The sequence below is a fragment of the Blastococcus sp. VKM Ac-2987 genome (assembly GCF_026967805.1).
Lineage (GTDB): Bacteria > Actinomycetota > Actinomycetes > Mycobacteriales > Geodermatophilaceae > Blastococcus.
This window is the reverse complement of the sequence record NZ_JAPVBG010000003.1, coordinates 679,786-736,536: the sequence shown is the minus strand read 5'-3', so window position 1 is coordinate 736,536 and position 56,751 is coordinate 679,786. Positions and strand designations below refer to the sequence as shown.

Sequence of the window (56,751 nt, the reverse complement as noted above, 5' to 3'; positions counted from 1 at the left end):
GTCACCGCCGGGCAGCCCGCTCGGGGGCACCTGTCCGCCGAGCGGGCGCCCGAGGACCTGGTGCGGGCGCTCGTCCGGGCCGCGGCCGCCGAGGGGGCGACGCTCCTGCCGGTGCTGCGGGAGGACCACCTCCGGCTGCTCGTGCACCTGGTGCGCGAGGCGGACCGTGCGCAGCACGCCGACCCGGCAGCCCGCGCCGGGCAGGTGCTCTGGACCACGCGGCAGCCGGAGTCCGGGGTCGCCCGGCCCACCGGGGACGGATCGGGCACCGGCCGGACCCTGGCGCTGCTGGTCACCGACCGGGACGACGAGCTCGCCTGGCTGCGGTCCGGCGAGGCCCTGCGGCGTGTCCTCCTGGTGGCCGCCACCCACGGCTGGGCGGGCGATCCGCTGCCGCAGGTGGTCGAGGTGCCGGTCGTCCGCCTGCAGGTCCGCTCCGCGCTGACCTGGGACGCGCATCCGCAGCACCTGCTGCACCTGGGGCGGGTCGTACCGCCCCTCGCCGCCCGCTGACCACCGCCGGCACCACCGTCGTCCCCCGGTCCTCCCGGTGGCTGCCGGGGGGCTGCCGCTCAGGCGTGCAGCACGGCCGCCCCGCCGAACCGCCCGTGCGCCAGGTCGGCGAGCGCTCGAGGGGCGTCCGCCATCGGGTACGCCACCGTGGTCGCGGCGATGCCGAGGCGGGCCGCCAGCCGCATGAACTCCTCGCCGTCACGCCGGGTGCTGGCGGTGACGCTGCGCAGCCGCCGCTCCTCGAACAACTCCCGGGCGTAGTCCAGCCCGGGGATGCGGGAGAGCCAGATGCCGGCGACCGCCAGGGTGGCGCCGCGGTCGAGGGCCCGCAGGGCGACCGGCACCAGCTCCCCGGCCGGCGCGAAGAGGATCGCGCCGTCGAGCGGCTCGGGCGGGGCGTCGGTCGCGTCCCCGACCGAGTCCGCACCGAGTGCCCTCGCCAGGCGGCGGTTGTGCTCGCCGCGGGTCAGCACGTGCACCCGCAGTCCCTGGCCGAGCGCCACCTGGGCGGTCAGGTGCGCGCTGCCGCCGAAGCCGTAGATGCCCAGCCGGCCGCCGGGCGGGACCGCGGCGCAGCGGAGGGCGCGGTAGCCGATGATCCCGGCGCACAGCAGCGGGGCGGCCTGCTCGTCCGGTAGCTCGTCCGGGAGCCGGTGGGCGAACCGCTCGTCCACCAGGCACGCCTCGGCGTACCCGCCGTCGAGGTCCCAGCCGGTGAACGACGGCGACGTGCACAGGTTCTCCTGGCCGCGCCGGCAGAACCGGCACGTGCCGTCGGTGCCGCCCAGCCACGGGACGCCGATCCGGTCCCCGATCGCGAAGCGACCGGCCCCGGGACCGAGGGCGTCCACCCGTCCGACCACCTCGTGCCCCGGGACGACGCCCGGCCGGCGCTGGGCGAGGTCGCCCTCGGCCAGGTGCAGGTCCGTGCGGCAGACACCGCAGCAGCTCACCGCCACGCGCACCTGGCCGGGCCCGGGCTCGGGCAGGGCCCGCTCCACCCGGCGCAACGGCCCGGCGTCGATCGGCGCCGGTGCGGCGACCGTCCACGCCTGCATCCCGGATGCCGCCGGCTCAGCCCTGGGGCGCGGCCGCGGCCACGGCGGGCCGGCCCGGCGTCCCCGTGCGTGGCGGGTGCACCACCATGATGGGGCAGGGTGCGTGCACGACGGTGCGCAGCGCGACCGACCCGAGCACCATGCCCGCGAGCCGGCTGCGGCTGCGGCTGCCCACGACGAGCAGCGAGGCGCCCTCCGCCTGCTGCACGAGCACCCGGTCGGCCGGACCGACGTCGGCGACGACCCGCACGTCCACGTCCGGCGCGCCGCCGAGGACCTCGTCGACCAGCCGCTGCCCGGAGCGCACGGCGTCCGCGCACAGCTCCTCGGCCGAAGGGCCGCTCATTGCGGACAGCTCGCTCCAGGTGTCGGCCGGGACCCGGGCGACGACCACGTCGAGCCGGCGGTCGCGCCGCCGCGCCTCGCCGGCGGCGTGGTGCAGGGCGGTCCGCCCGGCGGGCGAGTCGTCCACCCCGACCACGACGGGCCCGTCCACCGCCCGCTGCCCCGGCCGCACGACCACGACCGGGCAGTGGGCGTGCACCGAGCAGTGCAGCGCCACCGAGCCGAGCACGGTGCTGCGCACCGCGCCCCGTCCCCGGCTGCCCACGACCAGGAGATCCGCCGCCGCGGACCGGTGGACCAGCTGCTCGGCCGGCGCACCGTCGAGCACGTGCACCGTGACGGGGACGTCGGTGGCGCCGGGCACCCCCGCCACCTCGGGCGCCGCCCGGACCTCGTCCAGGAAGGCACGGGACCGGGCCTCGGTCTCGGCGCGGACGCTGTCGATGCGCTCCGCGTCCAGCGGATAGGCCTCGCTCCAGTAGAAGTCGACCTGGAAGGTGGTGACGACGTCGACCGTAGCCGAGCGGCGGGTGGCCTCGGCCAGGGCCCACGCCAGGGCCGACCGGGAATGCTCCGACCCGTCGATCCCCACCACCAGCCGCGGCCGGCCGCTGGCGTCGGAAGGTGGTCCCTGCGCGCTCACGTCGGTCACCGGGTCTCCTCGTTCTCGCCCGTCCTGGCATCGACAGCCTCACCGGCCGCGGCCGGCGGGGCCGCGGGCCGACGTCCCGCCGTCGCGGGGACCTTCGGCCCCCGGCGGAACCGTCCCGGGCGGGGCCGGCCACGCCCGGCCGGTCGAGCGCTGCCACCGCGCCGTGCCCGGGCCTCGAGACCGGACAGCATCCGCTGCTCCATGACGTAGTTCAGCGGCTCGACGACGCGCCAAAGCAGCGACTGCGACCGCGGGTGGACGAGCCGCTGCCGGACGACGACCCGGGTGGCCCGGCCCTCCCGCGCCGGGCGCAGCGACCACTGCCAGGTGGCCACCGTGCGATCGGTCCGGACGGAGCCGGCGGCGTGCGGCGGCCGGGGGTCGGCGCTGACCAGGACCAGGGTGGCCGGCGCCTCGGCCCGCTCGACCCGGAAGCAGGGATGCCCGTCGGGCCCCAGCCGCACCAGGTCCCCGGTGCGCAACCGCAAGTCTTCGGGCAGCAGGGTGGTGGCGCTGCGCACCCGGCAGCCGACCAGGTTCTCCAGCCCGTCGTAGCTGTAGAAGCCGCCGCGGCCCTGCCCTATCTGGGCCAGCCAGGGCCACACGTCCTCGACGGGCGCCTCGAGCGTGACCGCGCGCGTGTAGCCGAGTACGGGCGCAGGCACCAGCTCGTCGCCGGGCATCGGGGCGGCCACCTCGGCGGTCGTGGCGCCACGCACCGCCCGGCGGGCGCGCAGGCCGGGTGAGGTGAGCAGGGCCAGCAGGACCCGGATCGCGCCGGCCGCCGTCCCGGTGCGGGCGCCGACGGCCGGGCCGCCGTCCCGGACAGCCGGGTGATGCTGCCGGAGGACGCGGGCCGAGCGCCGGAGGGAGGTGAGCGGCCTCATGCCGGCACGGAGGGCGCCGGGCGGCCCTCCTCGGGCGCGCGCGTGGCCGGAGGGTGCGGCCCGCCCCGTTCCTCCCGCGGGTGGACCACCATGACGGCACCGGGCGCGTGGATGGCGCAGTGCAGCGCCACCGAGCCCAGGAGCAGCCCGCGCAGCATCCCCCCGCCCCGGCTGCCGACCACCAGCAGACCGTCGGCGCCGGCACGGTCGACCAGCACGTCGGCCGCATGCCCGGGCACGACGGAGGTGCGCACCGCCGGCACCGGGCGGCCCGCCGCGGCCCGGTCGGCGAGGATCCCGGCGACCGTCCGCTCGGTGCGGTCGCGGAGCTCGTCGCGGATCTGCTGCGTCGGGGGCACGACGACCGTGGTCAGGTCGAGCCAGAAGTCCTCGATCGCGTAGGCCACCACCACCTCCACGTCCGTCCCGGCGCGGGCCCCCTCGTCGACCGCCGCGACCAGGGCTGCGCGCGCTCCCGGGGACCCGTCGTCACCGACGACGACGCGCATCCGGTCGGAGCCGGCACCTGCGTGCACGACCACCACCGGGCAGGCGGCGTGGGTGGCGCAGTGCAGCGCCACCGAACCCAGCAGAGCGCTGCGCGCGCCGCCGCGTCCGCGGCTGCCGACCACCAGCAGGTCGGCGTCCCGCGAGCGGTCGACGAGCGCCTGCGCAGCCGGGCCCGGCACCGCGCTAACCACCACCTCGACCTCCGGCAGGCCGGGCACGTGCGCGAGCGAGCCGTCTCCTCGCAGCTCGTCCACCAGCGCCCGCGCCCGGGCGGCGGCGTCCTCCCGGGTGCCCGCCAGGTCGGGGAGGACGACCGGCACCCCGCCCAGCTGGTGGAGCTCGACGACGTAGCAGGTGACGATCTCCACGCGGCCACCGCGGCGCGCCGCCGCCACGAGCGCGTGCGCCAGAGCGGCCCGGGAGGGCCCGGAGCCGTCCACGCCCACGACCACGCGGTCCGGCGGCACCGGACCGCCGACGCCCCGGTCCCCTGCTACGCCCACGGCAACTCCCCGGTGCTGACCGGCCCGGCCGGTGCCGGGCTCAAGCCCACGATCGGCCCGGTCCGCCACCGCGTCGCCGGGTCTCCAGTCCCGCGATCCGGGACCAACGTCCCGGCGGAACCCACCCGGGCGACCCTGCGACGACGCGCCCGCCCCTCCTAGCGTCGGCGTCCGACCGGACAGGCAGAGCCCGACCAGGGAGCGCATCGTGCAGGTACGCGACGTCATGACCCGCGAGGTGGTCACCGTGGGCCCCGACACGTCGACGAAGTACGCCGCCGAGGTGATGGCCGAGCACGGGTACGCCGCGCTGCCGGTGGTCGACGGGAACGACCGGCTGGTGGGCATCGTCGCCGAGGCCGACGTGCTCCGGGACCGGCTGCCCGCCGATCCCCGGCTCCACCTTCGCCGCGACGGACCGGCCGACCCGACGCCGCCACTCCTGGTGCGCGGCGTCATGACCCGGGGCGTGCGGACCGTGGACGCCGGCGGGGACGTCTCCGACGTCGCCCGGCTGTTCGTCGACGACCGGCTCCGCAGCGTGCCGGTGCTGGAGGACGGCCGCCTGGCCGGCATCGTGAGCCGGCGCGACCTGCTGCGCGCCCTCGTGCGACCCGATGACGAGATCCGGCGCGACCTGCTGCGCCTGATCGAGGGCTACACCGGCGACCTCGGCGACTGGGAGGTGACCGTGGTCGAGGGGATCGCCACGGTGCGGCGCACCGCCGGGACCCCGGAGCCTTCCGCCGCGGTGGAGCAGCGGGCCCTGCACGCGCTCGCCCGGACGGTCCCCGGCGTGGTCGGTGCCCAGGTGCTGCCCGGTGACGCCGACGGTCACCGCGGCGCGCCGGTCGACGTGAACGCCTCCTCGTGAACGCCCCGGCCACCGCCCCGACGGGAGGACCCACCATGATCGCCCCCGCGCACGACCGACCCGTCGTCGTCGGTGTCGACGCCTCCGAGGCGGCCCTGCGGGCCGTCGCGTTCGCCGCGGACGAGGCGCGGCGCCGCGGTGCGCCGCTGCGCCTCGTGCACGCGATGGACTGGCCCCTCGACGGGGTCACCATGCCGCCCCCGGAGATGGACGTGGCCGGCATGGTGCGGTCGGCGGCCCACGAGGTGCTCCGCACGGCCATCACCTCAGCGACGGCGACGACCGGCACGGAGGTCACCGCGACGGTCGCCGACGGGGACCCGGTGGACGTCCTGCGCCGGGCCTCGGCCACGGCCCAGCTGGTCGTCGTGGGCAGCCGCGGCGCCGGTGGGGTCGCCGGTCTCCTGACCGGCTCGACCGCCACCGCCCTGGTCGGGCACGCGGACTGCCCCGTCGTGGTGCTCCCCGATCCCACGTCCGCCCGCGTCAGCCCGCGCCGGTCGGTCGTCGTCGGTGTCGAGGGGCGGCGCGGCGACCAGGAAGTGCTCGACTTCGCCTTCGAGGAGGCGTCCGCGCGCGGCACCGACGTCGTCGCGGTGCACGCCTGGCAGGACGTCGTCCTCGGCACGGCCCACCGGTCGATGAGCCCGCTCGTGGACTCGACCGGCGTGGCCGCGGAGGAGGAACGCGCCCTCGCCGAGGCGCTCGCCGGGTGGCGCGACAAGGAGCCGGACGTGCCGGTGCAGGAGGTGGTCGTCCGGGACCGGGCGGCACGGGCGCTGGTGACCGCGAGCATGACCGCAGAGCTGGTGGTCGTCGGACACCGGCGTCGTCACGCGCTCGGCTCCACCACCCACGGAGTGCTCCACCGGGCCACCTGCCCGGTGGCGGTCGTCCCTGTCCTGGACGGCGGAAGCCGGTGAGCGGCCACCGCCTGCGGGTGCTGGTCACGGTCGCCAGCCGGCACGGCGCCACGGCCGAGATCGGCGCCGAGATCGCGCGCACGCTGAGCACGTGCGACCGGGGACGCGCGGCCGGGCTGGTCGCCGTCGCGGTCCCCGTGCAGCAGCACCCCGATCCGGCCGGTTTCGACGCGGTCGTCCTGGGCAGCGCCGTGTACGCCGGCCGCTGGCTGGAGCCGGCCCGCGAGTACGCCGCCACGCACGCCTCGCTGCTGCGGACCAGGCGGGTGTGGCTGTTCTCGAGCGGCCCGATCGGCGATCCCCCGTTCCCGCCCGACGTGCCGCACGACGTGGAGCCCCTGACCGGGCTGACCGGTGCACGGGGTCACGGCCTCTTCCCCGGCCGGCTGGACAAGGCCCGCCTGACGTTCGGGGAGCGCGCCATGGTGACCGCCATGCGGGCGCCGGTCGGCGACTTCCGGGACTGGCCGGCCGTCGCCGCCTGGGCCGAGGGCGTCGCCGACGCGCTGTCCTCCCCGGCCGCCGTGCAGGCCTGACGGGCGCCGCTCGCGGAGGTGCCCGGCCCGTCGAGCGGGGCGAACCGCCGACCGCGGCAGATGCGGCACCCGTGCGACTCGGGGACGTCTTCCGCCGCCCAGCGGGCGGTGGCAGTCTGGCCTCCGTGGCAGAGACCAGACCGTCGACGTCCGGCGGCGCCCCCTCCCCACGTACCGGCTTGCCGTCGTCCGCGGAGTTCTCGTCGGTCCTCTCGGGCATGCGGCTGACCGAGCTGCTGGACGAGGTCCAGGACCGGCTCTCGGTGGTCGCGCGCACGCAGGCGCGCGTGCAGCACCTGCTCGACGCGTTCCTCAGCGTGTCCACCGGCCTGGACCTCGACTCGACGCTGCGCCGCATCGTGGAGGCCGCCGCGGGCCTCGTCGAGGCCCGGTACGGAGCCCTCGGGGTGCTCGGTGCCGGTGGCGGGCTCGCGGCCTTCATCACCGTCGGCATCGACGCGGAGCAGGCGGAGCGGATGGGCGCGCTGCCCGAGGGCAAGGGCGTCCTCGGGCAGCTGATCACCGATCCCTACCCGCTGCGCATCGCCGACCTGCGACAGCACCCCGCCTCGGTCGGCTTCCCGCAGCACCACCCGGAGATGCACACCTTCCTCGGGGTGCCGGTGCTGGTCCGCGGTGAGGTCTTCGGCAACCTGTACATGACGGAGAAGACCTCGGGCGAGTTCACCGCCGAGGACGAGGCCGTCCTCACCGCACTGGCCGGTGCCGCCGGGATCGCGATCGACAACGCCCGGCTGTTCGAGGAGGCCGAGAGCCGGCGCCGCTGGACGACCGCGGTCTCCGACATCCGGCAGGCGCTCCTGGGCACCACGTCACCGGACGAGGCCCTCGGCGTGGTGGCCGACCGGCTCACCGACCTGACCGGCGCCGAGGCCACCTGGCTGCTGGCGGGCCCGGACCAGGCCGACGGCCGGTACGTGGTGCTCGCCCAGCGCAGCGTCCTCGAGCTGGAGGACACCGTGGGACTGCGGTTGGACGCCGCGGACAGCCCCGTCCTCCTGGCGGTCGAGGACTCCGGTTCGGTCAGCACGGTGGACCTCGCCGCGCTGGACCACGCGGGGCCCAACGCGCACGTCCGCTGGGGGCCGTGCCTGGGGATCCCGCTGCACGGCTCGGACGCCGGGCAGGCCGTCGTCGTCGTGGCCCGCCGGGCCGGTGCGCCACCGTTCCCGGAGGCGCTGGTCCCGCTGGTCAGCGTGTTCGCCGACCAGGTCGTCGTCGCGCTGGACATGGCCGCCCGCCAGCGGCTGGCCCGCCGGCTCGACGTCTACGAGGACCGTGATCGCATCGCCCGCGACCTGCACGACCTGGTCATCCAGCGGGTCTTCGCCGCCGGCCTCGCGCTGCAGTCGGTCCTCCCCCGGGTCGGCGACCCCGAGGGGCGGCGGCGCGTCCAGAACGTCATCGGCCAGCTGGACGGCACCGTCCGCGACATCCGCACGACCATCTTCGACCTGCACTCGACCGACACCGCCGACGGCGGTGACAGCCTCCGCCGGCAGGTCCTCGACGTCGTGACGGAGGCGGCGGGCGATGCGCTGCGGCCGACGGTCCGCATGTCCGGTGCGGTGGACAGCGTGGTCTCCGGCGCGCTCGGCGCGGACGTGGTCGCCGTGGTGCGGGAGGCCGTGAGCAACGTCGCCCGCCATGCGAGCGCCCAGCACGTGACCGTGACCCTGGACGTCGCGGACGACGTCGTCGTCGAGGTCGTCGACGACGGGAGCGGGATCGACGAGGCCGCAGCGCGCAGCGGCCTGCGGAACCTGGAGGACCGCGCCCGGAAGCGGGGCGGGGTCGCCCGCATCGGTGCGCTGCCGGACGGCGGGACCCGGTTCCGCTGGAGCGCCCCGTTGCGCTGAGCGGGGCGGTCGCGGTCAGCGGGGACGGCTGCCCGACGGCGCGCTGCGCAGCTCCGCGGCCAGCACGGCGGCCTGGGTGCGACGCTCGAAGCCGAGCTTGGCGAGCAGGTGCGACACGTAGTTCTTCACCGTCTTCTCGGCGAGGAACATGCGCTCCCCGATCTGCCGGTTCGTCAGCCCCTCACCGATCAGCTCGAGCACGGTCCGCTCCTGGTCGCTGAGCTTGGCGAGCGGGCCGGCGGGCTCGGCGGCGCGGCGCATGCGTTCCAGGACGGCCGTGGTCGCGGTCGGGTCGAGCAGCGACCCACCCTGGGCCACGGTGCGGACGGCACTGACGAGGTCCTGGCCGAGGATCTGCTTGAGCAGGTAGCCCGAGGCCCCCGCCATGATCGCCTCGAACAGCGCCTCGTCGTCGCTGTAGCTGGTCAGCATGATCACCTTGAGGTCGGGCATGCGGGAACGCAGCTCCCGGCAGACCGTCACGCCGTCGCCGTCGGGCAGCCGCACGTCGAGGACGGCGACGTCCGGCTGCAGCGCCGGCACGCGGGCCAGCGCCTCCGAGGCGTTCTTGCCCTCGCCGATCACGGTGATCTCGCCGGAGCTCTCCAGGACGTCGGCGACGCCCCGGCGGACCACCTCGTGGTCGTCGAGCAGGAAGACCTTGATCGGGCTCGGCTGTTCGGTGCTCACGGGTCCATCCTGGAGGTCTCCGCCCGTCCCCGGGCACGGCCGTCCGGCGGCACCGGCGGCGCCTCCGTCCGGGTGAACGCTAGGAACGAGGCGGCGGGAGGCGCAGGGCCGAAGGTCCCGACCTGCCGCCTCCGATCGGCGACGGTGGCAGGGACCCGGCAGCGCCCGCCCGGTGACCTCCGCCCCTCCCCCGGAGGGCGGCTGCCCCGGCAGCGTGACGCCATGGATGCATCGACACGGGTCGCCGTCGCCTACGCGACGGCGGCGGGGTCCACGGTCGAGGTGGCCGAGGCGATCGCGGCCGAGCTGACCGGGCACGGCTGCCGGACGACGTGCCGCCCGGCGGGGCCGGACCTGGACCCGCGCGCCTTCGACGCCCTGGTCGTCGGCAGCGCCGTGCACGACATGGCCTGGCTGGCCCCCGCTCTGGAGTTCCTCGGCCGCGCGGCGGGCACCGGCCTGCCGGTCTGGTGCTTCAGCGTGGGCGGTTTGGCCGACCCGTACGGCAGCCGGCGGATGCGGTTCATGACGGGGAGCGAGCTACGGCGCATCCAGCAGGGCTTCCCGCCGGCCTTCGCACCGCGCGACCACCGCATGTTCGCCGGCGTCGTGGACCTGTCCCGGGCCCCGCTGTGGGGACGGGTGTTCTACCGCCTGACCGGCACCGCCCCGGGCGACCACCGCGACTGGCCGGCGGTCCGTCAGTGGGCCCGCTCGGTCGCCGCCGCGCTCCCGCACGCCCGCCCCACGCCGAGCCCGCCGGCGACTCCGCCGGCCGACGCCCACCCCTGACCCAGCTGATCCGAGGAGATGCCGTGCTGACCACCCGTCTGGACCGATCGACGGCCCGAGCCGCCGTGTCGTTCGCCAACCTGGCACCGTCGGTCCACAACTCCCAACCGTGGACCTGGCGGATCGGCGACGGCTCCATCCACCTGTTCGCGGATCCGGCCCGCGCGCTGCCGGCCACGGACCCCGATGGCCGGGACCTGCGGCTGAGCTGCGGTGCGGCCCTCCACCACCTGCGGGTGGCGCTGCTGGCCGCCGGCATCGGCACCACCGTCCACCGCATGCCCGATCCGCGCCAGCCGGCGCACCTCGCCGCCGTCGAGCCGATGCCGGGCCGCCCGACCCCTCAGGACCTCGCGCTGGCCCAGGCCGTCGAGCGGCGGCGCAGCGACCGGCGGGTGTTCTCCACCTGGCCCGTGCCGCCGGAGTTCCTCGACGAGCTGCGCGACGCCGCGGCAGCACAGGGTGGCCTCCTGCAGGTGCTCGAGGGCTCCGCCCCGCGGGACCTCGTGGCCCGCCTCGTCGAGCACGCGGCGGTCGAGCAGGCACTCACCCCCGGCCTCGCGCAGGAGACGGCGACGTGGACCGGTCGCGCCCGGGGGGCCCGGGAGGGGGTCCCGGCCGCGAACGTCCCGGACGGGCCGGACGGCACCGTCCCGGTCCGCCACTTCGGTGCCGCCGAGCAGCGCCAGAACACGCTCGGCGAGGAGGAGACCGACGGCACGGTGCTGGCGGTCCTGGGCACGCCGACCGACGGCGCCGTCGACCAGCTGCGGGCGGGCGAGGCGCTCAGCGCGGTGCTGCTCACCGCGACGCGCCAGGGCCTGGCGACCGATCCGATCAGCCAGCCCCTGGAGGTGCCCGGGACGCGCGCCCAGCTGCGTGGCCTCCTCGGCGACGGCGGGGAGCCGCAGGTCATCGTGCGCCTCGGCTGGGCGCCCATGAGCGCTCTCCCCGTCCCGCGCACCGGCCGGCGCCCGCTCGCCGACACGATCGAGCCGCTGGACCGGCCCTGGCCGTCCGGTCCGGCGTCCTGAGCACCGGAGGGGTGGCCGCCGGACCGACCGTCCGGCGGCCACCCCTCCCTGCTACCTCCGCGCGACGACGACCTTGAGCGCCTTCGAGCTGACCGGGTCGTCGAACACGTCGTAGGCCCGGGGCACCTCGTCGAAGCCGAACCGGTGGGTGAGCATGCGCCCCGCGTCCAGCCGGCCGGCCCGCAGCATCCGCAGGAGCATCGGGGTCGACGAGGTGTCCACCAGCCCGGTGGTGATCGTGACGTCCCTGATCCACAGGTCCTCGAGGTGCAGCGTCGTCGGCCGGCCGTGCACGCCGACGTTCGCCACCCGGCCACCGGGCCGCACCAGCTCCACCGCCATGTCGAAGGTGGCGGGGAGCCCGACGGCCTCGATGGTGACGTCGGCGCCCAGGCCGTCGGTGAGGCCCCGCACGGCGTCGCCCACCGCGTCCTCCGGCGACAGGGCCACGTCCGCCCCGAAGGCGAGCGCCGCGTCCCGCCGGCTCTCCACCGGGTCCACGACGACGATCCGCTCGGGGCTGTAGAGACCGGCGGTCATGACCGCCGCCAGGCCGATCGGCCCGGCGCCGACGACGACCACCGTGTCACCGGGCCGGACGCCGCCGTTGAGCGCACCCACCTCGTAGGAGGTCGGGAAGATGTCGGCGAGCATCAACGCGGCCTCGTCGGAGACGTCGTCCGGGAGCCGGTGCACGGAGCCGTCGGCGAACGGGACCCGCACCGCCTCGGCCTGCACGCCGTCGATGGTGTGCCCCAGCACCCAGCCGCCTCCGCCGCGGCACTGGCCGTAGCGAGCCTCGCGGCAGAAGCGGCAGCGACCGCAGGCGGTGATGCAGGAGATGAGCACCCGGTCGCCCGCGCGGACGGTGCGCACACCCGCACCGACCTCCTGGACGGTGCCGACCGCCTCGTGGCCCAGGATGCGGCCGCTGGTCACCTCGGGGACGTCCCCCCGCAGGATGTGCAGGTCGGTGCCGCAGATGGTGAAGGCGTCCACCCTGACCAGGGCGTCCTCGGGGTCCTCGATGCGGGGGTCCGGCACCTCCTCCCAGGACCGCGTGCCGGGACCGTGGTAAGCGAGCGCCAACATGTTCGTCTCCTCGTCGTCAGGGGGTGCGGCCAGTCCAGCCGCCGCACCTGCTCCGGGACACGTCCGCTCGTCCGTCGCCGGAGGGACGAAGGTCCGTCGGGGACCCCGTCAGCCGACCCGCACACGCAGGTGACGGCCCAGCAGGACGAGGAGCGCCGGTACCGCACCGGCCGCGGCGAACTCGCCGAGCGCCAGCGGGGTGGTCCGCAGGAGACCGGTCAGCCCCGGGAGGTAGACCCCGGCGACGAGCAGCAGCAGGTTGGCGGCCGCGGCGAGAGGCACCCATCCGGTTCCACGCGCGCCAGCACGTTGCCCTCGAGCGGGTGCTGGTCGTCGACGAGGCCCGCTGCGCGGGCGACGGCCTCGGCCGTGCCCGCGTGATCGCCGGTGACGAGCACCGGGCGGATGCCCGCCCGGTGGCAGGCTGCGATGGCGGCGGCCGCCTCCGGCCGCACCGCGTCGTCCAGCTCGACGAGCCCCAGCAGCGCCCCGTCCCGTGCGACGGCCAGCAGCCGGCTGCCCTCCCCCGCCCACCGGTGCGCCACCGCGTCCGCCACCGGGGCAGCGTCGTCCCGGGGGTGGCGGGCACCGCAGGGCCGGAGGTCCCGCGTGCCCGTGGGGCCCGAGGCGCGCGTCGGGCACGAGCAGGCCGAAGGTCCGTGCCGGCCGGGGACCGGGGACCCCGGCCGCGCGGGCGCGACCGCACCAGGCTGGCCCCCGAGCACCCTCGAGAGGAGCAGCCATGTCAGGACAGCTGCGCGCCCCGGCGGCCGGGTACCCCCGCGGGCCCCGGCGATGACCGCGCACGCGCCGGAACGGACCGCGCTGGTCACCCGGCTGGGCGACGTCCGCCTGTCGGACGTCGACCGGGTCGGCGGCAAGGGCGCCAACCTCGGTGAGCTGCTCCACGCCGGGCTACCGGTGCCGGACGGCCTGGTCGTGACGGCCGCCGCGCTCCGGGCGGCCGTCGCCGCGGCCGGGCTGCCCGAGGAGCTCGACCGGCGGCACCGCGAGGCGCTGGCGGCGGCCCGCCCGGGTGCTCCGGCCGCCGTCCGCGACCGGCTGGCGGCGGCCTGCCGTGACGTCCAGCAGCTGGTGCGCCGGGCCGGGCCGCCGCCGGCACTGGTGGCGGAGCTGCGCACCGCCTACGCCGCCCTGGGGCAGGCCCCCCCGGTCGCCGTGCGGTCGTCGGCCGTGGGCGAGGACAGCGGCGAGGCCTCCTTCGCCGGGATGAACGCCAGCTTCACCAACGTCTCCGGGGTCGACGCCGTGCTCGCCGCGGTCGTCGACTGCTGGGCGTCGGTGTTCGCGCCCCGGTCGGTCGCCTACCGGGCGGAGCGGGGCGATCCGGACGTCCCCGACCTGGCCGTGGTGGTCCAGCTGATGGTGACCGCGCGGCGCGCGGGCGTGGCTTTCACCGCCGACCCCGTCACCGGCCGCCGCGACCGGGTGGTCGTCGAAGCCGCCTGGGGCCAGGGCGAGGTGGTGGTGAGCGGCGAGGTGGAGCCCGACACCTACGTGCTGGACGCGGACGGCCCGCGGCTGCTCACCGTGCACCGCGGCACCCAGCGGGTGCAGGTGGTCCGCGGTCCGGACGGCGGCGACCGCACCGCGCCGGTCGTGGCCGGTGGGCCTCCGGTCCTCTCGGAGGCGGAGGCCGTGGCCGTCGCCGGTCTCGCCCTGCGGGTCCAGGACCTGCACGGGCGACCTCAGGACGTGGAGTGGGCGGCGGACGACGAGAGGTTCTGGCTGGTCCAGGCACGGCCGGTCACGACCCTCGGGCAGGTCGCTCCGGCCCCGGCCGCCGCGGAGCCCGCCGGAGAGCGCCTCCTGCACGGCCTCGCTGCCTCACCGGGCCGGGCGTCCGGTCGGGTCCGCGTCCTGCAGTCCCCCGCCGACGGCAGCCGGCTGCGGGACGGCGAGGTCCTGGTGGCCCCGCTCACGAACCCGGACTGGATGCCCGCGATGCGCCGCGCGGCCGCGGTGGTCACCGACAGCGGCGGGGTCACCTGCCACGCCGCGATCGTCGCGCGGGAGCTCGGTGTGCCCGCGGTCGTCGGCACCCGGACCGGGACGACGACGCTGTCCGACGGGATGGAGGTGACCGTCGACGGCGACACCGGCGACGTGCTCCCCGGCCGGCGGACGCCCGCCGCCCCGGCGGCACCCGCTCCCGGCACGGCCGCTGCGCCGGGTGCGACCTCCGCGACCGCGGCGGAGATCACCGGCACGGGACTGCACGTGAACCTCGCCGACCCCGGGCAGGCGCAGGCCGCGGCCGCGCTGCCGGTGGACGGCGTGGGCCTCCTGCGGGCGGAGCTCCTCCTGACGCGGGCGCTCGGCGGCCGGCACCCGTCGGAGATGATCGCGCGCGGGGAGTCGGACCAGGTGGTGGACGCCCTGGCGGGCTCGCTGCGGACCATCGCCCGCGCCTTCGCCCCCCGGCCCGTGGTCTACCGCACCGCCGATCTCCGCACGAACGAGTTCCGCGGGCTCACCGGCGGGGAGATCCACGAGCCGGTCGAGGACAACCCGATGATCGGCCTCCGCGGCTGCATCCGCTACGTCCACGACCCCTCCCTGCTCCGGCTGGAGCTGGCGGCGCTGGCGCGGGTCCGCGAGGAGTTCCCCGGGGTGGCGGTCATGGTGCCGTTCGTGCGCACCCGGTGGGAGCTGGAGGCGTGCCTGCAGCTGATCGACGACAGCCCCCTCGGGCGCCAGCGGGGCCTGCGCCGGTGGGTCATGGCGGAGGTGCCCTCGGTGGCGCACTGGCTGCCGGAGTACATCGGCCTGGGCGTCGGCGGTGTCTCGATCGGCAGCAACGACCTGACCCAGCTGGTCCTGGGGGTCGACCGCGACTCCGCCGACCTGGCCGACCTGTTCGACGAGGCCGACCCCGCGGTGCTGGCCGTCATCGACTCGGTCGTCTCGACCGCCCGGCGGATGGGCGTGCCGTCGTCGCTGTGCGGTCAGGCCCCGTCCCGGAGGCCGGAGTACGTCGAGCACCTGGTGCGGGCCGGCATCACCTCGGTCTCGGTGGAACCGGCCGCGGTCCCGGCCACGCGCCGGGCCCTGGCCACCGCGGAGCGGCGGGTCCTGCTCGAGGCCGCCCGGCGGACCGCGGCGGTGTCCCCGTGACCCGGCCGGCCGTGACGCCGCCGGTCGTGGTGGGCGTGGACGGGTCGGCCGACGCCTCGGCCGCCGTCCAGCTCGCCGCGGCGGAGGCGGTCCGCCGCAGCGCGCCCCTGGAGCTGGTGCTGGCCTTCCCGTGGCCGGTGGGGAGCAGGGTGCCGGCGCCCGAGGGTTTCGACGGGCGTGCCGCGCTGCACGTCATGGCCGAGCTGGTGCTCGAGACGGCGGTGGACGAGCTGCGGCGCAGCGTGCCCGGGCTCACCGTGCGGTCGCGTCTGGTGGAGGGACGCGCCCCCGATGTCCTGCTGGCCGCCGGGCGATCGGCGCAGCTGGTGTGCCTGGGCTCGCGCAGCAGCGGCTCCCTGGAGGACGTGATCCTCGGGTCCACGGCCGCCGCCGTGGCGCGGGGCTGCGCCTGCCCGGTGCTCGTCGTCCCCCGACGGCCGGCAGTGTCGGTCCGCGGCCGTGCCGGTGTCGTCGTGGGCGTGGCGGACGGCGCGGACGGAGCCGTGCTGGAGGCGGCGTTCCGCGCGGCGGCCGACCGGGCGTGCGCGCTCGTGGCCGTGCACACCTGGCGGCATCCGGTCCCGGGACCGGCCCACGTCGCGCTGGACCCGCTGGTCGGCGTGGACGCGGCCCAGCGCCGCGAGGAGGAGCTGCTGGCCGACCTCCTGCAGCCGTGGACGGCGCGGTACCCCCGGGTGCCGGTGCGGCAGGTGGTCGAGCGCGCGGGCGCCGCCGAGGTGTTGCTCTCGGCCGGCCTCACCGCCGAGCTGCTCGTGGTCGGCCGCCGCGACCGGCGGGGCGGCGTGCTCGGCAGCCTGCGGTCGACCACCAACGCCGTCCTCCACCGGGCGCTCTGCCCCGTGCAGGTGGTCCCGGTCGGGGAACCGGCCCGGACGCCGACCGCGACCGTGGTCTGAGCGCGGGCTTCAGCCCGGCAACGGGCAGATCCGCGCGCGCACGTCCAGCGCCCGGGCACCGGTGGGGGTGACCACCAGCGGGTTGACGTCCAGCTCGGCGATCTCCGGCAGCGCGTCGGCCAGCCAGGCCACCCGGCGGAGGCAGTCGGCCACGGCGCCGGCCGCCAGCGTCCGGCCGTGCGCCGTGGCGAACAGCCCGGTACCGGCGAGCATCTCGGCGACGTCGGCGTCGGCGACCGGCGCCAGGCGGTGCACCCGGTGGCCCAGCGCATCCGTCGCCCGGCCACCGGGACCGAGCACCACCACCGCACCGGCCGCGGCGTCGCGGACCGCTCCCACGAGGATCTCGTCGCCGGCCGGCGCGAGCGGCTGCACCACGGCGCCGAGCCAGTCCCCCCGAGCCCGGTGCCGCCACTCCGCCACCACGCCCGCCACCTCCTCCGGGTCCGTCACGGGCAGGCGCAGCAGCCCGGCGTCGCCCTTGTGCACCACGCCCCGTACCACCCCCTTGACCGCGACCGGCCCGGCCAGCTCCACGGCAGCGGCCGCCGCGACGGCCGGGGTGCCCGCCCAACGGGTGGGCACCGCCGGGATCCCGGCCGCGGTGCAGAGCGCCACCGCCTCGTGGGGCAGCAGCCAGCCACCGTCCGCCGACCGGGCCAGCACGCCGGCGAGGACGGCCCGGGCGGCCACGACGTCGACGTCCGGCGGCGGGACCGGCCCGTCCTCGGGGCGGGTCAGCCAGCTCGCCCGGCGCCACGCCACGGCCAGGGCCCGGGCCGCCAGCGCCGGCTCGGTCACCGACAGCAGGAAGCGGTCCTCCGGTCCACCCCGGACGGGGAGGCGGTGCAGGATGCCGTCCCCGGCGAGACGGACGTCGACCACGGGAACGGGGCTGCCGGCCGCCGCGACCGCCGCAGCCACGCCCTCCGCCGGATGGCTGACCCCGGTCGGCGCCGTGACCGTGACCACCGCACCCACGCGCGGATCCGCCAGCAGGCAGCGCAACGCCGCGGCGAAGGCGTCGGCGGAGACCGCGGCCCCGGCGTCGACGGGATTGCCGGTCGCGGCCAGCGACGGGAGCACCGCGCTCAGCCGGTCCCGGAGATCGCCGGGCAGCGGCTCGACGGGCAGCCCCTCGGCCACGCAGGCGTCGGCGGTCAGCACGCCGCCACCACCGATGTTGGTCAGCACGGCGACGGTGCCGGCCCGGGGCAGCGGCTGACCGCGCAGCAACGCCACCGCCGCGGTGAGGGTGGTGAGGTCGGGGACGCTCTGGATGCCCGCGCCGGCGTAGGCGGCCTCGCGGACGGCGTACGGCGTGGCCGCCCGGGCGGTGTGGGAGGCAGCGGCACGGGCGCCTGCGGCCGAGGTGCCCGACGCCAGCGCCAGGACGGGCATCCGACGGGCGAGGTGGGCGGCGGTGCGAGCGAGCCCGCGGAGATCGGGTTCGTTCTCGGCGTAGAGGACGGCGATGCGGGTCCCTGGATCCTCGTCGAACCGGGCCAGCAGGTCGCGGGCGCCCACGTCGTGGGCGTCACCGATGGCGGCCATGGTCGACAGGCCCAGGCCCATCCGCTGCCACCCGGCCGCCGCGGCGATGACGACCCCGCCGGACTGCGCGACCAGGCCGACGTCGCCCGCCGGAGGCGTGCGGCCGGCGAACGTGGCGTCCAGGTGCGCGGGCTCCCCCGGCGCGGCGACGCCGACGCTGTTCGGGCCCACCATCCGCATGCCGTACCGGTCGACCAGATCCCGCACGCGGCCGGCCAGTCCGGGGACCGCCGGGAAACCCCCGGAGAGGACCACCAGCCCGCGCACACCGGCCTCGCCGCACTCCTCCACCGCGGCGGCGATGCCGGCGGCCGGCACGGCGAGCACGGCCAGGTCGACCGGTCCGGGGACGTCCCGGACGGACCTGCGGCAGGGGAACCCCTCCAGCTCGTCGGCGGCCGGGTTCACGGCGTGCACCGCGCCGGAGAACCCCGCGGCGCGCAGCCCGCGCAGCACCGCGCGGCCCACGGACGCCTCGCCGCGGCCGGCGCCGACGACGGCGATGCCGGCCGGGCGGAACACCGGCTCGAGGCTGGCCGCGGTGGCTCTGCGGTACCGGTCCTCGCTGGCGGCGCGGTACCGGTCGCCGGGCTCGAGCACGACCTCCAGCGACAGATCGGCGCCGTTCCGGCGGAGCTCGAGCGGCATCCCCAGATCGGTGAGCACCCGCACCATCGGCCCGTTCTCCGCGAGCACGTAGGCCTGGAACCGGTGCACGCCCATCCGCTGCGCGACCGCGGCCAGCTCTTCCAGCAGCACCGTCGCCACCCCCTCGTGCCGGTCGTGGGCGTCGACGACCGCGGCCACCTCGGCGAGATCACCCCCGACCGGCAGCAGCTGCACCGCTCCGACGAGGCGGCCGCGGACGCGTGCACCGAGCGTCGACCCGCCGTGCGCGGGAGCGAGGGACTGGGCGATGTAGGCCGGGAGATCGCCGGGGTGCACCGTGGCGAAGCGCAGGTACCGGTCGCGGTCGGACAGGCTCTCGTGCAGGTCCAGCAGCTCCCCGGCGTCCGCCGGGCCGAGCGGGGCGATCAGGGCGGGCACGCCCGAGCGCAGGAGCACGCGGACCGGACGCGTCGGCACGTGCCGGGCCGTGGCGGGCGGCACCGCGGCCCGCACCGGGGCGGCCGGCGGCTCCGGAGCCGGCGAGGTCGGGCCGTTCTCGGCGGTTCTCACCGCTCGGCGACCGGGCGGCGGCACGCGGCTCCGGCGGCTACCACCGGCCTGGACGCCGGACCGGCGCCGCGCAGGGCGCCGACCGTCTGCAGTGCTGTGGCCATGCGGCCACGGTGACGTCGTCCCCCGCGCGCCGGGGAGGGTCGAAGGGCCCGACTCCCCCGCCGGAGGCGGCTACCCGGCGCCCGGCGTACGACGTGCGCGGACCACGGTGGTGTTCGGAGCGGCGGCAGCCGGCCAGGAGCTGCCCCGCGGTGGCCGGGTGCCGTCGGGCAGCCGCCGTCCGGGCCCGCGCACGCGGGCGGCCAGGTGCCTTGGTCCCTCCCCCGGGGAGTCGTTCGGCGGTGCTGCTGACACCGGCCGGCTCCCTAGCGTCGGGTCCGCGCCGGCCCGACCGCGGGCCGCCCCCGACGGAGAGGAGGCCGCGTGGAGCGAGCACTGCGCCGGCTGCCCGGACTGGTGGCCGCCATCGGTGCGGCGGTGGCGGCCACCGGCCTGCTCCGCCGCCCGTCCGGTCAGCCGGTTCCCGTCGTGACACCGCGCGGTCAGACCGCGGAGCTGGCCGGGAGCGGGCTGTACCGCTACGACACGGTCTTCACCGCAGCCGGCAACACCGCTGTGGACGCGGTGGTCCTCGGCCTGGGCATCCCGCTGGTGGTCACCGCCTGGCTGGAACACCGCAGGCACTCACCTCGCGGGACGCTGCTGCTCGCCGGATCGCTGGGCTACCTGCTGTACGTCTACGCCAACTACGCGCTGGGGGTCGCGTACAACCCCCTGTACCTCGCCTACGTCACCCTCCTGTCCACCAGCCTGTTCGGACTCGGTGCCGCCGTCGCCGGGATGGACCGGGCGGCCCTTGCCGCGGTCGCCGCGGCACCGGACTTCCCGCACCGCTCCCTCTCGCGCCTCCTGCTGGCGTCGGCCGCCGTGACCGCCGTCGTCTGGCTCCAGCCGCTGGTCACCGCCCTGCTGCGCGGGGGCGCCCCCGACCTCCTCGACGTCTACACGACGCCCGTCACCTTCTCCCTCGACCTGGCCGTCGTCGCCCCGGCCGCCGCGCTGGCCGGGATGCTGGTGCGACGCCGGGAGCCGATGGGCTACCTCCTGGCCGCGCCGCTGCTGGTCACCATCGCCCTGCTGCTGCCGACCATCGCCCTGAGCACCGTGCTGCAGGCCGCGGCCGGGATCTCGTTCACCGCCGCGGAGGTGATCGGGCCGATCGCCGGCTTCGGCGTCCTGGGCGCGCTGGGCACCCGGCTGCTGGTCCGCCTGGTCCGGGCCGTGCCCTCCCGGGTCCCGAGCGCGGAGGCCGGGGATGCCGATGTCCACGCCTGACGTCCCGGCCGGCGCCGCGCGGCCGCCCCGGGGGTCCACCCGCGGGGTCGCCGAGGCCGGGCTGCCCACCGGGCCGTCCGCGGCCGGACCGGTGACCGAGGCCGACCTCGCCGGCCTGCCTGCCGCGGCAGCCCGGTACCTGCGGGCCATGGGGGTGGTCGGTCGGCCGCGCACCTGGTCGTTCCGCGCCCACCTCCGGGGCCGGTTCCGGCTCCGTCCCGGCGGCCCGTGACTGCCGCTTGACGCGTGGCAGTACGACTCCGCCGTCGAGGTCGGACGGCTGTTCCGCATGCGGCTGGTGGCCGCCCGCGTGCTGCCCATGTGGGGCTGGGACACCTGAGGGCGGAGGTCCTCCTCGACGACGCCGGCCGGCCGCGCGACGTCCGCAGCTCCGACCGGTGGGCCGACCTGCCCGGTGGCCGGGTCCGGGCGCTCTGGAGCACCCCGGTGGACGGCTGGACCGTCGTCGACGGCCGGCCGCGGATGACCGTGGGCGCCGCCTTCTGGCACCTGCCCGACGGGCCGTACCGCTATGCCGAGCTGCGGCTGGTCGGGCTGGACCCGGTCCTGCCGCCCGCTCGCGCCGACCGGGTCGGTCCGAGCGGCACCGGCGGTGTTGCGGGAGGGCGGAACCGCAGGTGTGATGAGCCATGACCTCGGGCGACGGGGGTGCGCGTGCGGCGGCCACGGCTGGGCGCGATGCCCCGTCGTACGACGCGCGCTCCCCCGGCGGCCTGTCGGCCCGGTCCTGGCGCTCGGTCCTCCGGCGGGTGGCGCGGCACGTGCTGAGCGACCGGCTCATGGTGCAGAGCGCCGGGGTCGCCTTCTTCGCGCTCCTGTCGATCGCCCCGGTGCTGGTGACGGCGATCTCGGTCTACGGCGCCGTCAACACCCCGGAGCAGGCACTGGCCCAGCTCTCGGACGTGACCGAGATGCTGCCCAGCGAGCTGGAGCCGATGGTGGCCGACCAGCTCACGACGATCACGACCGCGTCGGGGCAGGTGCTCACCTGGCGCGGGCTGACCGGCCTGGTCGTGGCGCTGTGGACCGCGACGACGGCCATGACCTACCTGATCGACGGGCTGACGCTGGCCTACCACGAGACCGAGACCCGCAGTTTCCTGCGCCGCGCCGGGCTCGCCCTCCTGCTCGTGCTGGCCGGGGCCGCCGTCCTCGGGGGCGTCATCGCCGGGTCGGGGGCGGTCTCGCGGTGGCTCGCGGGGGCGCCCGGCCCCGTCCGGGCCGGCGCGCCGGTGCTGACCTGGGGGATGCTCGCGCTGCTCATGGCCACGGTGCTCGCCGGTCTGTACCGGTTCGCCCCCGACCGGAAGGGGGCCCGGCTGCGCTGGATCTCCGCCGGCTCGGCGATCGCGACGGTGCTGTGGCTGGCGACCACGCTCGGGCTCTTCACCTACGTCGAGCAGCTGGGCAGCTACCGCACGACGTACGGCTCCCTCGCCGGGGTGGCGATCAGCATGCTGTGGCTGTGGGTGACGGTCTTCCTGATCATCGTCGGCGCGGCGATCAACGCCGAGACCGAGCGCCAGACCACCCGCGACTCCACGGTCGGCCCGGACCAGCCGCTCGGCGAGCGGGGCGCCGTCGTGGCCGACAGCGCACCGCCGTACCCGGAGGACCGCTGAACCGGGGGCTCAGCGGGTGGTCCCGGCCCGGGCGGCCTGGGCCCAGCGGCCGGGGGTGAGGCCCTTCCAGCGCCGGAAGGCGTGCACGAAGCTCGACGCCTCCGCGTAGCCGATCCGCTCGGCGACCTGCTCGACGCTCAGGCCGGCCGTGAGCAGCAGCTCCTCCGCGAGGTGCTCGCGCGTCTGGTCCACGACCGCGCGGTAGCTGGTCCCCTCGTCGTCGAGGTGGCGGCGCAGCGTCCGCACGCTCAGGTGCAGCGCCGCGGCCACCTCCGCCTGGGCCGGCATCCGCCACGGCTCGCGGAGCAGGACGTCGCGCACCCGGCCGCTGATCCCCGACCGCGCGTGGCGCCGCTCCAGCAGCTCGCGGCACTGGGCGGCGCACGAGGCCGCGGTCAGCGGAGCCGCGTGCGGCAGCGGTTCGTCGAGCAGCCCGGCGTCGAAGGCCAGGACCGAACGGCTCGCCCCGAAGGTGGGCCGCACCCCGAAGGCGGCCTCGTACGGCGCGGGGTCCGGCGGCGCCGGCATCCGCAGGGCGACCCGCCGGGGCACGACCGCCCGGCCGAGCGTCTCCCGCCAGATCTCCACCGTCGCCGACGTGTCGCGCAGCAGGACGAACCGGCGCACCGGCTCGGGCAGGTCCAGGTCGTCGAAGAGCATCAGCAGCTCGCCGTCGCGCTCCTCCGCGCTGATCCGGGTCAGCGCGTACGTGAGGTCGAGGAAGCGCATCCCCACCTCGTGGCTCTCGCGGAACGTCCGGCTCGACAGCAGGGCGAAGCCCCAGATGCCGTAGGTGGTCAGCCGGTAGCGCGGACCGGCCACCAGGCCGAGGTGCTCGGGCAGCTCGCCGGTGAGGGTGGCGACCAGGCGCACCTCCTGCGCCGCGGTGATCTCCGCGGCGGGATCGCTCAGCGCGGCTTCGCTGATGCCGGTGGCGTGCAGCGCCCGCTCCACGGGCAGGCCGTGCTCGGCGGCGAAGGCGCAGAGGAGCGCGACGCTGCCCGTGCCCCGGATCGAGGCGTGCATGGGTTTGGCCGGATTTCTCAATGGATGTCCAATTGTGTCATGGCTCACAACCGCGTCGGCCACCTACCGTCCGCCAGGACGCACACGGCGCGGAGGGCGAGGTCGCACACCATGACACTGCTGGAGCAGACCGGTACGACGGAGACGGCGACCGAGCACGTCGACGTCCTGATCGTGGGCGCCGGGATCTCGGGGATCGGTGCGGCGCACCACCTGCAGGAGCGGTTCCCCGGGAAGTCCTTCGCCGTCCTCGACGCGCTCGAGGACCGCGGCGGCACGTGGTGGACCCACCGCTATCCCGGCGTCCGGTCCGACAGCGACCTGTTCACCTTCGGCTACCGGTTCAAGCCGTGGCGCGGGGCGTCGATCGCCACGTCGCAGGAGATCCTCTCCTACCTCGACGAGGTCATCGACGAGGACGGGCTGCGCGAGCGGATCCGCTTCCGGCACCGGGTGAGCGCCGCGAGCTGGTCGTCGGAGGACCGGCTCTGGACGGTCGAGGTCACCCGGGAGGACACCGGCGAGGAGCTGCGTTTCACGACCGGCTTCCTGTGGATGTGCCAGGGCTACTACGACCACGGCCGGCCCTACCGGCCGCAGTGGGAAGGCATGGACCGGTTCGGCGGGCTCGTCGTCCACCCGCAGCAGTGGCCCGACGACCTGGACCTGACCGGCAAGCGCGTGGTGGTGATCGGCTCCGGCGCGACGGCGGCGACCCTCATCCCGGCCATCGCGCAGACCGCGGAGCACGTGACGATGCTGCAGCGGTCGCCGACGTTCTTCTTCGCCCGCCCGAAGACCCATGAGCTGGCGGAGACGCTGCGGCTGCTCGACGTCCCGGACGAGTGGACGCACGAGATCCTGCGCCGGGCCTACATCGCGGAGGGTGACGAGATCACCCGGATGTCGTTCGAGTCGCCGGACGAGCTCCGCACCATGCTGCTCGACGCGATGCGCGAGCAGCTGCCCGAGGGCTTCGACATCGACCGGCACTTCAACCCGACCTACCGGCCGTGGCAGCAGCGCCTCGCCCTCATCCCCGACGGCGACCTGTTCGCCGCGCTGCGCGAGGGCACGGCCTCGGTGGTCACCGACACGATCGAGCGGTTCACCGCGACCGGGATCGCACTGGCCTCCGGTGAGGAGCTGCCGGCCGACGTCGTCGTCACCGCGACCGGCTTCGACCTCAGCGTCTTCGGCGGCGTCGCGTTCACCGTCGACGGCGAACCGGTCGACTTCTCCAGCCGGGTCACCTGGCGCGGCGTGATGATCAGCGGGGTGCCGAACATGGCCTACGTGTTCGGCTACTTCCGGCACAGCTGGACGCTGCGGGCCGACCTGGTCAGCGAGTTCGTCTGCCGGCTGCTGGCCCACGCGGACGAGCGGGGTGCCGGGACGGTGGTGCCCGAGCTCCGCCCGGAGGACGCCGACATGCCGCTGCTGCCGTGGGCCGACGCGGAGAACTTCAACCCGGGCTACGTCACGCGCTCGATGCACCTGATGTTCAAGCAGGGCGACCGCGAGCCGTGGACGCACCTGCTCGAGTACGCCCAGGAACGGACGACGCTGCCCGCCGCCGACCTCGACGACGGGACGCTGCGCTACCGCTGAGCCACGATCCACCGACGGGCGTGCACCACCCGTCGTCCCCCACCCCTCCCAGACCCAGGAGATCCCCGTGCCGGTAGACCCGCACATCGCCGCACTGCTGACCATGCTGGACGACGCCGGGATGCCCCCCATGTACGAGGGCAGCCCCGAGGCCGGCCGGGCGCTGTACCTCCAGCTCACCCACGGCGCCCGCACCCCCGAGCAGCTGGCCCCCGTGGCGAGCACGGAGGACCGCACCGTTCCCGGCGCCGGCGGCGACCTCCGGGCCCGGGTCTACCGGCCGGAGGGCGACGGCCCCTTCCCGACCGTGGTCTTCTTCCACGGCGGCGGATGGGTGATCGGCGACCTCGACACCCACGACAACATGGCCCGGCACATCTGCCGGGGCAGCAGCGCGGTGGTCGTCGCCGTCGACTACCGGCTGGCCCCCGAGCACCCCTTCCCGGCGGCCGCCGACGACGCGGTGGCCGCGGCCCGCTGGGTCGCCGGCCACCTCGGTGAGCTGGGCGGGGACGACCGGCTGGGGCTCGCCGGCGACAGCGCCGGCGGGAACCTGGCCGCGGTGGTGGCCCAGACGCTGCGCGCCGACGGCACCCCGCTGGCCGGCCAGTTCCTCATCTACCCGGCCGTCGACGCCGAGGGCGAGTACCCCTCCCGCGTCGAGAACGCCAAGGGCTACTTCCTCGAGAAGGACACGATGGACTGGTTCTACGGCCACTACGCCGGGGCCTGGGACGACGCCAAGGACCCGCGGCTGTCCCCGCTGCACGGCTCGGACCTCTCCGGGCTGCCCCCGGCGGTGGTCGTCACCGCCGAGTACGACCCGCTGCGCGACGAGGGCGAGGCCTACGGCGAGGCGCTGCGCGCCGCGGGCGTCGAGGCCTCCGTGCAGCGCTACGACGGCATGATCCACGGCTTCTTCGACATGGGCGCCGTCTCCCCCGCCGCCCAGCAGGCGATCGACGAGAGCTGCCGGCGGTTCGGCGAGCTGATCCGGCGCTGACCGGGGCCGGAGGCGGGCCGGGCACCCGGCCCGCCTCCGGCGCGCCCGCCGCTCCGTCCGTCGCGGCGGTGAGCGCGGTGCGCGAGCGGTACTCCAGGTCGCCGTGGCCCTCCGGGTGCCGCGCCATCCAGCCGGCGACGAAGGGGCACAGCGGCAGCACCTCAAGCTCCTGGCGTCGCACGTCGTCCAGCGCCCGGCGGACCGGTTCCGACGCGATCCCCCGCCCCTCGTGCCCGGCCAGCACCTCGGTGTGGGTGAGGACGACCTGCTCCGGCGTGCGGATGTACTCCGCGATCGCGGCCAGTTCCCCGTCGACGCGTCCCTCGTAGCGGTGCTGCTCGGCAGGGTCGGTGACCCTGACCTGCACCGGATCTCCTCTCCTCGGCCGGGGCCGCCTCCGCCGCGGTCGTCCGGGAGGACACGACGGCGCCCGTCTCCCGCGAGTACACCCGTTGCCGGGCGCGGGAACCAGGCACCCCGTCCGGCCACCCCTCCGACGCCCCCAGAACTAGGGGTCCGCCGACCCCACGGACACGTCTGCCGCGCCGTCCTCCCGATCGCGAGGCTGCTCCCGTCACGGGCCGCAGGGCCGGAGAGCACGCGTGGAGGCGATGAGGGTGGAGCCGGACTCCCGGGCCGCGGGCGGCTGCCCGTTCAGCGGGGCGGGCGCATCGCGGGAGGTGGCCCGGCGGGGCTTTCTCGCCGGGGCGCTCGCCATGGCGGCCGTGCCCGTCGTCGGCGGCCTCGCCGGCACGGCGCGCGCCGAGGCGCTGGCCGGGACGGAACCGACCGCGGCCCCCGACGCACCCGCCGAGACCGCCGCGCACGCCGTCGGCGACCCGCGGGGCGCGGAGATCGCGGCCCGGGTGGACCGGACGCTGGAGGCCCGCTTCGGGCTGATGTTCAAGGACCTGCCGCCCTTCGCCCCGACCGACGGGCTGCTGCTGTGGCTCGCGGCGAGCATGAACGACGGCAAGGCGCCGCTGACCGACGTCAAGGACAGCGACGTCGCCTTCGACAACCCGGGCATGCCGGCCGGCTACATCTACTTCGGCCAGTTCGTCGACCACGACATGACCCTGGACAAGACGCCGCTCACCCACCGGCTGCAGGACCCGATGGCCATGCGGAACTACGACACCCCGTGGTTCGACCTGGGGAGCGTCTACGGCAAGGGCATCAAGGGCAGCCCCGAGCTGTACGACCCGGAGCGCTACGGCTACCTGCGGGTCTGGGCGCACGACGACCTGGTCGACCTGCCGCGCGACGACGTCGGTGCCGCCTACCTCGGCGACCCGCGGAACGACGAGAACCTCATCGTCGCCCAGTTGCACACCGTCTTCATCCGGCTGCACAACCGGTTCATGGACCAGGGCATGACCTACGCCCAGGCCCGCCGGCAGACCCGCTGGCACTACCAGTGGCTGATCGTCAACGACTACCTGCCGCGCATCGTCGGCCGGGACGTCGTCAGCAGCCTGATCAAGCGCGACGGCACCATCACGTTCACCGGCACCTTCTACCGGCCCGAGCACCCCGACAACCCGTACATGCCGATCGAGTACTCGGGCGCCGCGTACCGCTTCGGCCACAGCATGATCCGCGCCGAGTACGAGATGCAGGACGGCCACACGGTGCCGATCTTCGGCGCGGACGGCTTCGAGGACCTCCGCGGCAACCGGCCGATCCCGCACGACCTGTGGTGCGACTGGAACTACTTCTTCGACATCCCCGGCCTCGAGCCGCCGGACGACCGCAACATGGCCCGGCTGATCGACACCCAGCTGTCCCTGCCGCTGTTCACGCTGCCCTCCACCGTGGTCGCCCCCACCGCCAAGGCGATCGTCGCCCTCGCCGAGCGCAACCTGCTGCGCGGCAAGCGGCTCGGGCTGCCGTGCGGGCAGGACGTCGCCACCGCCATGGGGATCACCCCGCTGACCAATGCGGAGCTCGGGCTCAAGCAGCCGGGCTGGGAGGGCAAGGCGCCGCTCTGGTACTACGTGCTCAAGGAGGCCGAGCTGCTCGCCAGGGGCCGCAAGCTCGGCCCGGTCGGCGGCCGGATCGTCGCCGAGACCATCCTCGGCATCATGGCGCTGGACCCCGAGTCCTACTTCAACCTCAAGCCCGCGTTCCAGTGGCAGGAGAAGAAGACGATCGGCGACCTGATCCTGCTCGCCGACGCGCTCGACCCCCGCTCCCGGATCGTCCAGCCCGAGGACGAGGTCGAGGAGACCGGCCCCCTCCCGCTGGAGCCCGAGGAGGAGATCAACCCGGAGGCGACCTCCCCGGTCGGCTCGGACAACCTCCTCACCCCCTGAGGTCCACCGTCGCTCGAGGTGGGCCTTCCCGCCGTGATCACCGTCCGCCGCACCAGGTCGCCCACGAGGCGGCCGGACGGGCTACGGTGCCCGCCCACGGATCATCTGCTGCAGTCGGAGAGGACCTTCGATGTCTCGTGCTGTCGTGACCGGCGGGGCCGGCTTCCTCGGGTCGCACCTGTGCGAGGCGCTGCTCGACCGGGACGTCGAGGTGGTCTGCCTGGACAACTTCCTCACCGGGACGCCGGCCAACGTGGCGCACCTGCTGGAGCACCCGGGCTTCCGGCTGATCCGGGCCGACGTCACCGACTACGTCCACGTGCCGGGGCCGGTCGACCACGTCCTGCACTTCGCCTCCCCCGCCTCCCCGATCGACTACGCCGAGCTGCCGATCCACACGATGAAGGTCGGCTCGATCGGCACGCTGCACTCGCTCGGCCTGGCCAAGGAGAAGAACGCCCGCTTCCTGCTGGCCTCCACGTCCGAGACCTACGGCGACCCGCTGGTCCACCCGCAGCCGGAGACCTACTGGGGCAACGTGAACCCGGTGGGCCCGCGCGGGGTGTACGACGAGGCCAAGCGGTTCGCGGAGGCGCTGACGTCGGCCTACCGGCGCACCCACGGCGTGGACACCGCGATCGTGCGGATCTTCAACACCTACGGCCCGCGCATGCGCCCGCGCGACGGCCGGGCCATCCCCACGTTCATCCGGCAGGCCCTGGCCGGCGAGCCGATGACCGTGGCCGGGGACGGCAGCCAGACCCGGTCCGTCTGCTACGTCAGCGACCTCGTCGAGGGGCTCGTCCGCTTCCTGCTGTCGTCGGAGCCGGGCCCGATGAACATCGGCAACCCGCACGAGTTCCCGGTCATCGACCTGGCCCGGCGGATTCAGGAGCTGACCGGCTCCACCTCGACGATCGAGTTCATCCCCCGCCCCGAGGACGACCCGACGGTCCGCCAGCCCGACATCACCCTCGCCCGCCGGACGCTGGGCTGGGAGCCGCAGGTCGCCCTCGACGAGGGCCTCAAGCGCACCATCGACTGGTTCTCCACCCACCCGGACGTGGTGCGCACCGCCCGCTGAGGCAGGAGGCCGCCCACCCGTCGCTCAGCGGCGGCGCCACGCCTGCGCCGCGGCGACCGCGCCGCCGGCGAGGACCAGGCCGGCGACGACGCCGACCAGCAGGCTCTGCCGGAACGACCCGTTCGCCCGCTCCTCGGGCAGCTCGGCCGCGCTGCTGACGTACGCGAGCGCCTGGGCGTTCTCCAGCACGCGCAGGTCGACGTCCAGGCCGGCGATCTGGGTGTTCAGCCGGCGCAGCTCCGTCTCCACGGGGTCGAGCTCGGAGCTGAGCGTCCGCTGGATGGCCAGCCGCTGGTTGAGCAGCCGGGAGAGCTCGACCGGGTCGGTCTCCACGGCCACCGCCTCGTCCAGCGCGGCGACCGGCTGGAGGATCTCCTGCTGCCGCGCCCGCAGGGCGTCCCGGTCGGCGATCAGCAGGTCCCGCAGCGCCGCGGTCTCCGCGACGTCGCTCGCGTGGCGGACCGCCACGTAGGTCTCGGCCCAGGTCTGCGCCGCCTCCCGCGCACCCTCGGGGCTCCCGGCCTCGGCGACGAAGACCAGCGCGCTGGAGTCGGCGGTGCCGCGCACCTCGACCTCGGCCTCGTCCCCCGCGGCCTCGGCGGCGAGCTCCTGGAAGACGTCGCTGCCCACGTACACGAGCTCGGCAGCCGGGGACCGGATCAGGGCGCCGGCCGAGGTGCCGCCGGTCCGCGGGAAGAGCTGGCGGCTGTCCTCCGTGCGGACCAGCACCTCCGCCTGCGCCCGGTACACCGGGCCGACGACGAACAGCGACGCGACGGCCACCACCAGCACGACGAGGAAGGTGGCCAGCGCGAGCCACCAGTAGCGGCGGAGGGCGGCAAGGTACTCCACCGCTCCGGGCTGGGCGGGATCCTGCCGGTGCACGCCACCGGCGCGGTCCGCGGGTGCGTGCGCCGTCACGTCAGGTGCAGTCTCGAGCACGGCGGAGAACGTACCGGCACGGACCGCGTTCCCGGGAGCTTCCTCGCATCACGATTCCCACGCGCCCAGGGACCGCCCGAGCTCGCCCTCGAGGGCGGCGTTGGGTCCGGCGAACACCGCGCGCAGCCGGGCGGCGGTCGCCGGGGCCATGGGCGGGATCGACGCCGGGCCCTCGTTGAGCCGGTTGACCACGTGGCGGACGCGGTAGAGCGTGCGGCTCGGGACCCGCGCGACCAGCCGGCGGACCGGGCTGCCGGGCCGCTGCGCCGCGAGGAAGGCCCGGGCGAAGCGCGCCGACCGGGCCGACCGCCCCTCGTTGTGGCTCCTCGTCACGTCCGGCTCGTAGGGCGCCAGCCCGGCCAGCTCGAACAGCTCGGCGCAGATCCGGGCGGCGCCCTCGCGCAGGTCGTCGGCGAGGTGGATGCGCAGCCGCTCGGGCGGCACGAGCTCGCGCAGCGCCCGAACGTGCGGGGCGTACATCCCGTTGCCGACGTACTGCAGGTCCCGGGCCCGGGGCGGTGCGCTGACCGTCCGGTGTGCCTCCCGCGCCAGCCCCTCCTCGAAGGTGGGCGCGTCCTCCCAGCCCCGCAGCCGGGCGTAGTGGAAGTGCGAGTACGCGCGCGGCACGGGGTTGCGGAGGACGGCGACCACCACCGCCGGGGTGGTGTCGACGATGCGGCGCACCGCGCTCGGGTCGTACATCGCCATCGTGTGCTTGGCGACCAGCGGCGCGTGCTCCGCCTCCGGCGGGAAGTACTTCTCGACGGCGTGCTCCCAGCCGCGGGCGAACTCGTCGTCGCGGCCGAAGAAGGGCATCTCCCGGTGCACGTGACCGTGCACGTCCGGGTGCTCGGCGAGATAGCGGAACAGCGCGGTGGACCCGCTCTTGGGCGCACCGACGATCATCAGCTTCGGGCCCGGGCGCATCCGAGGGATGCTAGGGGCGCGGACCGGGTCGCGGAACCGCTGATGGCCGCAATGCGGCTCCGCTGGGTTAGCCTCGCGCCTCGTGCCGCCGTCGAGGGACGGCGACGGTCGGAGGATGCGGTGGGCCCCTCGCAGGACGCGGGAGCGCGGTCGTGATCGTGCCCCTCCTCGCGGTGACCGCGTCCGTCGCCGTGTGGGCGCTGGTCTACCGCGATCTCGTCCGTCATCCGCTGGACGCGATGGCGCTGGTCCTCTACTACCTGGCGCTGCAACTGCTGTGGCGGCCGCTGGTGCTGGCCCTGGGTCTGGACAGCCCGTTCCCCACGCTGCTGTTCGCCGAGCGGGACACCGAGCTCCTCCTGCTCCGCGGCCAGGCGGTCGTCGTGCTGTTCCTGCTGGCGCTGTGGGCCGGTGCCCGCTTCCTGACCCCGCTCGTCCGCCCCGCGTCGCTGCTGTTCCCGCAGCCCCGCGGCCCGCTGCCCGCGCGGACGCTGGTGGTCCTCGCCGTCGTGCTGACCGCCGCCGCCACGGTCGCGACCGCGGCGCTGTGGGTCCGGTACGGCGGTCCCGCCGGTCTGCTGCAGGCGTCGAAGGTCGACCGTGACATCGCCGACAGCCGGGCGCTGCGGAGCATCCCCCTGCTCGCCGCGCTCCTCGGTGTCGCCGCCTTCTTCTCGGTGCGCCGGGCCGGGCCGCAGCGGCTGCTCGTCCTCGGGCTCGTCGTCCTCAACGGCTACCTCAGCTGGACGTGGGGGGCCCGCGACGTCCCGGTGCTCTCCGCCGTCGCCCTCCTCGCCGGCGGGCTGATCTTCGGCCGGACCGGGCGCCGGGCCGCCCGCCGCCCCGACGGGCAGTGGTTGCGCGACCCGCGCTGGCGCCTCCGGTTCCTGCTGGTGCCGGTGCTCGCGCTGGCGCTGGCCTTCACGCTGCGCGCCGCCCGCGACACCGTGCTGTGGGGGGACCTGGCGCCGACGATCGAGGGGCAGGGCACCGTCCGCCAGGTCGCGGTCGCCACGAACAACACCTTCTACGACGCGCTGCTGCTCTACCTCGACGACTGGCCCGACCGGTTCGACTTCACCGGTGGCGCCGACTTCGTCGACGGGTCGGTCGCCGCGGCGCCCTCGCTGCTGGTCGGCCCGCAGGACCCGTTCGTCTCCCCCGCGGTGCAGCTGGCCCAGACCTACATCGACCGCAACAACGGCTTCCCGGCCACCCCGGTGGGCGACTGGTACGTGAACCTCGGCCACCCCGGCGTGGTCCTCGGCGGGCTGCTCAGCGGTCTGGTCGCCCGGGCCGGTCAGTTCGCGTTCCGCCGGTTCCTGCGCGATCCGCTGGTCTGGGGCTTCAGCCTGGTCTTCCTGATCCGGGTGTTCCCCGGGGGCGTGTGGGCGACGTCGGCACCGAAGTGGGTGGCCATCGGGTTGCCGATCATCGCCTTCACCGTGCTGGTCAACCTCTTCCTCCGGCGGGAGCGCGGGGACGGGGAGACCTCCCCGGCGCACCCGCAGCCGGAGGGGGCCGGCGACGCCCGGGCCGAACCGACGGCGCCCGCCCGGTGACCTCCCCGCTCACCGACGACCGCGGGCCCGCCGCCGAGCACCGCGCACTCCGCCGGGACACGGTGCTGGTCGCGGTCGGCCAGCTGGCCGCCGTCGTCAGCGCCCTGCTCGTCGCGGTGGTCGGCGCGCGCGTGCTGCCGACGGCCGAGTTCGGCGCGCTGTCCTGGGCGCTGAGCTGGCTGGCCTTCCTGGCGGTCCTCGCCCAGTTCGGGTTGACCCAGGTGGCCACGGTCGCCGTCGCCCAGCGCGCGCGGCGCACGCACGCGGCCCTGCTGCGCCGGCTGGTGCTCGCGCAGACCGTCGGCGTGCTGGTCACCGCCGCGCTCTGGCAGTGGGCGATCGGGCCGGCGACCGCCGCGGCCGGCACCCCGCCCGCGGCCTACCGGCCGCTGGTGCTGCTGGTGGCGCTCTGGCTGCCGGCGGCGGCCCTGGGCCCGGTGCTGGTCAACGTGCTGCGGGCCCGGGCCCGGTTCGGGCTGGCCCTGGTGTTCGGCGAGCACGTCCGCCGGGTGGTCCTCGTCGGGGTGCTCCTGCTCGGGGCGGCCGGCGCCGCCGCCACCCTGTCGGCGCGGGCCGCCGTGGCGTGGACGGTCGCCGTCGAGACGGCGGTCGTCCTCGCCGCCCTGCTGCTCCTGGCCCGCGACACCGGTCCGGACGCCGCCGGCCGGCACGCGGCCCGCCGGGTGCCCGACGACGGGCCGGCCCGGGAGGCGCCCTCGGGGGCGATCGGGAGCGCGGCCGGCAGCGGGTCGCCGTGGCGGCTGCTGCGCTCGGGCCGCGCGTTCGCCCTCGCCACCCTGGCGTCGGTCACCCTGCCGCAGTCCGGCGTCTGGCTGCTCGCCGTGGTCGCGCCGGTCGAGGAGGTGGCCGTCTTCGCGGTGGCAGTGCGGATCGCGGTGCTGGTCGCCGTACCGACCGCCATCGGCGTGCGCACCCTCGCCCCGCGGATCGCCGCCGCCTCGGGCGCCGGCCGGCTGACCGCGCTGCAGGAGCCGGTCCGGCGGTTCGCGGTCTGGTCGACCGCCGCGACCGCGGCGGCGGTCGTCCTGCTCGCCGCGACCGGCTCCCTGCTGCTGCCGGCGCTGTTCGGGCCGCCGTACGCGGCCGCCCTCGTCCCGGCGCTGGTGATGAGCGCCGGCGTCGTCGTCAACGCCTGGACCGGGCCGTGCTCGGTCGTGCTCTCCCACGCCGGCCGGCAGCGCACCGTCGCCGTCAGCGCCCTGGCCGCGGCGGCGGCCTTCGCGGGGCTGGCGGTCTGGTGGGGCTCGGCCTGGGGCGGCACCGGCGTGGCCGCGGCCGCCGCGGTGGCCATGAGCGCGCGCAACCTGCACCTCGCCCGGGCGGCCTCCCGGTCGCTCGGCATCCGCACGACCGCGCACCCGACCAGGAGGTGAGGCATGCCCGGACCGCAGTTCCTCGTCATCGGCGCAGCACGATCGGGCACGACGGCGCTGTACCAGTACCTCGCCGAGCACCCCGGGCTGTTCCTCACCGAGCCCAAGGAGCCGCACTACTTCGCGCTGGCCGGGACGACGCCGGCGTTCACCGGGCCCGGTGACCGGCAGACGATCAACCGGCTCGCGGTGCCCGACCGGGACGCCTACCTGCGGTTGTACCGGGACGCCCGGCCCGGCCAGCTCCGCGGGGAGGCGTCGGTCTCGACGATGTACTCGCCGGAGGCGGCGGCCCGCATCCGCGAGATGGCCCCCGACGCGCGGCTGGTGTGCGTCCTGCGCGACCCGGTGGACCGGGCGCTGTCGGCCTACGGCTTCATGCGCACCCGCGGGTGGGAGCCGTGCCCGACCTTCGAGGAGGCGCTGCGGGACGAGGAGCGCCGGATCGCCGCGGGGTGGCACCACATCTGGCACTACACGGCGATGAGCCGGTACGGCGAGCAGCTGCAGCGGGTGCTGGAGGTCTTCCCGCGGGAGCAGCTGCTGGTGCTGCGGCACGAGGACCTGACCGCCGACCCCGACGCCGTGCTCGCCCGGGTGTACGCCCACCTCGGGGTGCCGCCGGTCCCCCGCACGGTCGCGCCGGATCCGCACCGCTCCGGGGAGCCGCGCAGCCGGTTCCTCGGCCGGGTGGTCAGCACGCACCACCCACTCAAGAAGCTGCTCGCCCCCGTCGTCCCGACGTCGGTGCGCCGGGCGCTGCGGCGGCGGATCGTCGCCGGGAACATCGTGCGGATCGGCTACCGCCCGGAGACCCGGCGCGCGCTGGTCGCACGCTTCGCCCCGGACCTGGACCTGCTCGAGCAGCTCACCGGTCTGGACGTGGCCGCGTGGCGGTCGCCGGACCGGCCGGCGGGCGGCGCCCCGTGACCGGCTCCGCCGGCCGGCTGGTCATGACCCTGCGGCTGCCCGACCGCACGGGCGCGGCCAAGATGGCGCTGGAGTTCGCGCGGGCGCTGCGTGCCGACGGCTTCGAGCTGACCCTGGTGCACGGCCCGGTCCCCCGCGCGGGCCCGAGCGTCCTGCCCGACATGGCCGCCCTCGGCGTCGCGACCGTGCTGGAGGAGCGGCTCGAGCGGCCCTGGGACCCCCGCCTGGTCCCGGCCCTGGCCGACCGGGTGCGCCGCGAGGGCGGGCGCTGCGTCATCGGGGTCAACCAGCGGGACCGCGCCCCGGCGCTGCTCGCCGCGGCCCGCGCCGGTGTCCCCGGGGTGCTCATGGTGCAGAACCAGCACCACTTCTGGGGGCCGCGGCCGCTGGCCGCCCTCAAGCGGCGCAGCTACCGGGCCGTGGTCGCCCGGGCGACGACGCTGGCCGTCTGCACCTCCGCCGTCGTGCGCGACGAGATGACCGGCTTCGGCGTGCCGGCCGAGCGGACCGTCGTCCTCCCCAACGGCATCGTGGTCGCTCCCCCGGCCCGGCCGGCCGCCGCGGAGCGGGCCCGGCTCCGGGCGGAGATGGGGGCCGGTGAGGACGACCTGCTGCTGCTCAACGTGGGCCGGCTGGACCCGCAGAAGGGCCAGGACGTGCTGCTGGCGGCGCTCGCCGGCCTGCCCGCACCGGTGCGGGTGGCCCTGGTGGGCTCGGCCGGGGACTCCGTCGCTGCCCGGCGGACACAGGACTACGCGACGTCCCTGCGCCGGCAGGTCCGCGAGCTCGGCCTGGCGGGCACCGTCACCTTCCTCGGCTGGCGGGACGACGTCGCCCGGCTGCTCGCCGCGGCCGACGGGTACGTGCACACCGCCCGGTGGGAGGGCCCCGCGCTGCCGCTCGCGGTCATGGAGGCGATGGCCGCCGGCTGCCCGACGGTCTTCACCGACTGCTCGGGGCGGCCACCGGTCTTCGAGCCCGGCCGGGACGGCCTGCTGGCCCGGACCGGGGACCCGGCGTCGGTCCGGGAACGGATCACCGAGCTGGCGGCGCTGTCCCCGGACGGGCGCGCGGCGATGGGCGCCGCGGGCGCCGCCCTCATCCGCGCCCACTACCGGGCCGAGGACCTCGGCCGCACCTTCAGCCGGCTGGTCCGCGGCGTGCTCCCCCCGGACGGCGCAGCCGGTCCAGGACGGGCCGCCGCCGGCTGACCCGGTCGCGCCGCCGGGCCAGCAGCCGGTCGTAGAGCTCGACGTGCGCCTGCACCATCCGCTCCGGCGCGAAGTGCTCGACGAAGCGCCGCCGTCCCGCGGCGCCGAGCCGGGCGGCCAGCTCGGGGTCGGTCAGCACGCGCACCAGGTCGCGCGCCAGCACGTCCACGTCGCCGGCCGGCGACAGCAGCCCGGTCTCCCCGGCGACGACGACCTCCGGGATCCCCTCGACGGCGAAGCCGACCACGGGCCGGGCCGCCGCCATCGCCTCCAGGTTGACGATGCCGAACGCCTCCCAGCGCGACGGCAGGGCGAGGACGTCGATCCCCCGCATCACGTCGGCGAGGTCGTGCCGCCACCCGGTGACGTGCACGCGGTCGCTGACCCCCAGCTCGCCGGCCAGCGCCTCGACCGCCGCCCGCCGGGTGCCGTCACCGACGACGACGACGTGGGCGCCCGGCACCCGGGCGAGCACCGCGGGGACCGCCCGGACCAGCAGGTCCACGCCCTTCTGGTCCTCGATCCGACCGACCAGTGCGACCAGCGGTGCGTCCGGGGGCAGGCCCAGCTCCGCCCGCAGGCGGGACCGGTCGGCCGCGGTCGCGTCGCCCACGGCCATCCGGGTGGAGTACGGGATCACCGTGCAGTCCCGGGGCCGGAACAGGCGGGAGCGGACGCCGACGTCGCGGATGAACCGCGAGCCGGCGACGTAGTGCGTGGTGAACAGGCCGAGGACGCGCTCGGCCGTCCGGTACAGCGAGCGCCTGGGCTGCGGCACCCCGGCGTGCCCGGCGTAGGCGTGCAGCATGTGCACCCGGACCGGCGTGCCGGCGGACCAGGCCGCCACCCGGCCCATGGCGCCGGCCACCGAGGTGTGGGTGTGCACCACGTCGTAGCCGGAGCGGCGGATGTGTGCCCGGATCCGCAGGAACTGGCGGAGGAGCTCCGCCGGCCCGTCCGGCGTCGCCTGCTTGAAGTGACCGGCGCCGTGGGAGGGGGCGTAGTCGAGCACGGGGAGCCCGCTCGCCCGGACGGCGTCGTCCAGCGGGCCACCGCCGGAGAGCGCGATCGTGGTCTCGAACCGGTCCGGGGGCAGCAGGGTCGCCAGCTGGAGCAGGTGCTCGGCCGACCCGCCGACGGTGATCCCGGTCAGCTGCAGGACCTTGACCCGTCCGCTCATGCCCGTCCCTCCAGGTGCGCCGCCGTCGGCCACCTCGACAGCCGGGGCCCGAGCAGCGCCTGCAGGTCGGTGACGTCGTCGGCGAGGGAGGCGGCCAGCCGGGCCCGCGTCGCGGGGTCGACCGCCATCGGGTCCAGGTTCGCCGAGCGGATCCGCTCCCGCTGCCGCGCCGGCACGGCCGCGGTGACCAGCCGCCGCAAGGACGGGGAGCGGCGCAGGCCGTTCAGCGCGGAGGCGACCGCCCGGCTGCGCGGCAGGCCCGCCGCATTCACCCGGCGCGTCGGGTCGATGTCGACGTCCGGGTCCACCTCCAGGAACTGCAGCACCCGCCGCAGCTGACCGGCCGGGTCCGCGGCGAAGTCCTCCTGGACGACGACGAGCAGGCGGTCGCCGAAGGCGGCGGCGAACGGCGCGAGCTGCTCGGCGTATCGGCTGAGGCGGGCCAGCTGCCACATGTGGCTCCACCCGTCCCGGGTGCGCTGCTCCTCGGCGGCCAGGCACTCCTCGAACGTCCCGGCGTCGTGGCCGCGGGACCGCAGGTACAGCCAGCTGGAGAACGCCCTGTCGACCGGGTCCCGGAGGCAGACCACGAGCCGGCACCCGGGCGCGCAGTACCGCTCGATGGCGGGGATGGAGGCGTCGGGGTAGGCCAGCGTGGTCACCGACCCCTCGCCGAGACGCGCCTCGGAGCGGCCCTCGAACAGCCGCCGCCACGCCTCCTCGCCGCGCACCGCGGACCGGTTGACCAGGTCGTCGTCGCCCACCCCGGCGAAGTGCGGGCCGCCACCGGGGAAGGCGAGGAAGTGCGGCTCCTTCGGAGTGGCGACGAAGACGTCCGGGTGCTCGCGGAGGAAGGAGGTGAGTGCGGTCGTCCCGCTCCGCGCCGCCCCGATGACCAGGAAGTTCGCCGCCGCCGCCACCGGCGGGATGCTACCGGCGCCGGCCCCGGCGGCGGCCGGCGTGCGACCCCCTGATTTGGGGGGCCGGCGCACCCACGGGTGGCGGTGTCCCCGGCCCCGGCAAGTCCGGACCCTGTCAGCAGACCACGGAGACAGGAGCCGGATGACCGAGGTGTCGTACGAGCAGGGCCGGACCAGCCGGCGTCCGGAGCCGCTCAGGCGGATCCTCGCCGATGTCCGCCCCGCGTCGGATCCCGACGCCCTCGGTTCGGCCGCCGATCTGCACCTGCCCGAGCGCGAGGTCCGCGACTCCGCACCCGTGGTCCGCGCCGGGCTGCTCGTCCTGGACGCCGTCGCGCTGGCGCTGCCGATGGCCTGGCCGGGCGGGGCGGTCCGCGCCGGTGCCGCGTTCGTCGTCGTCGCCCTCCTCGTGCTGGCGTGCTCGGGCGCCCACCGCCCGCGGATCACCCTCTCCGCCCTCGACGAGGCCCCCCGGCTCCTCCCCCGCGTGGGCGTGGCGCTGCTCCTGGTCGCACCCTTCGCCTCTTCGGCGGCAGGTGACCTGGCGCTGCACGCGGCATGGGCCGTGCCGTGCGTCGTGATCGGCCGCGGCCTCGGCTACGCGGCCGTCCGCAGCGCGCGGCGGCACCGGGTCGTCGAGGAGCTCACCCTGGTCGTCGGGGGTGGCCGGCTGGGGATGCAGCTGCTGGCCACGATGCAGGAGCACCCCGAGTTCGGCCTCCGCGGCGTCGGGTTCCTCACCGACGGCAGCCCGCTCGACGAGCGCGAGCCGCTGGGCCACCTGGAGGACCTGGACCTGGTCCTCGACACCTACGGCGTGCGCAAGGTCGTCGTCGCCTACGGCCCCACCCGCGAGGCCGAGCTCGTGGACCTGGTGCGCAGCGCGGCGCTGCGCGACGTCGAGGTCTACGTCGTCCCGCGGTTCTTCGACGTCGGCATGTCCCCGGGCGGCCCGGACATCGAGGACCTGTGGGGCATCCCGCTGCACCGGGTGCGCCGGGCCGCGCTGCGCCGGGGCGCCCGGCGGGTGAAGCGGGTGATCGACGTCGCCGTCTCGGGGGTGGCGCTCACCCTGCTCTCGCCGGTCATGGCGCTGCTCGCCGCGGCGGTGCGGATCAGCAGCCCCGGCCCGGTCCTGTTCCGGCAGCCGCGCACCGGGCACGGCGACGCGCGGATCGAGATCCTCAAGTTCCGCACCCTGCGGGTGCCCGCGGCGCAGCAGCCGGCCGACGGGCCCCGGACGAGCGGCTCGACGCGGACGACCATGCACGCCCGGCAGGTCGACGTCGAGCAGCGGCAGACGCGCCTCGGGAACGTGCTGCGGCGGACCAGCCTCGACGAGCTGCCCCAGCTGTGGAACATCCTGCGCGGCGACATGTCCCTCGTCGGCCCGCGGCCGGAGGAGTGCACCTACGCCGCCCAGTTCGCCGATTCGGTGCACGGCTACCGCGACCGCCACCGGCTGGCCGTCGGCCTCACCGGCTGGGCCCAGATCCACGGCCTGCGCGGGGACACCTCCATCGAGGAGCGGGCCCGGTTCGACAACGCGTACATCGAGCAGTGGTCGCTCTGGCGCGACGTCGTCATCCTGATCCGTACCACCGCCGCCGTGCAGCGGCAGGCTCTCCACACGGCCGTCCGCACGGTGACCAGCAGTTGACCCACCCCTGTGCCTTCACCGGCCGCGGCCGGTGGAGGCGTCCCGAGACGAGAAAACCCATGCGCGAGCACGACACCGACACCGGCTCCACCGCCGGCCGCGAGCGGCCGGCCGGCCCGTCGCTGAGCCGGCGCGGGCTCCTGCTGCTCGGCGGCGCCGGACTCACCGCCCCGGTGCTCGCCGGGCTCTCCTCGTCCACCTCCCCGCCGGCCGGTGCCACGCCGCTGGCCCTGCGCGGCGACGACGACGACGTACTGGACCTGCGCGACTTCGGCGCGGAGGGCAACGGCCGGGACGACGACACGAGGGCGGTGCAGCGGCTGATCGACGCCAGCGCCCGCCGTGGGGTCGTCGGCGTGGTGCCCCGCGGGGTGTACCGCTGCACGGCCGGCCTCTCCGTGCCCCCGGGCGCGCAGCTGCACCTCGCACGGGGGTCGCTGCTGCTGAAGGACTGGGCGGCGCCCGTCGGCCTGCAGGACGCCTTCCTCCGCAACGCCGACCTGGCCGTGCCGTCGAGCGGGGTGCGGATCACCGGGACCGGGACGATCGGCGCCCGGGACCACACCCGGACCGGGGTGGTGATCGGGCTCTACGGCCACGACGTGCTGCTGAGCGACTTCACCATCGACACCTACGCCGGCGGTCAGGCGATCATGTACAGCGGCGACCGCGGCCGCATCCACCAGGTCACCGTCCGGAACAGCGCGCAGGAGACCGGCACGGGCGGGATCCGGGTGTTCGGTGGTGCCGACTTCCTCGGCACCGGGTGCCACGTCGAGTCCGGGGACGACTGCTACCAGTTCGTGCCGATCGGCAACCCGGAGGCCGAGCCCTCGCTCTACAACCGCAGCATCGTCCGCGGCAGCTTCGACGGGTGCACCGGGGCGAGCTCGGTGAGCCGGTTCATGGTCGCGCTGCTCGAGTTCACCGGTGGCGAGCCCGGGACGACCGACATGGACGCGTCGGTGTCGGACTGCTCGTTCCGCGACTGCCACGGCTCGGCCGCCAACCGGGGCATCGTCGTCAAGAACACCCACAGCCGCGGCGCCATCGAGCGGGTCACCTTCACCGACTGCACCGTCGACATGTCCGGTGCCGAGGACGCGTCCACCCAGGAGATCCGGGTGCAGACCGATGCGGCGTCCCAGGGCGCGATCCGCGACGTGACGTTCACCCGCACCGACGTCCTCGCCGCCGTGAACAGCCCGCTGCGGGTCGGCGGCCCGAACATCAGCGGCCTGACCTTCGACGGGTGCACGTTCACCGCCCCGTCGGGGGCGGCACCGACGACCGTCGTGGTGGACGGCACCGACCGGCCGCGCTTCTCCGACTGCACGTTCGTCGGCGCCCCCGGCAAGCGGCTGCTCGTGGTCGGCCCGGTCACCGAGGTGACGGCGCTGTCGGTGGAGAACTGCCGCTTCACCGGTCTGGAGAGCCTGTGGGCGGTCGACCTCCTCGGCGTCTCCGGGGCCCGGGTGGCCGGCTCGACCTTCGAGCAGGCCGCGGGGGCCTCCACCGCGCGGGCGATCCGGGTGTCGCCCACGTCGAGCGGGGTCGCCATCGAGGGCAACGACTTCACCGGGCTCGACCACACCGAGCCGGTCACCGACCGCGCCGGCGACACCGTCCTGATCGGCAACCTCGGCGCCTGACCCCGCCGGTCCGCCGCCCCGGTCCCGCGGCCCCGGCGGGACCCCGCACGCCGCTGCCCGGTGCCCGGTGCCGGGTAGCGGCGCCCCCAGCAGCGTGCCTCCGGCCACCCCTGCGCACGCCCTGCCACGTCCCGGGACGCACGGCGACGGCGACGTCGCAGCCGCTGCGCCGAGCCATTCCTCTCGCCATTCCACCACCACCGATCAATACCGTTGCGTCACCCGTTGTCCGACCGTCCTGACCGAAAGTCAGGAACGCCGCAGCGGTTCCCGCAGCTGCGCGGGCCCGGCGCGGCGACGCCGCCGGACCGGGCGATGGCGCAGGTCAGCCCCGGATGCGCGCGGATCGGGAACGCAGGGAAATGGCTCGCTCGCACCCAGTCATTCCGAATGCGTGTCGCGTAATGCACCCCCCAAATGGTGGGAGTTCCCCACCCCCTCGGTGCGGCTGTGGCGCGTGTGGCGGAACCAGAAGCATTTCCCCTGCCACAAGGGGACTTGCCGAGGAGCTGTACCGATGGAAACGCCCAGCCTGAACCGACGTGACGTGCTGAAGCTGTCTGCGGCGGGCACCGCCGCACTCGCCCTGCCCCTCCAGGGCGTGGTGTCCGCGGCGTCGGCATCCGACCTCGACGAGAGCCGGTTGCCCACGCCGTACGCGGCCGCCTTCAAGGCGCCTCCCGTGCTGACGCCGACCGTCCGGGACGACGTGCGCAGCAACGTCTTCGGGCACGTGCCGGACGACTACGTGCCCGTGCCGGGGAACGCCCACTACCCCGGCGAGCCGATCCTGGGCTCGGAGTACCTGGGCACCGACTACTACCGCGTCACGCAGACCAACGTGCAGGTGCAGATCGTCCCCGGCCTCTGGACGAAGATGTGGGGCTACAACAAGTCCGTCCCCGGACCGACGATCCGCACCTACCTGCAGCCCGACCCCGACAACCCGGGCCGGAAGATCCCCCGGCGCACCGTCATGCAGGTGCTCAACGAGCTGCCCAAGCGCCACCCCACGCTGGGCTACATCCCGTGGACGTCGACCCACCTGCACGGTTCGCCGTCCAAGCCGCAGTTCGACGGCTACGCCGGCGACCTGACCCACCCGGGCGAGTGGAAGAACTACCAGTACCCGAACAGCTGCTCACCGCGGACCCTCTGGTACCACGACCACGGCGTGCACCACACCGCGCAGAACGTGTACATGGGCCTGGCCGCGCAGTACCACGTCGTCGACGAGGAGCTGGAGATCGGCCTGGGCATCCCGCGCTGGGACCGGCAGAAGGCCGCCGACGGCAAGCCGCAGTACGAGTTCCCGCTGATCCTCAGCGACGTCATGTTCACCTCGACCGGCCAGCTGATGTTCGACGACGACAACGAGTCGGGTCTCTACGGCGACGTGATCCTGGTGAACGGCGTGCCGTGGCCGAACATGAAGGTCGAGCCGCGCAAGTACCGGTTCCGGATGCTCAACGGCTCACTGGCGCGCGGCTACAAGCTGCGGATGAGCAACGGCATGCCGTTCAAGGTGATCGCGACCGACGGCGGCTTCATGCAGGCCGCCCAGACCGTCACCGAGTTCACCATCGGCATGGCCGAGCGCCTCGAGTTCATCCTCGACTTCAAGGACCTCAAGGGCACCAAGGTCCAGCTGCTCAACGACGGCGTCAAGAACGCCCGGGACTTCGACCACACCGGCAAGGTAATGCAGTTCGAGGTCGGCCGCGGGGTCACCAGCTTCGACGGCAACCTGTCCCCGAACTCGGTGGGGGCTGCGCACCCGGTGATGACGCTCAAGGCCGCCGACCGGTCGGCGGTCCGCAGGATGGAGCTGCACCGGAGCAACGGGCTGTGGAAGATCAACGACACGACGTGGGACGACGTCGTCAGGTCGAACTACGAGCGGGTCTTCGCCACCGTCCCGCGCGACGCCATCGAGATCTGGGACGTCGAGAACACCTCGAGCGGCTGGTTCCACCCGCTGCACATCCACCTGATCGACTTCAAGGTGCTCAGCCGCACGGTGGCCGGCGTCAGCCAGCCGCCGCGGCCCGAGGAGCGCGGCCCCAAGGACGTCGTCTACGTGGGCGAGGAGGAGACCGTCCGGCTGCTCATGCGGTTCGAGCACGAGGACGGCCGCTACATGATCCACTGCCACAACCTGTCGCACGAGGACCACGACATGATGTTCCAGTACCAGGTGGGTCATCACGACATCGACTGCGACTCGATCAACAGCGATCCCCCCAAGCCGCTGCCCGCGCCCCCGCTGGTCCCGCAGGAGCCGGCGGCCCCGGAGCCCGCCGTCACCGAGCCGACGAGCACGACGGAGCCGGAGAGCACGGCGACCGCCGAGGCCACGACCACGGCGCCGGCGTCGGAGACCACGACCACCAGCACCCCGACCTCGGAGGCCGCGACCACCAGCGCCGCCCCCACCTCGGAGGCGGCGGCCACCAGCACGGCCACGACCACCACCGCCACGACCACCAGCGCCACGCCGACCCCGACGAGCGCACCGTGAGCGCGCCGACGACGACCGCGGAGCCGGCGCCGGTCCGCACCACGACCGCGCCGGGCCGCGACCGCTCCGTCGCCCGGTGGCTCGGAGCGGGCGCGCTCGGGGCCGGCGCGGCCGGCGGGCTGCACCTCGTCGTCGGGGTGGACCACCTCGAGGCCGGCGAGCTGGCGGTCGGGTTCTTCCTGCTGGTGGGGCTGGCGCAGCTGGGCCTTGCGGCCTGGCTGCTCCTGAGCAGCTGGTCGGGTCTGCGACCGGGACCGCGCGTCGTCACCCTCGCCCTGGCCGGCACCGTGGCGCTGGTCGGGCTCTACCTCGTCGCCCACACGACCAGCGCCTTCGACGCCTTCGCGGTGTCCGACGGCGGGCACGGGGGCGGGCACGGCGAGGCGGCGCACCTGCCGGGAATCGACCCCGTGACCGGGGTGGACCTCTCCGACGGCGTGGCGATCAGCACCCCTGGTCCGGTCGCCATGGCCGGCGAGATCGCCCCGGCCCGGCACGCGCCGGGAGTGCTCGGCCCGGTCACCGTCGCCGCCGAGCTCCTGCTGGTCGCCGCGCTCGCCGCCCTCCAGCCGGCCGCCTGGCGGCGGCGCACGGTGAACGCCGTCCTCACCCTCGGCCTCCTCGCCTGGGCGCTGTGGTTCACCGGCGTCCTCGCCTGACTCCCCCAGTCCTCCCCGCCTACGTCCGCGTCTCCTCCTCCCGGCACCACCGTGGCGCCGGGGAACCGCACGGGCCCCCCGGAATCCCGCCATGTCGCCTCTCGTCCGACGCCGGACGAAGGTGGGGCCGGCGAACCCCACGCACGGTTGTCCGGCGTGGTAGGAGGACGGCGCCGCCGGGGGACCCGAGGGCCGGGCACCCGCAGGTGCCCGGCCCTCGGGCGGACGGGTCAGCCCGCGGCCGTCCGGACGACGGCGGTGAGCCGCCGCTCCGCAGCGGCGTCCAGCGCGTTGACGAACCAGGCGGACTCCACGAGGGGGTCGGTCGCCGACCGGTTCGCCTTCTCTGTGAGCCCGAACGAGATCAGCCCGTCGTCGTTCCGGAAGAAGACCAGGACCGGGCCGCCGCGGGCGTACCCCGGCTGGCCGTAGTAGAGCCTGGGCCGCAGTTCGAGGACGGCGGCCACGACCAGCGCGTGCAGCCGCTCGCCGACCGCCCGCTGCTCCTCGGGCCAGGCAGCGATCTTCTCGAGCAGCTTCGCCGCATCATCGGTCCTCGTCGTCCTCGCCACGGTCGTTCCCTCCTCGTGCCCGGTCACCTGCTGCTCGGCCGTCGCTGCTCCGAATCGCCCCACCATGCCTCGTCCGCTGAAGCGTCCGGCCGCCGGGGACACCGCTCGCCGGTGCACCATCGGGCCACGACACCGTCCCAGGAGGGCAGACGTCCATGACCGCGGACCGCCACACCCTGCTCCGCGCGCTCTACGCCGCCTTCAACGCGCGCGACATCGACGCCGTGCTGGCGGCCATGGCGCCGGACGTCGACTGGCCCAACGGCTGGCAGGGCGGCCGGGTCGCCGGGCACGACGCCGTCCGCGGCTACTGGGAGCGCCAGTGGGCCGAGATCCGCCCGCACGTGCAGCCGACCCGCATCTCCGAGCGGGCGGACGGCACGGTCGAGGTCGCGGTCCGGCAGGTGGTCCGCGACCCCGGGGGCTACGTCCTCGACCGCTCCGACGTCCGCCACGTCTACACCTTCGACGGGGACCTGGTCCATCGCATGGACGTCGAGAGCTAGCAGTCGGCCCGGCGTCGCCCGCCCGCCCGCACGGCGGGGCCGGTGCCTGCGGACAGGCACCGGCCCCGCCGGATCACGTCAGGCCGTCAGTGCGTGCGCCGACGGCCGCTCAGCCGGCTGAACAGCCGCTTCAGCAGGTTCGCCTTGATCAGTCCGGATACGAGTCCCATGCCGGTTCCTCCCGAGGTCGTCCGATCGGATGTCCCCGGCCATACCCCCGCACACCCGGATGCACGTGCCGACCGGGTCGCCGACGGCCGGACGGGGCTCCTCCCCCGTCGGGGCCGGCGGCCCGGTGGTGCAGAGTCAGGCCTCGTCGAGGACCCCGACGGACGGCACGCACGTGGCGTCCCCCGAGCAGATCGCGAGCGGACCATGAACGAGACGGTGCCCACTGTCCCCGCGGGCGCGGCGCGGCCGGCGACGAACTGGGCGGGGAACGTCGTCTACCGGGCGGCGCGGCTGCACCGGCCGACCGGCGTCGCGGAGCTCCAGGAGATCGTGGCCGGGAGCCGGCGGGTCAAGGCGCTGGGCTCCCGGCACTGCTTCAACGACATCGCCGACTGCACCGCCGACCTGGTGACCCTCGACGGGCTGCCCGGGGACGTCGAGCTCGAGCGGTCCCCCGACGGCGCGGGCGGGATCGCCTGGGTGACCGGCGGCGCCCGGTACAGCGAGCTGGTGCCGCGCCTGGCCGAGCACGGATGGGCCCTGCACAACCTCGCCTCGCTGCCGCACATCACCGTCGCCGGTGCCACGGCCACCGGCACGCACGGCTCGGGCAACCGCAACGGGTCGCTGAGCACCGCCGTGGCGGGCCTGGAGCTGGTCCGATCCGACGGCGAGCTCGTGACCCTCGCGCCCGGGGACCCGGAGTTCGCCGGCGCCGTCGTCCACCTCGGCGCGCTCGGGGTCGTGACCCGGATCGGGCTGCGGTTCCAGCCGACGTTCCAGGTCCGCACCAACGTCTACGTCGGCCTCACGTGGGACCGGCTGTTCGCCGACTTCGACGCGGTGGCGGACGCGGCCTACAGCGTGAGCGTGTTCACCGACTGGCACGAGGTGACCCAGGTGTGGGTCAAGGCGCGCACCGACGAGCACGACGTCGCACCCGAGGAGTTCTTCGGGGCCCGCTCGGCCACGGTGCCGACGCACATGCTGCCGGGCACTCCGGTCGAGAACCTCACCGACCAGCTGGGCCTGCCCGGCGAGTGGCACGAGCGGCTGCCGCACTTCCGCACCGGGTTCACGCCCAGCAACGGCGACGAGCTGCAGACCGAGTACTTCGTGCCCCGCCGGCACGGGCAGCACGCCTGCGACGCGCTGCGCGCGCTCGCCCCGAGGATCGCGCCGCTGCTGCAGGTCAGCGAGCTGCGCACCGTGGCGGCGGACGAGCTGTGGCTGAGCCCGGCGCAGGGCGGCGACGTCCTGGCGCTGCACTTCACCTGGCTCCCGGACGAGGACCGGGTGCGGGCGCTGCTGCCCGAGATCGAGGCGGCGCTGCGCCCGTACGGCGCCCGCCCGCACTGGGGGAAGCTCTTCACCACCGGCGCCGACGAGCTGGCCGGGTGCTACCCCCGGATGCCGGACTTCCGGGAGCTCGTCCGCCGCTGGGACCCGCGCGGGGCCTTCCGCAACGACTACCTCGACCGGACCGTGGCCGCCTTCGGCTGACGGCGGGCCGGCGCGGTCAGCCCACGAGCAGGGGCGAGGTCTCCTCCGAGGTGGCGGCGGACCGGCGCGGGGCCGCCGGCACGAGCGCGTCGATCAAACGGTCGTCGAGCAGGCAGCGGTCGCCGGAGACCACGACGGTCGCCGCCCACTCCGACAGACCCGTGCCGCGGTGCTCCCCGCCGCGGGCGGGTCCCTCCACCCGCAGCGTCGACCAGTCCGGGTCGGCCCCGGCGGCGGCGGCCATCACGCGGAGCTGCCCACGGAGACCGGCGGTCACCCGGTCCCGGTCGTCGTAGGGCAGGGCGGCTGCGGCGCGGTACATCACGACAGGAGTACGTGCCCGCTCCGCGGCGGGCCACACGGATCCGCGCCGGATGTGACCCGATCGAGTCCCGCCCCGCGACCGCGCGGCGTCAGCCGTTGACCCCGCTCCGCGCGGTCCGCAGGTGGTGCGCCGTGGCCTCCGCGAGGGAGGCGTCGTCCACGGCGACCGTCACGATCGTGGCGCCCTCGGCGGCGAAGCCGGCCGCCTCCTCGCCGCTGCGCGCGTGGACCCCCACGGGGACCCCCGCCGCGACGGCCCGGGCGATGATCGAGGACAGGACGCCCCGCAGCTCGGCCCGGTCGTCGGCGCCGGTCAGCTGCAGGGACAGCGCGAGATCGCCCGGGCCGATGTAGACCCCGTCCAGCCCCTCCACGGACAGCACGGCGTCGAGATCTGCGAGCGTGGACGCCGCCTCCACCATCACGACGACCAGCGGCTCGTCCGCCCCGCCGAAGAGCCGGCCGATCGACCGCCGGCCACGCGGCTCGTACCGGCTGGCGGCGACGACCTCGCGGGCGTGGTCGGCGTCCCGGACGTTGGGCACGATGACGCCGCAGGCGCCGAGGTCGAGGGGCCGGCCGACGTCGGCGAACAGCGAGCTGCGGGTGCGGACCAGGGGCACCGAGCCCGCCGCCGTGACGGCCGCCGCCGCACCCGGCAGGTCGGCCTCCGCCGTGGCCCCGTGCTGCAGGTCGACCACGACGAAGTCGGCGCCGGTCCGCGCCAGCACCGCACCGGTCACCGCCCCGGGCAGCCTGTTCCACAGGCCGTGGCACGGCTCCCCCCGCGCCCACCGCTGCCGCAGCTCGACCTCGCTGATCGCCATCCCGACTCCCTCTCCGCCGACTCCGCGACGCCCCGTCGCGGCCAGGACGATCCTGCGCGGACGGTGCGCCCAGCGCGACCGAGGCGTCGCGGGTCCGGTGCGCCTAACGCGATGCCAGCGCGTCGGTGAGCAGGGCGACGAGCGCCTCCAGCTGCACGTCCGCGGAGGACTGGACCTCCTCGTCCGACCCGTCGAGCGCCCGGGCGGCGAGCCCGGCCTTGCTGTCGATGAGCTCGGCGATCCGGGCGTCGATCGTCTGCGCGGCGATGATCCGCCAGGCCGTCACCGGCTCGGTCTGGCCGATGCGGTGGCTGCGGTCGATCGCCTGGGTCTGCTCGGCGTCGGTCCAGGACAGCTCGGCGAGCACCAGGTTGGAGGCGACCTGGAGGTTGATGCCCACCCCGGCCGCGACCAGCGAGCACACCGCGACGGCGACGTCCGGGTCGCCGACGAAGGCGTCGATGTTCTTCTGCCGCACCGTCGGCGTCTGGTCGCCCCGGATGGAGGAGAACCGCACGCCCTGCCGGGTGAAGGTCTCCTCCGCGGCGTCCAGGACGTCGACGTGCTTGGCGAAGAAGACGACCTTGCCGGCGCTGCGGGCCAGCTGCGCCGCGTAGTCCGCCGCGAGGCCGGCCTTGGCCCGGCCGATGCGGCGCATCATGCCGAACACGTTCTCGCCGGCCGTCGCGGTGGTCGCCTCCTTCAGCTCCCACCGGGCCACCTGGCGCACGAGGTCGGCGTCGATGCCCTCGACGGCGTCGTCGGACGAGCGGTTGGCCAGCACGGTCTCGTACCGGGTCACCATCCGCCGGGCGAGCTCCTGCTCCGCGGCCCGGATCGACCGGCCGGCGGCCCCGTCCAGCTCGACCGGGAGGTCGGCGATGCGGCGGGCGGGGATGTCGGCGGCGACGTCGACCTTGCGACGGCGGACGATGCCCATGTCGACGACGCACCGCCGGGCCGCCGGGTAGAAGCCGGGGTCCGCGGGGGTCAGGCCGGTGTCCTCGAGGGCGTCGACCAGCTCGCCCAGGGGCTTGCTGTCGTCGACCCAGCCGAGGAACTGCCAGATGGCCCGGAAGTCGTCGATGTCGTTGATCAGCGGCGTGCCGGTGAGCGCCATCAGCAGCGGGCGCACGGTGCGGGACCGGAGGCGCTCGGCGAGCTCGAGCACGTTGCGCGAGCGCTGCGAGGACTTGTTCTTGATGAAGTGCGCCTCGTCGACGACCATCCCGCGGAAACCGAAGTCGCCGATCCAGCCGGCGTGCCGGTCGAGCACCTCGTAGTTGACGACGACGATGTCGGCGAAGCCGTCGATCGTCTCGCCGTCGCCCTGCACCACGGTGGCCGGGCGGTGCGGGGTCCAGAGGCCCGCCTCCCGCGCCCAGTTGGTCTTGACGACGCTCGGCACCACCACGAGCAGCGGGTACGCGTCGGCGGCCTCCGCGGCCAGCAGCGCCTGCGCCGTCTTGCCCAGGCCGGGCTCGTCGGCCAGCAGGAACGTCCGGTGGCCGGCGGCGGCCGCGGCGACGAGCTGCGCCTGGTGCGGCATCAGCTCGAGGCCCTTCGGCACGGGCAGCCAGGACGGCGTGGGCAGCGGCATGCACGCGGCGTCGCCGGCGCCGGCGCGCTCGAAGGAGCTGAGCAGCGGGTCGAGCAGCTCCCAGCCGGCCAGCCGGCGCGGTCGTGAGACCCGCTGCGGCGCGGCGGAGAAGTCGGGCGCGAGGAAGGGGTTGGCCAGCTGCCGGGAGACCACCGACTGGGGCACGACCCGGCGCTCGGTGGCGGCGGGGGCGGCGGCCACGGGCTCGGGCGCCGGGGCCTCCTCGGCGGGCGGCTCGATGCCGGCGTCCTTCAGCAGCTCCAGGCGGAGCGTGCGGGCGGCGTCGGAGGTGACGGCGTCCTCGGCCAGCAGCGCCAGCAGCCCGGCGTCCTGCACGGCGGTCGTCGCCAGGATGGTGGCGACGCCGTCGAGGCGCTTGAGCTGCTCGGTCCGGGAGGACTCGCTGCCGGTCGCGTCCTCCCGCACGCGGGCGCGCTCCTCGCGCAGCAGCAGCGCCACGGCCTGGAACTTCGTCCGCACGGACGGCGTCACGCGGCCGCGCTGGGCGGCGGCCTCCACCTCGCGGACGGTGCGGGCCAGCACGCCGATGACGTCACCGTCCTTGACGCGTCGCTGGCTCCGCGGAGCGGTGCGGCGAGTGCCCGTCCGGGACTGGCCTCGTCGAGCCACGTGCTCCTCCTTCGCAGCGCCCGGCACTGTTGCCGCAGCGCGATGCCGCCTCCCCGGTCCCGCGGTCGGGCGGCCGGTGTCCCCGGAGAGCGCTCGCTGCCGCTCCGGGACGCGACGCGGTCCTCCGGGCCGGCGACGGCCCGGAGGTCCACCCGGAGGGGGCGGGCCGGCCACCGGTCGACGACCGGGGCGCCGGCTGATCAGGGACGACGTCGCCGCGCGGGCGAGGGCTCGCCCGGGGTCGGTACGCCACGATGCTAGCCCCTGCTGGTGCGGCGCGGCGGACGGCGCCCGTCGGCGGGGTCCCCGCCGGGTGCGGAACAGGTTCCGGCCGGCCCGCGCTGGAGCGGTCGTGATCGACGCGCGGCTCTCCCTGCTGGACCGGTCCCGCACCCGGGTCGGGGAACCCGACACCGCCGCGCTGGACGGCACCGCCGGCCGCGCCGTCGACGCCGAGCGGCTCGGCTTCGACGGGTTCTGGGTGGCCGAGCACCACGGCGTACCCGGGATCTCGGGCGCCGCCCCGGCGGTCCTGCTGGCCGCCCTCGCCGGCCGGACGGCGACCATCCGGCTCGGCTCGGCCGGCGTGATGCTGCCGCACCACCAGCCGCTCGTGGTGGCCGAGCAGTTCGCCACGCTCACCGCCTTCGCGCCCGGCCGGGTGGACCTCGGTCTGGGCCGCTCCCCCGGCTTCACCCCGCCCGTGCGGCGGGCGCTGCGGGAGACCGAGCGCGACTTCGCCGCCGACCTGGCCGAGCTGCGGGCGTTCCTCACCGGGGCGGCGGAGATCACCGTGCACCCGCAGCCGGCCGCCCCCGTGCCGATGCACGTGCTCGCCACGGGGACGGGCCTGCAGGTGGCCGCCGAGCTCGGGCTGCCGGTGGTCGTCGGCGGCCCCCTGCTGGGGGTGGGCGGAGATCCCGAGCCGGGCCTGGCGGCCCTGGCCGGCTACCGGCGCGCGTTCCGGCCGTCGGCGCAGCAGGCGGAGCCGCGGGTGGCGGTCAGCCTCGACGTGCTCGTCGCCGACACCGCCGCGGAGGCCGCCGAGCTGCTCCTTCCGGAGGCGTGGGCGATGGCCCGGGCCCGCACCTCCGGATCGTTCCCGGCGCTCGAGCCGGTCGCCGCCGTGCGGGCCGCCGACCGCACACCCCGCCAGCAGCAGTACCTCGACCGGACCGCCGCGGCCGCGATCGCCGGCACCCCCGCCCAGGTCGCGGCACGCCTCGCCGAGCTGCTCGACCGGACGGAGGCCGCCGAGCTGGTGGCCGGCAGCAGCACCTTCGACCGGAGCGCGCTGGCCGCCTCCGACGCGGCGCTGGCCGCGCTGTTCGGCCGGGCCTGAGCCCGACCCGGGGTCAGCCGCCGACGGTCTGCTGCAGGTCGCCGCGCGGCGCCACCCGCAGCGCCCGGAAGGGCAGCCCCTCCGCACCGGGCTCCGCCCAGTCGAGCTCGACGGTCTGGCCGGCGCGGAGCTCCCCCGCGGCCGACGTGCCCGGCTCGACCACCGCCGCATCGGCCCAGCACCCGCCGGGCAGGTCCGGGGCCTCGATGAGCGCGCCGCTGCGCTCGTCGTCCCACCGGACCACGGTGCCGAAGGTGGTGCCGCCGCCGCTCATGCCCCCGAGGCTGCTCCGACGCCGCCCGGGAGGCAAGCCGGCGCTGCGCGGCATCCCGTCAGGCGCGCCGCCGGTGGCCGGGTGCCGGCCACCGGCGGCCCCGGTGCGCGGCCGCCCGCCGGGCGTCCTCCTGCCGCTGCGTGACGTCGACCCACTCGTCGATGGTCTGCCACCACCGGTACAGCCACTCGGTGCGCTCGGTCTCCCCGCGCGGCACCTCGGCGGCGGGGACGAACCACCAGCGCAGGTGCAGGGTCTTGTCCGTCGGGAGGTGCCGCCACAGGTCCCGGACCGTGCTGAGGTGCTCCAGCCCGGTGTGCGCGACGAAGACGACGTCGGCGTGCGGCGCCGCCCGCAGCGCCGCTCCCACCCCGGCCGGGCGCGGGGGCAGGACGTGCTGCATGGCCTCCGCGCGGCGCACCGCCTGCAGCAGCCCCCGGTCCCGCAGCCGCTGGATGGCCCGCACCCGGCGGCGCGGGGTGGCGTTGGCGCCCTCCGGGAAGATCAGCAGCGCGTCCTCCTCCCCCAGGTCCCGGGCGAGGTCCGCGATCGCCTCCGTCGCGCCGGCCCCCGCCGTCACGAAGTGGTTGGGCAGCCGGTTGAGGTAGACGTCGAGGAGCGGGTCGAGCTGCAGCACGTCCTTGAGCACGATCCGCGGCCGGCGCAGGTGGTCGCGGTCCATGAGCGTGTGCACCAGCAGGAACGAGTCACCGGGGCCGGCGTGCCGGGAGAGGACCACCATGGCGTTCGTCGAGCCGGGGCGGCCGTCGTCCAGCGGCGACCAGGACTCGCCGTCGGTGACCAGCCGCAGCGCGAACAGCCGCCGCGCCGCCCGCATCAGGACGTCGAGCAGCAGCCGCAGCACGGTGTAGTGGGCCGCCCGGTACCCCGCGGTGTGCGCGCGGCGGCCGAAGCCGGCGAGCACCCACAGCACCCCGGCGGCCGCGAGCCCGACGACCTGCAGCGCCAGGTACACCAGGGTGAAGCACAGCAGCCGGAGCGCCTGCCAGCGCCCCGGCAGCCACGCGGAGACGACCGCCGCGCCGATCACCAGGACCGGCAGCAGGGCGACCGCCGCCACCAGCGCGGCCACCAGCAGCGGCCCGGTGAGCCGGCGCACCCGGCGGGGTGGCAGCACCTCAGGCCCCGCCGACGGCCGGGCCGGACCCGTCCAGGTGCGCGCCGGCGGCGGCGTGGGCCCGGTCGATCCGGTCCGTCACCCCCGAGAAGTCGCGGTAGCGCAGGCTTCGCAGGTCACCGGCCGAGGGCGCGGCCTGCTCGCCGGAGGGCAGCACGTGCACCGTCACCCCGTCGGGCAGCGCGGCCAGGTCGGCGGCGAACCGGTGCCGCCGGGCGATCTCGAAGGCGACCAGCGCGACCTCCCACGGCCGGGTCGGCGGTCGCAGCGGTCGGTCGATCCGCCCGACGTGCAGGACGTAGATCGTGCCGGCCCCGAGCGCCACCGCCCGGCCCACCGGGATGCTGTGCACCAGCCCCCCGTCGAGGTAGTGCTCGCCGTCGAGCTCCACCGGCGGCAGCAGGCCGGGCACCGCGCAGGAGGCGAGCACCGCGTCGACCAGCCCGCCGTCGGTGAACCAGTGCTCCGCGGCCCGCTCGATGCTGGCGGCCACGCACTGGAAGGGCACCTGCAGCTCGCCGAAGGTGTGCACCGGCAGGTGCTCGGTGAGCAGGTCGCGCAGGGGCTCCCGCGCGTGGACGTGCGTGCGGGTGCGCACCAGGGTGCCGACGCGGGACAGCATCGAGCCGGCGAACACGCCGCGGGAGGTGAGCTCCGCCCACACGCCGCGCAGCCGCTCCACCCCGCCGGGCGTGGGATCGGCGGCGACCAGCGCCCCGTTGATCGCGCCCACGGACGTGCCCACGACGAGGTCGGGGCGGATCCCGCGCTCGAACAGGGCGTGCAGCATGCCGACCTCGGCCGCGCCCAGCACTCCCCCACCACCGAGGACGAATGCCGTGCCGCCGCCCCCGGGCGGCCCTCCTGTCGACGCCATGGGCACATCGTGCCAACCCGCACAGCGGGCCCGGCCGGGTGCCACGCGGCGCCGGAGGCGCTGCGCCGGCGACCGCGCGCTGGTTGACTCCCCGCATGGTCGAACCACTGCCCGAGCCCACCCCGGAACTCGATCCGGACCAGCCGGTGCCCGACGACGCCGGCGAGCTGCTCCCCGACACCCCCGAGACGCTCCCGCCCCCGCCCATCGAGGCGACGCCGGACGACCCGGGCGGCGACCCCGGCGGCGTGCCCGAGCCGGCCTGACCGGCGCCGGCGGACCAGCGAGACAGGAGACGACGTACATGTGGGCCCATCGGCTGCGCGGACCCTTCAGCTTCGAACAGGTGGAGATCGACGCACCGCGCGCCGACCAGCTCCCCGACGGGCAGGTGCTCCTCGCGCCGCGGGCCGGCGGCATCTGCGGCAGCGACCTGCCCTACTTCAAGGGCCTGCCGTTCGCGCACGCCGCCAGCCGCGGGACACCGACGTCACCGGCGCCCGGCTTCCCGCTGCACGAGGTCGTCGGCGAGGTCGTCGCCAGCCGGCACCCGGCGCACTCCGCGGGCGACCTGGTCGTCGGCTGGGCGTCGTCCTTCGACGGGCTGGCCGAGCTGGTGGTGACCGACGGCGAGGGGCTGGCCGGCTACGACACCGCCCTGGCGCCGACCACCGCGGTGATGCTGCAGCCGCTGGCCTGCGTGCTCTACGCCGTCGAGCAGCTCGGGGACGTGCGCGGCCGGACGGTCGCGGTCATCGGCCAGGGGCCCATCGGGCTGCTGTTCAGCCACGTGCTCAAGGCGCGCGGCGCGGGCCACGTCATCGGGGTGGACCGGGTCGACCGCAGCGCCGCCGCGGCGACCTTCGGCGTGGACGAGACCGTCACCGCGACCGCCACCATGTGGGCGGCGACCCTGGCCGAGGCCGACCGCCCCTCCGCCGTCGTCGAGGCGGTGGGCCACCAGGTGACCACGCTCGAGGACTGCCTGCAGTGCGCCGCCCCGGGTGGGCAGGTGCTCTACTTCGGCATCCCCGACGACCCGGTCTACCCGCTGGACATGCTGACGTTCCTGCGGAAGAGCCTGGTCCTGCGTGCCGGGGTCACGCTGGAGCGGCGCCGGGTGCTCCGGGACGCCGGGAGCTACCTCGCCGAGCACCCGGCGCTCCGGGATGCCTACGTGACCGACGTGCACCCGGTCGGCGACGTGCAGGCCGCGTTCGCCCAGGCCGTCCAGCCCCGGCCCGGCCAGTACAAGATCGCGCTCGACCTGGGGTGACGACCGTCGGCGCCGCCCGGGCTCAGGCGGCGCCGACGCCCACGGTGGCGACCTCGATCCGCCCCGCGCGCGGGCCGGGGCGCCAGCTCGGCGCGGTGCAGACGAAGAGGGTGCGGCCGTCGGCGCCACCCAGGGCGCACGCGTAGGACAGCGAGCCGCTTCCCACGGTCACCCGGTCGGTCACCTCGCCGCCGTCCCGCACGCGCAGCACCTCGGGCGAGCGGGCGGTGGCGACCCACACCTGGCCCTCGGCGTCGAGGCAGATCCCGTCGGGGGCGACGCCGGGCAGCTCGGCGAAGACCCGCCGCCCGGACAGCGACCCGTCCGCGGCGACGTCGAAGGCGGTCAGCCGGGCCGCGTAGGTCTCGGCGACCACCAGGGTCGCGCCGTCGGGGCCGAGCACCATCCCGTTGGGGAAGACGACGTCCTCGGCGGCCACGTGCACCGAGCCGTCGGGGTCCACCCGCAGCAGCGCCGTCGGCTCCGGTGCCGCCCCGGCCTCCAGGTCGAAGCCGAAGCTGCTGACGTAGGCCCGGCCGGCCGGGTCGACGAGCAGGTCGTTGGCCCGGAAGCGGGTGGCGCCGGTGAGGTCGGCGTGCAGCCGGGGCCCGTCGGCACCCACCCGCAGGAGGGCCCGCCGCACCATGGAGACCACGAGCAGGTCGCCCCCGGGCAGCCAGCCGAGCCCGGACGGGCTGTCGTCCAGCTCCAGGGCCACCGACAGCCCGCCGTCGGGCGCCAGCCGGCGCACCACGCGGTCGTGGAAGTCGGAGAACCAGAGCCGGCCCTCGTGCCAGCGGGGCCCCTCCGGGAAGCCGAGGTCCTCGGCGAGGACGGTGGTCGTCGTCACGCCGGGCACCGTAGCCGGGCTCACCCGCCGGTGGCGTCCCGGGCGGGCTCGGCGGACCGGGGCAGCCGCCCCATGAGGAAGAACTCGGGGTTCGGCGTGATCGCCGCGAAGTGCGCCAGCCGGTTGGACAGGGCGAAGAACGAGGTGATCATGCCGACGTCCCAGACGTCGTCCTGGGTGAGGCCGTGCTCGGCGAGCCCCGC

Annotated in this window: 53 protein-coding genes and 1 pseudogene (2 of these 54 cut by a window edge); 30 read left to right on the top strand and 24 right to left on the bottom strand. The window is 75.9% G+C overall.

Annotated features, from left to right (window positions below; genetic code table 11):
- Positions 1–513, top strand: partial view of a hypothetical protein gene (locus O2W17_RS18775; protein WP_269193970.1) — the 3' portion only. The gene continues 360 nt to the left of window position 1, outside the view; only the last 513 of its 873 coding nucleotides appear in the window; the start codon falls outside the window, past its left edge; its stop codon occupies positions 511–513.
- A 59-nt stretch (positions 514–572) separates the two neighbouring features.
- On the opposite strand, the gene O2W17_RS18770 is transcribed toward O2W17_RS18775, so the two are convergent.
- The 4 genes from O2W17_RS18770 to O2W17_RS18755 are packed head-to-tail and all read right to left on the bottom strand — an operon-like array spanning position 573 to position 4,468.
- Positions 573–1,571 (bottom strand): zinc-dependent alcohol dehydrogenase family protein, encoded by a 999-nt coding sequence (locus O2W17_RS18770; protein WP_269193969.1) that lies wholly within the window; start codon positions 1,569–1,571, stop codon positions 573–575.
- 16 nt (positions 1,572–1,587) lie between these two features.
- Complete coding sequence (locus O2W17_RS18765; protein ID WP_269193968.1) at positions 1,588–2,568, bottom strand: universal stress protein; 981 nt, start codon at positions 2,566–2,568, stop codon at positions 1,588–1,590.
- Entirely contained in the window at positions 2,565–3,455 is an 891-nt protein-coding gene (locus O2W17_RS18760) for a hypothetical protein (RefSeq protein WP_269193967.1), read from the bottom strand. Before O2W17_RS18760 ends, O2W17_RS18765 begins: the two co-directional genes overlap by 4 nt.
- A complete protein-coding gene (locus O2W17_RS18755) occupies positions 3,452–4,468 on the bottom strand; it encodes a universal stress protein (protein ID WP_269193966.1) in 1,017 nt (338 codons plus the stop codon). The genes O2W17_RS18760 and O2W17_RS18755 overlap by 4 nt, the downstream gene beginning before the upstream one ends.
- A gap of 208 nt (positions 4,469–4,676) precedes the next feature.
- On the opposite strand from O2W17_RS18755, the gene O2W17_RS18750 reads away from it, so the two are divergent.
- From O2W17_RS18750 to O2W17_RS18735, 4 genes are all read left to right on the top strand, one after another.
- Positions 4,677–5,342 carry a CBS domain-containing protein gene (locus O2W17_RS18750; RefSeq protein WP_269193965.1) on the top strand — a complete coding sequence of 222 codons (666 nt, stop codon included), beginning with the start codon at positions 4,677–4,679 and terminating at the stop codon, positions 5,340–5,342.
- 35 nt (positions 5,343–5,377) lie between these two features.
- Positions 5,378–6,265: a universal stress protein gene (locus O2W17_RS18745; protein ID WP_269193964.1), complete on the top strand. Its 888-nt coding sequence runs from the start codon at positions 5,378–5,380 to the stop codon at positions 6,263–6,265.
- Positions 6,262–6,801: a flavodoxin domain-containing protein gene (locus O2W17_RS18740; protein WP_269193963.1), complete on the top strand. Its 540-nt coding sequence runs from the start codon at positions 6,262–6,264 to the stop codon at positions 6,799–6,801. The genes O2W17_RS18745 and O2W17_RS18740 overlap by 4 nt, the downstream gene beginning before the upstream one ends.
- A gap of 179 nt (positions 6,802–6,980) precedes the next feature.
- Positions 6,981–8,681: a sensor histidine kinase gene (locus tag O2W17_RS18735; protein WP_269193962.1), complete on the top strand. Its 1,701-nt coding sequence runs from the start codon at positions 6,981–6,983 to the stop codon at positions 8,679–8,681.
- 15 nt (positions 8,682–8,696) lie between these two features.
- On the opposite strand, the gene O2W17_RS18730 is transcribed toward O2W17_RS18735, so the two are convergent.
- Complete coding sequence (locus O2W17_RS18730) at positions 8,697–9,371, bottom strand: response regulator (RefSeq protein ID WP_269193961.1); 675 nt, start codon at positions 9,369–9,371, stop codon at positions 8,697–8,699.
- Positions 9,372–9,593: 222 nt separating this feature from the next.
- Between O2W17_RS18730 and O2W17_RS18725 the strand changes: the two genes are divergently transcribed.
- Both O2W17_RS18725 and O2W17_RS18720 read left to right on the top strand, forming a co-directional pair.
- Positions 9,594–10,163, top strand: a complete 570-nt coding sequence (locus O2W17_RS18725; protein WP_269193960.1) for a flavodoxin domain-containing protein — start codon at positions 9,594–9,596, stop codon at positions 10,161–10,163.
- A 23-nt stretch (positions 10,164–10,186) separates the two neighbouring features.
- Positions 10,187–11,197 (top strand): Acg family FMN-binding oxidoreductase, encoded by a 1,011-nt coding sequence (locus tag O2W17_RS18720; protein WP_269193959.1) that lies wholly within the window; start codon positions 10,187–10,189, stop codon positions 11,195–11,197.
- A gap of 51 nt (positions 11,198–11,248) precedes the next feature.
- Here the strand turns inward: O2W17_RS18720 and O2W17_RS18715 are convergent, their stop codons facing one another.
- The 3 genes from O2W17_RS18715 to O2W17_RS22315 all read right to left on the bottom strand — a co-directional run bounded on the left by O2W17_RS18715 (position 11,249) and on the right by O2W17_RS22315 (position 12,834).
- On the bottom strand, positions 11,249–12,289 hold the full coding sequence (locus O2W17_RS18715) for an alcohol dehydrogenase catalytic domain-containing protein (protein ID WP_269193958.1): 1,041 nt from the start codon (positions 12,287–12,289) through the stop codon (positions 11,249–11,251).
- A 108-nt stretch (positions 12,290–12,397) separates the two neighbouring features.
- Positions 12,398–12,571 (bottom strand): hypothetical protein, encoded by a 174-nt coding sequence (locus O2W17_RS18710; protein WP_269193957.1) that lies wholly within the window; start codon positions 12,569–12,571, stop codon positions 12,398–12,400.
- Positions 12,508–12,834: an HAD family hydrolase gene (locus O2W17_RS22315; protein ID WP_442864588.1), complete on the bottom strand. Its 327-nt coding sequence runs from the start codon at positions 12,832–12,834 to the stop codon at positions 12,508–12,510. Before O2W17_RS22315 ends, O2W17_RS18710 begins: the two co-directional genes overlap by 64 nt.
- Before the next feature lie 250 nt (positions 12,835–13,084).
- On the opposite strand from O2W17_RS22315, the gene ppsA reads away from it, so the two are divergent.
- Positions 13,085–15,427, top strand: a complete 2,343-nt coding sequence (gene ppsA, locus O2W17_RS18705; protein ID WP_269193956.1) for a phosphoenolpyruvate synthase — start codon at positions 13,085–13,087, stop codon at positions 15,425–15,427.
- Positions 15,424–16,344, top strand: a complete 921-nt coding sequence (locus O2W17_RS18700; RefSeq protein WP_269193955.1) for a universal stress protein — start codon at positions 15,424–15,426, stop codon at positions 16,342–16,344. The genes ppsA and O2W17_RS18700 overlap by 4 nt, the downstream gene beginning before the upstream one ends.
- A gap of 9 nt (positions 16,345–16,353) precedes the next feature.
- Here the strand turns inward: O2W17_RS18700 and O2W17_RS18695 are convergent, their stop codons facing one another.
- Positions 16,354–18,984 carry a bifunctional GNAT family N-acetyltransferase/acetate--CoA ligase family protein gene (locus O2W17_RS18695; RefSeq protein ID WP_269193954.1) on the bottom strand — a complete coding sequence of 877 codons (2,631 nt, stop codon included), beginning with the start codon at positions 18,982–18,984 and terminating at the stop codon, positions 16,354–16,356.
- Positions 18,985–19,503: 519 nt separating this feature from the next.
- Between O2W17_RS18695 and O2W17_RS18690 the strand changes: the two genes are divergently transcribed.
- The 4 genes from O2W17_RS18690 to O2W17_RS18675 all read left to right on the top strand — a co-directional run bounded on the left by O2W17_RS18690 (position 19,504) and on the right by O2W17_RS18675 (position 22,058).
- Positions 19,504–20,415 carry a hypothetical protein gene (locus O2W17_RS18690; protein WP_269193953.1) on the top strand — a complete coding sequence of 304 codons (912 nt, stop codon included), beginning with the start codon at positions 19,504–19,506 and terminating at the stop codon, positions 20,413–20,415.
- A complete protein-coding gene (locus tag O2W17_RS18685; RefSeq protein WP_269193952.1) occupies positions 20,402–20,647 on the top strand; it encodes a DUF6544 family protein in 246 nt (81 codons plus the stop codon). The genes O2W17_RS18690 and O2W17_RS18685 overlap by 14 nt, the downstream gene beginning before the upstream one ends.
- 89 nt (positions 20,648–20,736) lie before the next feature.
- A complete protein-coding gene (locus O2W17_RS18680) occupies positions 20,737–21,069 on the top strand; it encodes a DUF6544 family protein (protein WP_269193951.1) in 333 nt (110 codons plus the stop codon).
- Complete coding sequence (locus O2W17_RS18675; RefSeq protein WP_269193950.1) at positions 21,066–22,058, top strand: YihY/virulence factor BrkB family protein; 993 nt, start codon at positions 21,066–21,068, stop codon at positions 22,056–22,058. Before O2W17_RS18680 ends, O2W17_RS18675 begins: the two co-directional genes overlap by 4 nt.
- Before the next feature lie 9 nt (positions 22,059–22,067).
- Here O2W17_RS18675 and O2W17_RS18670 read toward each other — a convergent pair whose 3' ends face one another.
- Complete coding sequence (locus O2W17_RS18670; RefSeq protein WP_269193949.1) at positions 22,068–23,084, bottom strand: AraC family transcriptional regulator; 1,017 nt, start codon at positions 23,082–23,084, stop codon at positions 22,068–22,070.
- 111 nt (positions 23,085–23,195) lie between these two features.
- Between O2W17_RS18670 and O2W17_RS18665 the strand changes: the two genes are divergently transcribed.
- Together O2W17_RS18665 and O2W17_RS18660 are read left to right on the top strand one after the other, a co-directional pair.
- On the top strand, positions 23,196–24,695 hold the full coding sequence (locus tag O2W17_RS18665; protein WP_269193948.1) for a flavin-containing monooxygenase: 1,500 nt from the start codon (positions 23,196–23,198) through the stop codon (positions 24,693–24,695).
- 67 nt (positions 24,696–24,762) lie between these two features.
- Positions 24,763–25,698, top strand: coding sequence for an alpha/beta hydrolase (locus O2W17_RS18660; RefSeq protein WP_269193947.1), 936 nt, complete (start codon positions 24,763–24,765; stop codon positions 25,696–25,698).
- Between the two features lie 121 nt (positions 25,699–25,819).
- Here O2W17_RS18660 and O2W17_RS22310 read toward each other — a convergent pair.
- Positions 25,820–26,065, bottom strand: a pseudogene (locus tag O2W17_RS22310) (GNAT family N-acetyltransferase); the annotation flags it as partial.
- Between the two features lie 244 nt (positions 26,066–26,309).
- On the opposite strand from O2W17_RS22310, the gene O2W17_RS18655 reads away from it, so the two are divergent.
- Both O2W17_RS18655 and O2W17_RS18650 read left to right on the top strand, forming a co-directional pair.
- A complete protein-coding gene (locus O2W17_RS18655) occupies positions 26,310–28,016 on the top strand; it encodes a peroxidase family protein (protein WP_269194402.1) in 1,707 nt (568 codons plus the stop codon).
- Positions 28,017–28,146: 130 nt separating this feature from the next.
- Entirely contained in the window at positions 28,147–29,100 is a 954-nt protein-coding gene (locus O2W17_RS18650) for a UDP-glucuronic acid decarboxylase family protein (protein ID WP_269193946.1), read from the top strand.
- A 24-nt stretch (positions 29,101–29,124) separates the two neighbouring features.
- Here O2W17_RS18650 and O2W17_RS18645 read toward each other — a convergent pair whose 3' ends face one another.
- A complete protein-coding gene (locus O2W17_RS18645) occupies positions 29,125–30,042 on the bottom strand; it encodes a Wzz/FepE/Etk N-terminal domain-containing protein (RefSeq protein WP_269193945.1) in 918 nt (305 codons plus the stop codon).
- Positions 30,043–30,090: 48 nt separating this feature from the next.
- Positions 30,091–30,969 carry a sulfotransferase gene (locus O2W17_RS18640; RefSeq protein ID WP_269193944.1) on the bottom strand — a complete coding sequence of 293 codons (879 nt, stop codon included), beginning with the start codon at positions 30,967–30,969 and terminating at the stop codon, positions 30,091–30,093.
- A gap of 152 nt (positions 30,970–31,121) precedes the next feature.
- Between O2W17_RS18640 and O2W17_RS18635 the strand changes: the two genes are divergently transcribed.
- Genes O2W17_RS18635 through O2W17_RS18620 form a run of 4 tightly spaced genes read left to right on the top strand, consistent with a single transcriptional unit; the run spans position 31,122 to position 36,066 of the window.
- On the top strand, positions 31,122–32,531 hold the full coding sequence (locus O2W17_RS18635; RefSeq protein WP_269193943.1) for a hypothetical protein: 1,410 nt from the start codon (positions 31,122–31,124) through the stop codon (positions 32,529–32,531).
- Positions 32,528–33,925, top strand: a complete 1,398-nt coding sequence (locus O2W17_RS18630) for a lipopolysaccharide biosynthesis protein (protein WP_269193942.1) — start codon at positions 32,528–32,530, stop codon at positions 33,923–33,925. The genes O2W17_RS18635 and O2W17_RS18630 overlap by 4 nt, the downstream gene beginning before the upstream one ends.
- Before the next feature lie 3 nt (positions 33,926–33,928).
- The gene (locus O2W17_RS18625) at positions 33,929–34,855 is read left to right on the top strand and encodes a sulfotransferase family protein (RefSeq protein WP_269193941.1); all 927 of its coding nucleotides are present in this window, start codon (positions 33,929–33,931) and stop codon (positions 34,853–34,855) included.
- The gene (locus tag O2W17_RS18620) at positions 34,852–36,066 is read left to right on the top strand and encodes a glycosyltransferase family 4 protein (RefSeq protein WP_269193940.1); all 1,215 of its coding nucleotides are present in this window, start codon (positions 34,852–34,854) and stop codon (positions 36,064–36,066) included. Before O2W17_RS18625 ends, O2W17_RS18620 begins: the two co-directional genes overlap by 4 nt.
- Here O2W17_RS18620 and O2W17_RS18615 read toward each other — a convergent pair.
- Both O2W17_RS18615 and O2W17_RS18610 read right to left on the bottom strand, forming a co-directional pair.
- Positions 35,996–37,246: a glycosyltransferase gene (locus tag O2W17_RS18615; RefSeq protein ID WP_269193939.1), complete on the bottom strand. Its 1,251-nt coding sequence runs from the start codon at positions 37,244–37,246 to the stop codon at positions 35,996–35,998. The genes O2W17_RS18620 and O2W17_RS18615 overlap by 71 nt on opposite strands.
- Entirely contained in the window at positions 37,243–38,166 is a 924-nt protein-coding gene (locus tag O2W17_RS18610) for a sulfotransferase family protein (protein WP_269193938.1), read from the bottom strand. Before O2W17_RS18610 ends, O2W17_RS18615 begins: the two co-directional genes overlap by 4 nt.
- Positions 38,167–38,308: 142 nt before the next feature.
- Between O2W17_RS18610 and O2W17_RS18605 the strand changes: the two genes are divergently transcribed.
- From O2W17_RS18605 to O2W17_RS18590, 4 genes are all read left to right on the top strand, one after another.
- Positions 38,309–39,826, top strand: a complete 1,518-nt coding sequence (locus tag O2W17_RS18605) for a sugar transferase (protein WP_269193937.1) — start codon at positions 38,309–38,311, stop codon at positions 39,824–39,826.
- 59 nt (positions 39,827–39,885) lie between these two features.
- A complete protein-coding gene (locus O2W17_RS18600; protein WP_269193936.1) occupies positions 39,886–41,478 on the top strand; it encodes a hypothetical protein in 1,593 nt (530 codons plus the stop codon).
- A gap of 517 nt (positions 41,479–41,995) precedes the next feature.
- Positions 41,996–43,999 carry a multicopper oxidase domain-containing protein gene (locus O2W17_RS18595; protein WP_269193935.1) on the top strand — a complete coding sequence of 668 codons (2,004 nt, stop codon included), beginning with the start codon at positions 41,996–41,998 and terminating at the stop codon, positions 43,997–43,999.
- On the top strand, positions 43,996–44,658 hold the full coding sequence (locus O2W17_RS18590) for a hypothetical protein (protein ID WP_269193934.1): 663 nt from the start codon (positions 43,996–43,998) through the stop codon (positions 44,656–44,658). Before O2W17_RS18595 ends, O2W17_RS18590 begins: the two co-directional genes overlap by 4 nt.
- A 230-nt stretch (positions 44,659–44,888) precedes the next feature.
- Here O2W17_RS18590 and O2W17_RS18585 read toward each other — a convergent pair whose 3' ends face one another.
- The gene (locus O2W17_RS18585) at positions 44,889–45,296 is read right to left on the bottom strand and encodes a hypothetical protein (protein WP_269193933.1); all 408 of its coding nucleotides are present in this window, start codon (positions 45,294–45,296) and stop codon (positions 44,889–44,891) included.
- Positions 45,297–45,385: 89 nt separating this feature from the next.
- Between O2W17_RS18585 and O2W17_RS18580 the strand changes: the two genes are divergently transcribed.
- The gene (locus tag O2W17_RS18580; RefSeq protein WP_269193932.1) at positions 45,386–45,736 is read left to right on the top strand and encodes a nuclear transport factor 2 family protein; all 351 of its coding nucleotides are present in this window, start codon (positions 45,386–45,388) and stop codon (positions 45,734–45,736) included.
- Positions 45,737–46,111: 375 nt separating this feature from the next.
- Entirely contained in the window at positions 46,112–47,410 is a 1,299-nt protein-coding gene (locus O2W17_RS18575; protein WP_269193931.1) for a D-arabinono-1,4-lactone oxidase, read from the top strand.
- A 16-nt stretch (positions 47,411–47,426) separates the two neighbouring features.
- Here the strand turns inward: O2W17_RS18575 and O2W17_RS18570 are convergent, their stop codons facing one another.
- From O2W17_RS18570 to O2W17_RS18560, 3 genes are all read right to left on the bottom strand, one after another.
- Positions 47,427–47,732: a hypothetical protein gene (locus tag O2W17_RS18570; RefSeq protein ID WP_269193930.1), complete on the bottom strand. Its 306-nt coding sequence runs from the start codon at positions 47,730–47,732 to the stop codon at positions 47,427–47,429.
- A gap of 91 nt (positions 47,733–47,823) precedes the next feature.
- Entirely contained in the window at positions 47,824–48,561 is a 738-nt protein-coding gene (locus O2W17_RS18565; RefSeq protein ID WP_269193929.1) for an HpcH/HpaI aldolase family protein, read from the bottom strand.
- Positions 48,562–48,664: 103 nt separating this feature from the next.
- Entirely contained in the window at positions 48,665–50,791 is a 2,127-nt protein-coding gene (locus O2W17_RS18560; RefSeq protein ID WP_269193928.1) for a DEAD/DEAH box helicase, read from the bottom strand.
- Between the two features lie 352 nt (positions 50,792–51,143).
- On the opposite strand from O2W17_RS18560, the gene O2W17_RS18555 reads away from it, so the two are divergent.
- Entirely contained in the window at positions 51,144–52,133 is a 990-nt protein-coding gene (locus O2W17_RS18555) for an MsnO8 family LLM class oxidoreductase (protein ID WP_269193927.1), read from the top strand.
- A gap of 13 nt (positions 52,134–52,146) precedes the next feature.
- On the opposite strand, the gene O2W17_RS18550 is transcribed toward O2W17_RS18555, so the two are convergent.
- The 3 genes from O2W17_RS18550 to O2W17_RS18540 are packed head-to-tail and all read right to left on the bottom strand — an operon-like array spanning position 52,147 to position 54,422.
- Positions 52,147–52,407 (bottom strand): hypothetical protein, encoded by a 261-nt coding sequence (locus O2W17_RS18550; protein WP_269193926.1) that lies wholly within the window; start codon positions 52,405–52,407, stop codon positions 52,147–52,149.
- Positions 52,408–52,465: 58 nt separating this feature from the next.
- Positions 52,466–53,545, bottom strand: coding sequence for a lysophospholipid acyltransferase family protein (locus O2W17_RS18545; protein WP_269193925.1), 1,080 nt, complete (start codon positions 53,543–53,545; stop codon positions 52,466–52,468).
- 1 nt (position 53,546) lies between these two features.
- Positions 53,547–54,422: a patatin-like phospholipase family protein gene (locus tag O2W17_RS18540; protein ID WP_269193924.1), complete on the bottom strand. Its 876-nt coding sequence runs from the start codon at positions 54,420–54,422 to the stop codon at positions 53,547–53,549.
- Positions 54,423–54,517: 95 nt separating this feature from the next.
- On the opposite strand from O2W17_RS18540, the gene O2W17_RS18535 reads away from it, so the two are divergent.
- The gene (locus O2W17_RS18535; protein WP_269193923.1) at positions 54,518–54,688 is read left to right on the top strand and encodes a hypothetical protein; all 171 of its coding nucleotides are present in this window, start codon (positions 54,518–54,520) and stop codon (positions 54,686–54,688) included.
- Between the two features lie 38 nt (positions 54,689–54,726).
- Positions 54,727–55,698, top strand: coding sequence for a zinc-binding dehydrogenase (locus tag O2W17_RS18530; protein WP_269193922.1), 972 nt, complete (start codon positions 54,727–54,729; stop codon positions 55,696–55,698).
- Between the two features lie 22 nt (positions 55,699–55,720).
- Here the strand turns inward: O2W17_RS18530 and O2W17_RS18525 are convergent, their stop codons facing one another.
- Both O2W17_RS18525 and O2W17_RS18520 read right to left on the bottom strand, forming a co-directional pair.
- A complete protein-coding gene (locus O2W17_RS18525) occupies positions 55,721–56,548 on the bottom strand; it encodes an SMP-30/gluconolactonase/LRE family protein (RefSeq protein ID WP_269193921.1) in 828 nt (275 codons plus the stop codon).
- Between the two features lie 20 nt (positions 56,549–56,568).
- A protein-coding gene (locus O2W17_RS18520) for a peroxidase-related enzyme (RefSeq protein WP_269193920.1) crosses the window boundary here: on the bottom strand, positions 56,569–56,751 show its end. Its footprint extends 432 nt past the window's final position; only the last 183 of its 615 coding nucleotides appear in the window; the start codon falls outside the window, past its right edge; its stop codon occupies positions 56,569–56,571.

Bases quoted from the DNA above. Each gene is read 5' to 3' on its own strand.
- O2W17_RS18770 (WP_269193969.1), bottom strand. From the start codon at position 1,571: ATGCAGGCGTGGACGGTCGCCGCACCGGCGCCGATCGACGCCGGGCCG.
- O2W17_RS18760 (WP_269193967.1), bottom strand. From the start codon at position 3,455: ATGAGGCCGCTCACCTCCCTCCGGCGCTCGGCCCGCGTCCTCCGGCAG.
- O2W17_RS18745 (WP_269193964.1), top strand. From the start codon at position 5,378: ATGATCGCCCCCGCGCACGACCGACCCGTCGTCGTCGGTGTCGACGCC.
- O2W17_RS18725 (WP_269193960.1), top strand. From the start codon at position 9,594: ATGGATGCATCGACACGGGTCGCCGTCGCCTACGCGACGGCGGCGGGG.
- O2W17_RS18715 (WP_269193958.1), bottom strand. From the start codon at position 12,289: ATGTTGGCGCTCGCTTACCACGGTCCCGGCACGCGGTCCTGGGAGGAG.
- ppsA (WP_269193956.1), top strand. From the start codon at position 13,085: ATGACCGCGCACGCGCCGGAACGGACCGCGCTGGTCACCCGGCTGGGC.
- O2W17_RS18685 (WP_269193952.1), top strand. From the start codon at position 20,402: ATGTCCACGCCTGACGTCCCGGCCGGCGCCGCGCGGCCGCCCCGGGGG.
- O2W17_RS18675 (WP_269193950.1), top strand. From the start codon at position 21,066: ATGACCTCGGGCGACGGGGGTGCGCGTGCGGCGGCCACGGCTGGGCGC.
- O2W17_RS18670 (WP_269193949.1), bottom strand. From the start codon at position 23,084: ATGCACGCCTCGATCCGGGGCACGGGCAGCGTCGCGCTCCTCTGCGCC.
- O2W17_RS18665 (WP_269193948.1), top strand. From the start codon at position 23,196: ATGACACTGCTGGAGCAGACCGGTACGACGGAGACGGCGACCGAGCAC.
- O2W17_RS18655 (WP_269194402.1), top strand. From the start codon at position 26,310: ATGAGGGTGGAGCCGGACTCCCGGGCCGCGGGCGGCTGCCCGTTCAGC.
- O2W17_RS18650 (WP_269193946.1), top strand. From the start codon at position 28,147: ATGTCTCGTGCTGTCGTGACCGGCGGGGCCGGCTTCCTCGGGTCGCAC.
- O2W17_RS18640 (WP_269193944.1), bottom strand. From the start codon at position 30,969: ATGCGCCCGGGCCCGAAGCTGATGATCGTCGGTGCGCCCAAGAGCGGG.
- O2W17_RS18625 (WP_269193941.1), top strand. From the start codon at position 33,929: ATGCCCGGACCGCAGTTCCTCGTCATCGGCGCAGCACGATCGGGCACG.
- O2W17_RS18615 (WP_269193939.1), bottom strand. From the start codon at position 37,246: ATGAGCGGACGGGTCAAGGTCCTGCAGCTGACCGGGATCACCGTCGGC.
- O2W17_RS18605 (WP_269193937.1), top strand. From the start codon at position 38,309: ATGACCGAGGTGTCGTACGAGCAGGGCCGGACCAGCCGGCGTCCGGAG.
- O2W17_RS18600 (WP_269193936.1), top strand. From the start codon at position 39,886: ATGCGCGAGCACGACACCGACACCGGCTCCACCGCCGGCCGCGAGCGG.
- O2W17_RS18595 (WP_269193935.1), top strand. From the start codon at position 41,996: ATGGAAACGCCCAGCCTGAACCGACGTGACGTGCTGAAGCTGTCTGCG.
- O2W17_RS18585 (WP_269193933.1), bottom strand. From the start codon at position 45,296: ATGGTGGGGCGATTCGGAGCAGCGACGGCCGAGCAGCAGGTGACCGGG.
- O2W17_RS18580 (WP_269193932.1), top strand. From the start codon at position 45,386: ATGACCGCGGACCGCCACACCCTGCTCCGCGCGCTCTACGCCGCCTTC.
- O2W17_RS18575 (WP_269193931.1), top strand. From the start codon at position 46,112: ATGAACGAGACGGTGCCCACTGTCCCCGCGGGCGCGGCGCGGCCGGCG.
- O2W17_RS18570 (WP_269193930.1), bottom strand. From the start codon at position 47,732: ATGTACCGCGCCGCAGCCGCCCTGCCCTACGACGACCGGGACCGGGTG.
- O2W17_RS18565 (WP_269193929.1), bottom strand. From the start codon at position 48,561: ATGGCGATCAGCGAGGTCGAGCTGCGGCAGCGGTGGGCGCGGGGGGAG.
- O2W17_RS18550 (WP_269193926.1), bottom strand. From the start codon at position 52,407: ATGAGCGGCGGCGGCACCACCTTCGGCACCGTGGTCCGGTGGGACGAC.
- O2W17_RS18540 (WP_269193924.1), bottom strand. From the start codon at position 54,422: ATGGCGTCGACAGGAGGGCCGCCCGGGGGCGGCGGCACGGCATTCGTC.
- O2W17_RS18535 (WP_269193923.1), top strand. From the start codon at position 54,518: ATGGTCGAACCACTGCCCGAGCCCACCCCGGAACTCGATCCGGACCAG.
- O2W17_RS18530 (WP_269193922.1), top strand. From the start codon at position 54,727: ATGTGGGCCCATCGGCTGCGCGGACCCTTCAGCTTCGAACAGGTGGAG.